This is a genomic window from Paenibacillus sp. J31P190 (assembly GCF_059692075.1).
In genome coordinates this window covers 461,372-519,042 of record NZ_JCAUAS010000003.1, presented here as the reverse complement: position 1 = coordinate 519,042, position 57,671 = coordinate 461,372, and the positions used below count along the sequence as shown (strand labels likewise).

The window sequence follows — 57,671 nt, the reverse complement described above, 5'->3', positions numbered from 1 at the left end:
CCCGACTGCAATAGTATGGGCCAACCGATTTCATCATCGAAATTGGTTGGCTCATTTATGATTTTACGAATGGATGTTGACCGACATAACGTCTCCTCAAATTTCTATCATTTTCTATTCATTAATTCGATCCTATTCGTAGTATAATGTTCCTAATGACATATGGAGGAACTAAAATGACGTTAATTAAGCAATTGCAAGCACCAGAAGAGTTTGTAGGTTACTACCTCATTAAAGAATTAGAAGTTAAACAAACGAATACCACACCTGCCAAAGATTTCATGGACATTGTGTTATGCGATGCTAGTGGGCAGATCTCTGCAAAACTATGGGATGTTAGCGCGACCGATAAAGAAACATTTTTCCCGATGACGTTGGTCAAAGTTCAAGGCTTAGTTCAAACCTATCGCGATAAATTACAGGTGAAAATCGGTAGATTACGCAAGGCGCTGCCAGAGGATGGCGTACATATTACGGATTTCATCCGTTCAGCACCGATTAGTCCGATCGATCTTATTCATACGATCAATCAAGTTTTAGAAAGTATTACAAATCCGACCATCAAGTCGATTGTTACGTTTTGTGTGAGCAAAGTGGAGGAGAAATTAAATCATTCCCCAGCCGCTAAGACTCATCATCATGCCTATTTCGGCGGCCTTGCTTATCATATTGTGCGGATGCTGGAAATTGGTGAATTTATTTGCAAACAGCGGCCATTTCTCAATCCTGATTTAATTAAAGCGGGCATCATTTTGCATGATATCGCCAAACCCGAAGAGATGATCGCGCAGCTAGGAATTGTTTCGGATTACAGTGTGCAAGGAAAGCTGCTCGGACACATCTCGATGGCGTCGAACTGGATTACGGAAGCTGCCTTGCATCATGAGATTGATCTCCAATCCGATGTTGTCATTGGCCTGCAGCATATTGTACTGTCCCACCACAACTTGCCTGAATGGGGGAGTCCGGTACTGCCTCAAATTCCAGAAGCTGTTGCCTTGCATTACATTGATTCGATGGATGCGAAGCTGCAGATGGTGGAGGATACCTTACTAACAACGCCAGAGACAGAAGCATGGACACCAATGATCCGCGGACTTGAAAATAAGGCGATGTATCGTTTGAACTTATAATCTATCTCAAAATAACGAAAACTGCGTGAGCTCCGGTGCTCGCGCAGTTTTTTTGTCTTTTCTCACAGTTCCAATCCTGTCCCTTGTTTAAATCGTTTAATGACGACCTGCGTGTTAACGCGTACGACGCCTTTCAATTTGTAGATATTTTGGTAGAGGAAGTCTTCGAGCGCAGCATCGTCTTTGAGCAAAGCATGCATATGCAGAGAGCTGCTCCCTGTCATTTGGTAAATACTGATAACGTTGGCGTCAGCGGAGAGCAGATTACCTACTTCCTCGGCAAACCGCGGCTCCACTTCGACTTCGAAAAAAGCGCTGACGGCTTTACCTAATTTCGTTGCGTTTAACCGAATGGTAAAGTTTTCGATGACTTCCTTTTCGATGAGGTTTTCAACTCGTTTTTGAATCGCAACACGTGAGAGATTGAGTATTTCCCCGATTTTTGCATAGGATATCCGGCCATTCTCATGTAGTAATTTGATAATTTCTTGATCCACTTGATCAAGGTGAGGAAGCTCCAACATAGACAAGACTCCTTTTTCGTAAAATATATACAGATGTAAATATTATCATAGTATTCTCACGAAAAGAACGAATTTTCCGTTCGAAATCAAATTATGTTAATCGAAATTTCTGGAATTATGTTAAAAACGTAACCATATGTATTTATTTCATTTACAAATGGAGTTGACGATAAAAAGCTTCATTCATATAATGATGTTAATTAACATAACACATAAATAAAATAATCAATTAAATGTAAGGTTACATAACATTTAAGGGGGTGGTAAAATGTCAAACAAATTAATTTACAACGGTACGGTGTTGACCATGAATGCTTCCAATCAGATTTTCAAACCTGGCTATGTATATATGGAACACGATGTGATCCGTGAAGTGGGGGAATGGAGGTCAGACGGGAGCTTAGACCATTTAATTTCACAATCTTCGAATACGTACAATGTTTCGGGTAAAGTTGTCATTCCTGGGATCATCAATGGCCACACCCATTTGTTTCAAACGTTCATGAGAGGGGTGTCGGATCACTCACCGCTCGCACAGTGGCTCAAGGAGATTATTTGGCCGATGAGTCTGGCGATGGAGCCTGAAGATTTTTACTTAGCTGCTTTAATCGGGTGCATCGAAAATTTAAAATCTGGTGCGACATATATGATGGATCACCATTATATCCACACGTATCCAGAGAATGATGCAAGTGTACTGCAAGCGATGGTGGATTCGGGGATTCGCGGACATTTGGCCAGAGGCGGTTCGGATTTGGCCGGAGAAGTCCGATTAAGGGAGACAGAGGAACAGATATTTGACAGTACAGATCGATTGCTCGATGAATGGGATGGCGCTGCTTCCGGCAGGATTCGAATTGCATTGGGGCCGCTAAATTTATATGGATGTTCCCGAGGGTATCTTGAGCGGGCGGCTGTCTTTAGCCGGGATCGCAAGCTGATTTCTCACGTACATGTCGCTGAAACGAGTGAACAGATCGACACGACGATGGCCCGCTATGGGCTTCGCAATTTGGAATTACTGAATGAAGTTGGACTGCTCGGCGAGCAAACTCAAGTTGTTCACGGTGTGTGGCTTGATGATGGAGAACTAGAAATGATTCGTGCAAAGCAAGCTTCCGTCATCCATTGTCCAGTATCTAATATGTACTTAGCTTCTGGTGTTGCCAGAGTACCTGAAATGCTGCGTATGGGCATTAACGTCGCCCTAGGTACGGATGGTTCTGGCAGCAATAATTGCCAAGATAACTTAGAAGTGCTGAAGTTCACGGCATGCTTGCATAAGGTGAATGAGCTGGATGCTACCTTATTGCCTCCGATGGATGTGCTGCGTATGGCTACAGTGAATGGTGCCAAGGCCGTTGGTAGGAGTGCTGATTTGGGCAGTCTTGAGCCAGGCAAGAAGGCAGATGTAGTAACCATAGATATGCTAAAAGCGCATATTAGTCCGGTACATCGCGCTTCCTCAGCACTGGTTTATAACGCGAACGGCAATGATGTCGATCTCGTTATTGTTGGCGGTCAGGTTGTCGTAGAGAAGGGAAAAAGCACGTGGATCGATGAGCAGGAAGTTCTAGAGAGAGCACAAGCAAGGGTTGATCTTCTACGCAGTAAGTTGTCTGGTCAGTATCCTATTTTTTCAAATATAGAGTAATTCATCTTAAAGCTTGCGCTAAACAAATTTTTACAAACCCAAAGGAGGATGGTTTCAATGGCTTTACAACGTCTACATGATCCTGTACTTGAAAATGATTGGCACGCTGTGTATCTCGCGTCTGAACTGAAGGACCAACCTGTAGGTGTCATTATTTTGGGCGAAAGAGTAGCCATTTACCGCTCTAGCAAAGGGGTTCATGCCCTGCAAGATCTATGCGTTCACCGTGGAGCCATGCTCTCCAAAGGGTGGGTACAAGATGATGTCCTAGTCTGTCCATACCATGGCTGGCAGTATGATTCATCTGGGCAATGTGTCTGTATTCCAGCTCAGCCTAAGGGAGAGAAGATTCCTCTAAGAGCTAAAGCTCAAACCTATGCCTGTGAAGAGAAGTACGGCTTTATCTGGGTATGTATAGGTGAACCCGTGGCACCTTTGCCTCATTTCGAAGAGTTTGCTAATCCGGAGTTTCGTCCATTACCTTGCGGCCCATACAAAGTTGAAGCAGCTGGAACGAGAGTGATTGAGAATTTTACAGACTTCGCACATTTGATGTTCGTTCATCAGAATCTGCTCGGACACCCCGACTATGCGGAGCTGCCTGACTTTCAGGTTATCAAGGAGAAGGAACGCATTTATATCGAAAATATTCCGATCTTTCAACCCGTTGCCCATTCTGGCTCGGATAAGAGTGAAGGTACGACTTACGTCTACATGAAGGAAGTTTATCGGCCTCTATCCGCTCGATTATCCAAGGCTGATCCAAGCAATGGCCAAACCTTGTGGATTATGTTGACGGTATTGCCTGTAGCCGCAGAAGAATGTGTTGTTTTCATGATGGTATCGCGGAATTATGCCTATGACGTAGATGATGCGAATTTTATTCGCTTCCAGGATATCGTGTTTGAACAAGATGCAAGGGTAATCGAGACTCAGAAACCGGAGTTACTACCGTTGGATCTACAGGTGGAACTCAACCATAAGGTAGATCGTTTCTCCATTGCGTATCGCCGTTGGTTGAAAGAATTAGGTGTGGTGGTTGGTACGATATAAGAGAATGTTCGTCTTTTATGTAATATTAATGTGTTTTATTGAAATGAATCTTGTAAAAGTAATAAAAACACGTACTTTTGTTGTGTTAAAATACAAAACGTTAGTCTATTCGTTGACTTGAACTGGCCTTCAACTCTATATTTGACTAAAGATTAATAAGTACTTTTGTAGAGAAAACCAAATATGGAGGGGAAGTTTAATATGAAACCATTTAATCTTACTAATCCGCTTGCAGCGAAACGCCCAGTTGTTTTGTCCATTAGCTTAGTTATGATCTCAAGTATGCTCGCCGCATGCGGTAACGCGGGCTCCTCGGTTTCAACGTCAGCGCCATCTACAGCACCATTGGCGCAAGCGACGGCTTCTACTGCTCCAGCAGCTTCACCGGCTGCAACTGCAGCTGCCAAGGCAGTCATTCCTGCAACTGTTGTTTTAAACTGGTTCGCCGAACCAGAACATGGCGGGAACTTTGCGGCCTTGGCCAAAGGATTCTACAAAGACGCAGGATTTGATATGACGCTTATGCCGGGTGGTCCCCAGGTTTCTTCTACACAAATCGTCGCTTCAGGCAAAGCGCAATTCGGTATGGCCAATGGCGATGATATCCTAGTAGCCAGACAAGAGGGCATTCCGATTGTAGCCATCGCGACCTCCATGCAAAAAAGTCCGCAAGCGTTGTTTTATCATAAAGAAGATGCTGCGATTAAAGATTTTGGTGATTTAAACGGACATAAGGTATATGTGGCTTCAACGGCCAGTTTCTGGCAATTTATTAAGAAGAAATACAAATTAGACAGTGCCCAAGAAATGAAATACACAGGTCAACTAGTTAACTTTGTCAGTGATCCAAAAGCTCTTACGCAAGGGTATGTAACTTCTGAACCGTTCACTCTTTCTCAGCAAAAGGTAGAGCACGGCACACTCTTGGTTGCCGATTCCGGTTATAGCATTTATGCTGGCGTATACTTCACTACGGAGAAAATGATTGCTGAACACCCTGACCAAGTGAAAGCTTTCGTTGAAGCTACAGTTAAAGGCTGGGATTATTACAAGGATCATTCCGATGAGATTAATCCTTCCATCCAACTGAAGAATCCAGATATGGGCTTAGATATGATGAAATATAGCGCTGCTAAAGAGATGGACTTTGTATTCGGTGGAGATGCAGGAACCAAGGGCACAGGAGTAATGACCAAAGAGCGCTGGGCAGAAGTTCAGAAGCAGCTTGTTGATGTAGGTGTTTTGAAAACAGCAGAGAGCATCGACAAAGTGTTCACAACGCAATTTTTACCTAAAAAGTAAGGGATAAAGGATAAGGAATAATCAGGGGGTGGCGGCATTGGCTTCTAGTATGAATATGGATTTAGTGAACGTTCGATTGCCAATGAAGGATGAGGGGCATTTGTTTCGTCTCTCGATTCGTGAAGGCCTCTGGACTCAGATTCAGAAGCAAGAAGCTAATGCTGCCCATTCTGGTGCAATGTCATTGGAACAATGGAAACCGCAGCTTGGAACAGGTGAATCGGGCGTCTCGTTCATTGACCTTGAAGGAAAAATATTATTGCCAGGCTTCGTAGATGCTCATATGCATTTAGACAAATCTTTCTCGCTAACTTCAGTTGAGAACCGGAGCGGGACGTTAGAAGAAGCCGTACGCAATTATTCAAGTGCATCACCGTCTTTTACCAAAAATGAGATTAAATCAAGAATCATGCGTTCGGCTTTGCAAGCTTTATCTTTTGGTACAACACACATTCGTACACATCTTGATTTTAATTTGAGAGCCTCACGAGAGGTAGCCTTACGCACAATTGAGGCTGCTTTGGAAGCCAAAGAAGCATTATCGCCTTATATCAGCTTGCAGTTGTTTCCGATGTGTCCCTACAATTTCATGTCATTAGATGTTGATGCCGTGGAGGAAGCGCTAAAGATGGGCGTCGATGGGATTGGCGGAGCACCGCATTTGTCATTAACCCCTAAGGAAGATATCGATTATATATTCAAATTAGCAGAGAAATATGATGTGCCGATTGATTTGCATTGTGATGAAACAGACAATCCAGCGATGCGCACCATCGATCATATCGCTTTGCGAACGAAATCAGAGGGTTATTCAGGAAGAGTTACCGTCGATCATTTATGTGCATTAGCTTCGATGACGGATCAGGATGCTCACGGCATCATTGACCGTATGGCAGACGCGAGCCTCAAAGCAGTCTCATTACCGGCAGTCAATTTGTATTTGCAAGGAAGACATGATGGATTCCCCGTTAGACGAGGTGTAACTCGCTTGAAGGAAATCTGGGAAGCAGGCATTCCTATTGCGGTGGCTTCTGATAATATTCACGATCCCTTTCACCCTTTTGGCAGAGGCGATTTGTTACAGATTGCTCTTATTGGCTCTTATGCCGCTCATATGGGGCGACCGGATGATCTTCGCACACTGCTGCGAATGATCACGGATGTGCCCGCCAAGGTGCTGGGTCTAACTTCCTATGAGGTAAAGGCTGGTAATATTGCGAATTTTATTATCATAGACGGAAGTACACCGGAAGAACTCTTTACCATGCTGCCTGAACGCCGTTGGGTTTATAGTCAAGGAAGCTTTGTACGAATGGCTTCAAATAAAGCGGAGTGGCAGGATAAGACCTTAGCTCATTATTGGCAAGAGGCAAGCGAGAGTGTATCCTTCCATAAACCTCAATTCGTGAAAGGGTGAGGTTCTTAATGGCTAACCTGGTGGTCATCTATTACAGCGCATTCGGTCACGTATTTCAAATGGCGCAGGCTGTTGCAGATGGAGCTAGTCAATCCGGAGCGCATCAGGTCAGGATCGTTCGTATTCCGGAAATGATTGCTGTTCAAAATCGTGTTATTCAGCAAGATCAAGAAAGATCCAGAGCGGGAAATGAGCAGTTGGCAAGGACGCTTTCTAAGCAATTTCGCTTAACAGATCGTTACAGTAAATATGAAGCTACGCAAGCCTTACAGCAGGATATTCCTATTGCGACGAACGATGATTTGCGTTGGGCGGATGGCATTCTATGGGGATTTCCTACGTATTATGGCACGATGCCTGCCCAAGTTAAGCTATTTCTTGAAATGGCTGGAGAGCTTTGTATGGAAGGTGCTTTGGAAGGAAAACCGACAGGTATTTTTAATAGTACAGCTTCCATTCATACGGGACATGAAGCTGCTATTTTAACCGCTATGGTTCCCTTATTTCATTTTGGCATGATATTCGTTGGACTGCCATATTCGGAGAATCCCGAATATTTAACCGCGGATGCGATTGGTTGCTCGCCTTATGGGGCATCCACTTTAGCGGGGCCAGACAGTTCGCTATCTCCGGATCCAAGAGAGCTTTTGATGGCCGCTCGATTAGGAGAGAGGGTTGCTGATGTAGCCGCTGCTTTACAGCTATTCCAAGCAAGATAAGCTTAATTTTATTAATTTTGAACGACGCTAATTTGAAAGCTTAGGATCCGCTCTTCACTTTGAGTCTGGGTCTTTTTTCATAAGAGCTTATGCGTACTATAATGTCCACTTACTTGGAGGTGCTCATCTTGTCATTCAGTCGTTATCAAGGTAAGGCGTGGGATCGCTGCTTTTATCCCCGCTTAAGTAAGCTCGAGGTTGCTCAGGTTCCCAAAGATGATGCTCTCATCGTTCTGCCGGTTGGCGCGATTGAGCAGCATGGCCCGCATATGCCAGTGTTTACCGATACATTAATTTCCGAAGTGCTCTTGACCGAGGCTTTCGAACAGCTTCCCGATGATGCGAATATATGGCTGCTGCCGGCCATTCCGTATGGGAAAAGTACAGAGCACCTTGGCCATCCAGGGACCATAACGTTATCTGCTACTACGTTAATGGCTGTCGTGATGGATATAGCGAAAAGCCTGAGCAAAAGCGGATTTCAGAAATTAGTACTAGTGAATACGCACGGGGGTAACACGGATTTATTAAATATGATGGGCCGGGAAATTCGTATTGAAACGGGATTGGCTGTATTTCGATTAGATCCCGGCGGACTCGGTGGGGCTGATGAATGGATAACGCCGCTGGAGAAGCAGGCTGGTATTCATGCGGGTGATATGGAAACTTCCTTAGTGATGTCTGCTAAGCCCGATTGGGTTCATATGGAGCTTGCTCCTGCGGAATATCCGAATTACCCGGATTCGCGATATTTGGGCCTTCGGAATCGTGCTTTTGCTTGGGTGATGGATGATTTATCCCATTCAGGCATTTCTGGCGATGCTACGCAAGCAACGATAACGAAAGGCCACGCGATGGCTGAAAGGTACGGTGCATATATTGCTGAGGCGCTGCTCATCTTCCAAGCTTTTGAGATGACGTCTTTGAAAATGGATCAGTAGATCAGGTTTAGCCCCAAAAAACATATACAGGAGATGAAGAAAATGGCTATGAATTCTTCTCTGATCCATACATCCAACTCACAAGTATCCGGTCCAAAATTCGTAAGTATGGAGAATCTCTCTAAGACGTACCCAAATGGAACAATTGCCTTGCAAGATGTGAATCTAACGATACAAGAAGGGGAGTTCCTTTGTTTTGTTGGTCCGTCTGGTTGTGGGAAATCAACGATTTTCAAAATGATCACAGGGCTTGCCAAGCCGAGTAAAGGGACGTTAGATGTATTCGGAACGACGCCGAAAGAAGCACGAAAGCAAAGTGATATCGCCTTTGTTTTCCAAGATCATACGCTGCTGCCTTGGTCTACGGTAGAAGCTAACGTAAGGTTGCCGCTTGAATTGCGCGGTGTAGATAAGAAGACACAGAAAGAAGAGGCCCAGCGCGTATTGGAGCTAGTCGGCTTGAAGGACTATATGAAGGTGCTGCCTAGACAGCTCTCCGGAGGAATGAAGATGCGTGTCTCCATCGCGCGCGCGCTCATTTCGAGACCAAAGCTGCTTCTCATGGATGAGCCCTTCGGCGCCTTAGACGAAATTACGCGTCAAACCTTGCAAATGGAGCTGCTCAATATTTGGCAGCAGGATAAATCCATGACTGTGCTATTCGTCACGCATAACGTATTCGAATCGGTCTTCTTATCCACAAGTGTTGTTGTGATGACACCGCGTCCCGGTAAAATATCGGCGCGGATTGATATCCCAGTCCCTTTTCCTCGAGATGAAAGCTTCCGCACAACGACACAGTTCAGTGATTTAGTTCGAGAAGTATCTGCCGCTTTGGATCATTGATATGAAAGGGTGAATAAGCTCATGGCCATGAATATTAGCTGGGAGAAAGAGATACAGGAGCAGCTTGCTAGAGAAATCGTGTTTGTCGATGGCGAAACGAGAGAAAAACTCTCTAAAGATTATTACTGGTACTCCCCTGTGCTTAATCGCCAATTGCAGGATATGAAAGCGGCCGATGCTGTTGCCATCCCGCGCAATGAAGCCGAGGTGGCGGAAGTATTAGCCTTTGGTTACCGCCATAACATTCCCGTTACGGTTCGTGGAGCTGGTACAGGTAACTATGGTCAAGCGGTCCCCCTGCAGGGCGGTATTGTCTTAGATTTAAGCCGAATGGATGAAATTCTTGAAATCGGACCTGGGTTTGCTCGTTTACAATGTGGAGTTCGTCTAGGTGTCATTGATAAAAAGGCTCGCGAAGTCGGACAAGAAATTCGCATTTACCCCAGCACCTATGTGAAAGCGACGGTGGGCGGCTTTGTGAGCGGTGGCTCCGGCGGAATCGGCTCGATTACCCACGGAAACCTTTGGGATGGCAATGTGCTGGAAGCCGTCATTTACACGATGGAAGAATCTCCGCAGCGCTTGGTTATCCAAGGCCGTGACTTATTTGATTATATTCACAATTATGGAACGACCGGCATTTTAACCGAGGTGACTATCCCGCTTTCTCCTCGAACCGAGTGGGCTCAGGCTATAGCCAATTTCGACACCTTCGAGCAATCGATGCGATTCGGTGAGGCTCTTGCCAGAGAGGAAGCTATTCTGAAACGACTCATTGCTCCGATGGAGTGGCCAATTCCCTCGTATTTCGTTCCGTTTGCCAAAGTGATTAAGTCTGGTATGGCCGCTGTCATGCTTGAATTCGCTGAGGATTCACTGCCGTTAGTTGAAGCTCTTGCCCAAGGTTATGGCGGGCACATCGGTCATCTTATTGAGGCTAAAAGTTACCGGAAAACGATCGGGGTATCGGATTTCACATGGAATCATACGACACTATGGGCAATGAAAACGGACCCTTCCATGACGTATCTCCAAGCTGGATTTAAGCTGGATAGATATATGGAACAAATTCAGAAGATTAAAGACAAATATGGGGAAGAGGTTTACCTGCATTTTGAATGGGTACGCAGTGGTGGAGAAATTTCGCCTAACTCGCTTCCAGTTGTTCGCTTTGAAAGCGAAGAACGCTTATACGAGATCATTCACTATTGCGAATCTATCGGCGTTAAAATATTTGATCCTCATACCTGGGTGTTGGATCATGGCGGACGTGGTGAAGTTGGCAGCATGGAGCGTAAGAAACGTGCAAATGATCCACGAGGGCTGCTTAATCCAGGAAAAATCATTTATGAGATGTAAATGAAGGGGGACGTACAATGGCTGTAGATTCTAAATACCTGCAAATACTGCCGGATGAAATATTCCCTGCCCGCGAACGGGCGGCCTGGGCTAATCGATTGGAAGACGGGGCCTCGCCAGGGCGTCGACTCCTGATGCTGCTTAAGAATCTTTTGCCGCCCTTAGTTGCCTTTGTTGTTTTCATCGGAGGCTGGGAACTTATTGCTTATTTAGTGAAAGCGCCTGTTTATCTCGTACCTAAGCCTTCCGATATCGTAGCAGCAGCCGTAGAAAACAGACACGGACTATGGGTATCTGTAAGGACAACAACGCTGGAAGCTGTGCTTGGATTTTTCCTCAGTATTATATTAGGGATTACAGGTGCCATTCTATTAGCAAGCTCCAAATGGATTGAGAAGAGTGTTTATCCTTATGTGATTATTTTACAGACCATTCCGATTGTCGCCATTGCCCCTCTCATTGTGATATGGTTCGATGCGGGTGTGAATGCGATTGTCATTATTACATTCTTAATCGGATTCTTCCCCATGCTTTCGAATACGTTAATCGGTTTAAATTCCACGGATCAAAATATGAGTAACCTGTTTTATTTATACAATGCGAATGCAATTCAAACGATGTGGAGGCTGCGCATACCAGCTGCCCTTCCTTATATCGTAGCCGGTTTGAAAATCTCATGTACTTTATCCGTAGTCGGGGCTATTGTCGGTGAATACATTGCCGGTATTGGCGGAGGACAAGGCGGACTTGGTTATGCGATAACATATGCCGCTGCTCGTTTAAAAACACCTTACTTATTCGCTTGTGGACTTTCAGCATCAGCACTGGGCATTATTTTCTTTCTATTAGTCAACGCTTTCGCCAAATGGCTGCTTAGTTCTTGGCATGAATCAGAGATGAAAAAGGATAACTAAATGGCACCAAGGTAAAGAGGGTGAGTTAGCTGCTGGATATTGTATTTCGTAATGTGCGAATGCTTGGATATTCGGAGGACCGAGGTCTTGTAGATATCGGTGTAAAAAACGGGAAAATCGCCAAACTTGGAAGTATAGCTGAGCATGGGGAACGTGAAATCGATGGTATCGGTCACCTGGTGCTCCCTCCGTTTGTGGAGTCTCATATTCATTTGGACACCGTCCTAACGGCGGGGGAGCCATCATGGAATGAGAGTGGGACCCTATACGAAGGTATCGGATTATGGCAAAAGCGAAAAAAAACGCTCACCTACGAAGATGTCACCGAACGAGCAGAGAAGGTGCTTCGGATGCAGATGGCTGCCGGCATCCTGCATGTGCGTACCCAAGCAGATATCTCTGACCCGAATTTGACTGCTCTACGTGCGCTTCTTGCCTTGCGCGAGCGCGTAAAACCATACATGAACCTGCAGGTTATCGCATTTCCTCAAGATGGTATTCGCGCTTGTCCGGATAATGAATGCCGTCTGGAGCAGGCTTTGGAGCTTGGCGCAGATGGCATTGGGGCGATTCCGCATCTAGAGCCTACGCGTGAGGAAGGGCTATTATCGCTTGAAATTTGCTTCAATCTAGCAGAGAAGTATGGCTGCTTCGTCCATGTTTTTTGCGATGAAATGGACGATGCGCACTCCACGTTCTTAGAAAGCGTGGCCCATCTCGCGATTCGTTTTGGACTACGCGAGCGAGTAACAGCTGCACATGCGAACGCTGCAGCTTATTATGGTGAAGCATATTACCAAAAGGTGCAGGGATTACTTGTGCGTTCGGGTGTGAATATCGTTTGCTGTCCGCTCATCAATAGTGCTATGCAGGGGAGATACGACAGCTATCCCAAAGGCCGAGGTATCACTCGGATAAAGGAATTATGGTCTGCTGGCGTTAATGTAAGCATCGCGCATGACGATATTCAGACCCCTTTCTATCCGCTGGGCACAGGGAATATGCTGCAAGCAGCCCATATTGCTGCTCATTTAGCACATATGACGGGGCGCGAGGAAGTGGCGGAGCTTGTGCGTATGATTACGACGCGTGCAGCGAAAACCTTGCAACTCAAGGAATATGGGCTCGAGATTGGGCATCCCGCAAGCTTTATCTTGCTGCCTGGTGATGATGCAATGGATCTTGTTCGTGAGCAGCCTGGTTGTCGTTATGTTGTGAGCCAAGGCAGCATTGTCGCTGAAACTGTGCCAGCAAAGAGTCAATTATTCATTACATAATAAATGCAAAAATTTATACAATAAGCTGTACCCCCTGATGGTATTTTGCAGGGGGTTGTTTATGTTTTGTTTTTCGAATGTTTACCATGTAATAAAAAGGGAATGCAAAGAAACCTGTCGAATTTATTATATTGTTAATTACTTACAGTTTTCTTCGGGGGAGGAAAATAAATGAAATGGATATCTCGAGAACTCTGGAAAACGATGTTGGTTATGATTATTTGTTGTGGATTTATGTCTTCCCATGCGTATGCCGATGATCAAGAGGATTTGAAACCGATTCCAGTGTGGAGTATATTGTGGAGTGATTCAACCGATGGAATTGATGATGTTACGACTTCTTCAACTACAAATAAATGGATAACAGTCAGGAATGGCGACGCGTCTCCCGAGAAACCGAAAGAAATTTCATCAGCATGGATTAGACTTAAGCTTCCATCTAACCTGCCTAAAGATTACGGTGTATACATTGAAGGGATTTATACCCAGCACCTTTGGGTGTACATTGGCGACCAATTAGTTCGAGAAGTTAAGTATGACTTTCCATATGAGCAACAAAGTACTTTATTTCCTGTTAGTAGTGAAGACAGTGGAGAAACCGTTTATTTAAAGCTAGAGACATCGATGGATCGTTTGGGTATACATTCAGAAATTAAGCTGGATCATTATGCAGCTTTGACGCGATCATTTGTACTTCAGGATTTACAGAACATTATTCTAGGATGTGCCTTTCTCTTCATTGCTGCCATTATGCTGATATGTTCTTTCTTTCTGAAAAAAGTTCAACTTGCAAGTTGGGTTTCACTTAGTTTACTTATTTTAACTCTTGGAATTACTATTATTACGTATTCTCCTTTCATGTATGCTAACTTTACGAATTATGGCGATTTGTATCTTGATCTATTTGATGTATCACTTGCCGTTTTTTTGCCGGCACTCACTTATTATTTTGAAATTATATTTGATAACGGTACATTTAAGCTGATTCGTAGGTTTAGAAAATTCCAAGTGATGTATTCGGTTTTTTCAATCACTTTTATGCTAGTTAATCAACTTAATAATTATAGATTTATCAAAGCTTATTTTTTTGCTTCAGTTACTGTCTTGGGGCTTATTATGATTGTTCAATTTATTTTAATTATTGGATTAGCTATTATACTCGTACGAAGCGGGAACAAGGAGGCTGTTATTTTTTCATCCGGTTTTGCCTTATTAGCTCTTATGAGTACATTAGACCTAATATTCTACTTTGCTAGATTCCAAAATTACCAGTTTTCCTTGTGGAGATGGGGAGTTGTAGGATTTATTATTGCTCTTATTGTTATATTGGGTAGGCGTTTTGCAATCAACCAGGAACATATGATCAATTATTCCAAGGAATTGGAATTTTACAACCATCAGCTTCAGCTCTCGGATAAGATGGAAATGATAAGCTCGTTGGCAGCATCTGTCGCTCATGAGGTGAGAAACCCTTTGCAAGTAACGAGAGGATTCTTACAGCTTGTTGCAGCTAGAACAGATGATAAGAACAAAGAATATATGGGAATTGCGATAGAAGAATTAGATCGGGCTTCGCTAATCATTACGGATTTCCTGACATTTGCAAAGCCACAGCTGGACGAACTCGTTGATTTAAATGTTTCGAAGGAAGTCAGTCAAATTGAAGGTATTATAGTGCCATTGGCCACATTACATGGTGGGCGGATTACAGTTAGTGTTCCTAATGATTTGTTTATACAAGGGAACTCATCAAAATTGAAGCAAGTGCTTATAAATATAATCAAAAATAGTATCGAAGCCTTTCAGGTTGATGGCCAGATTCATATCTGGGCATATGAGAAAGATGGAGAGGTCTACATTCACATCAAAGACAATGGAGAGGGAATTGAACATGCGCAGTTAACCAAATTAGGTGTGCCTTACTATTCTACTAAAACGAAAGGGACCGGACTAGGACTCATGGTTACTTTTCGAATTATTGAAATTATGAAGGGGCATATTGAATATAAAAGTCAAAAATACATAGGTACTGAAGTAGTCCTCAGGTTTCCATCCATAGCTGTTAAATAAAGAAGAGGTGCTGCGCGTTATTAGCGTGGCACCTCTTCATATTATTCTACCAGGTACTTTCAGTGCCACTCGTAGTAACTAATACTTTCGCGGGATTCGTAGGTATGACGAGAACAAACTCTGTTGAGGTTTCTTCAACTGCTTTAACTTTGATGTCATCAGGAAGAGTGATGTTAAATGCTTGTTTTAGCGCGGCTTTAGGATTAGCAATAAGTTGGTTCTTGAATGCTTCGTCTTCCCAAGCCTTTTGGATAATTTGAGCTTTCAATGTTTCATTTGATGACATGACTAATCACTCCTCAATTGGGTAAATTTACCTACAAAAAAATTATAGCACGAATATTCGGAATAATCTATCAAAATTAACTAGTTTTCGACAAAAAGTAATAGAATCCACCTAATGTTAACATTTTTCTGTTTTCTTTAATTTCCAGTGCGACTTTTTGAATGTTTTGCACAAGCGAATCATGAAAATTGATCATTTGCGTCATAGATATTTGTAAACCTAGTAATTGCTCATGATGAGTAATGGCGATTTGTCCATAGAAATCCAGAAAGTCGTGTACATACAACTGCTGCTTCACCATTTCAGGCGATACCGCACTATCCGTTGAAAGCTGCATGTGCTTACGCAGTGATGCTAATAAGCAGTTGTAAGAACCTTCTTCCAAATCTTCTTCCCAGTCAGCCCAATCATCCAGCATTTGTAAAGTGATAAGTGTTTGTTCAACAGCAGCAGTAACGACAGGGATAAGGTGAGCTTGGTTTGCTAATAGAAGTGCTCCTGTGCTGGCATTTTTGACTGGACTTGCTTTCTTAGCGACTTTGACAATGTCTTGATGGAAGTAATCGGATTGCTGCTCATTGGAAACAGCTTCAGACCATTCCGTGATATACGTCTCATAGTAACTCCAGAAAGGCGACCCGGCAGGGAACATTTCTCTATAAATGGATATGAAATGCATATGGAATAAATTGGCGAGAGGCAGCTTGTCCTTATGCTCACCTTTGGCTGAATCCATAATATCGTCTTGTATAAAATAGTAGAGCATGACGAAAACATTCGCTAATGAGAGTTTATTCATTGACTCTGGTGGCAGATTACTAATGTCTTTCATCCAATATGGTAGAAGGTAACAGATATAATTTTTAGTGCTTTCTTCTTTTCTTCCGTCAAATGTAGCAAGATAGGCAAGTCCGAGGTGATCTAACGGTGCTGGAAAAGCGCTAATGACGCCCTCTGCCTCTGCAAATACGTCAGCAAGTTCTTTCTCATGAGCAAGAAACCAGTTCATAGGTCATTATCCCCTTTATTGGTATATTATTGAAACTAGCCTAGCATGAATTCACGGAGTATACAATTAGTATTTTCTTGACAGAGGGGGTAATTTTATATACATTTGAAACAAATCGATTGTTCACAATATGACTGACAGAAAGGAAACCAATCCAATGAGCAGCAGTGAATTTTTAAAGCTAGAAAATCAACTGTGCTTTAGTCTATATGCAAGCTCGAGAGCCATTACTCGCATGTATCGCCCTTTTCTTGAAGGTTTGGGGATCACCTATCCGCAATATTTGGTGCTGTTGGTTCTCTGGGATCAAAAGGAAAGTACAGTCAAAGAGCTTAGCGAGAAGCTTGATCTTGATTCGGGTACTTTGACACCTATGCTTAAGCGGATGGAAGCTCAGCAATTGGTTCAAAGGAAACGATCTTCTGAAGATGAGCGTGTCGTGAATATTCAAATCACAGAAGCGGGTCTTGCCCTCTACGAGAAGGCGCTTTGTATCCCACAGTCGCTGCTTGCGTCAAGCGGGCTATCTCCTGAAGAAATTTATACGTTCAATGAACAGTTGAAACGTATTATCAGCAGCGTAAATGCGTTCGACTAAGGAACGACTATAGGTTTTTGAAGTGAGGCTCTGAAATGAGTTATTTCATATACATTTTGGTAAATAACATTGTACCTATTAGTATTATGATTGCTATCGGCGCGGCGATGTACCGCGCTTTCCACATTGATATTAAGACATTATCGAAGCTTAATTTCTACGTGTTTTCACCTGCGCTCGTTTTTGTTAAGCTGTATGAGTCCGAAATGAACTTGCATGTTTTAATGCAGGTTCTCTTGTTTTTTGTCCTTTTCTTTAGCCTCCTTTTTGCAAGCATTGAGGTTATTATTCGTTCGAAAAAGATGCAGCGCGGTATGCGTATTGCCATGCGTAATAGTGTGATCTTCTACAATAGTGCGAATTACGCACTGCCGCTGAATCAAACTGTTTTTGGTGGGAATGCTTATACCTTATCTATCCAAATTGTGATCATGATTTTGCAAACGCTAATTCCCAATACCTATGGTATTTATACCTTAAACGCACATAAATCAACATGGAAAGCAACGATGAAAACCATACTTTCCTTACCGGTCATTTATGCCATTCCAATTGCTCTGCTGCTGCGATATTTCCATTTACCTGTTCCAGGATCGGTTCATATACCGCTGCAGTATATTTCAAATGCTTTTATGGCGACAGCCTTACTTACCCTAGGTGTGCAGCTTGGCGGCATGAAATGGGAATTTCATTTTTCTAACGTGCTCGTTTCTAATATACTAAGACTTGCCGCAGGACCGTTGCTCGGATTTTTTGTTGTTTGGCTGCTCGGGATTGAAGGAATTACGGCCAAAGCATTGATTCTCTCGTGTGCTGTGCCCACCTCTTTAAGCAGCGTTTTGCTGGCCATTGAATATGAGAATGAACCGGAGTTTTCTTCACAGGCTGTCTTTACTTCAACTTTATTTAGTATGTTTACAATTCCAGTTGTTATCTTTTGTTTGGATTTTATATGAACATGGATGGGAATCATGAAGTTAGCAGGAATTTCGACATTTTTCGGCGAATGGGTAACCATACTTATCTATAAAGGGGGACTTCCTTAATGCGTTACCAATTTTGTCAGTATGTTACGATTGTGGATATGAATGAAGAAATTTTGTCAGAGGTCTTATTTGAACATGGCGAATTTGAATCGAATGCATTAACGATTGGTTCATCTGTTGTGATTTATCAGCTTGGTCTGAAGCAATTTGATGTTGTTTATGACAAAAGAGAAGGCAAAACCGCTCGAAATAAGGTTGTAGACATTGAACTCGATCTTATCAAAAAGCCTTCGATAACACGTGTGTTTTTGGAGCCCGTGCGGTTAATTGTCGGTCAGCATGATATTGGCGAAGTGGAATAAATAAATTAATCGTCACGGAAGGAAAGTAGAAGAAAATGATGAAACTTTTTTTGCTATTAGGTAGTGTGAATGCGTTTCTTTCAGTCGCTCTAGGCGCTTTTGGGGCTCATTACTTGAAACAAAGAATTCCGGATAAGATAGATGTGTTTCAGACCGGCGTTCAATATCACATGATTCATGCGATAGCTCTCATTCTTATTGCACTTTTGTCGGACAAGCTGGCAAATAGCTCTATGGTGAATGCATCGGGGTGGGCCATTTTTATCGGTATTATCCTGTTCTCAGGTAGTTTATATGGCCTGAGTTTGACTGGACTCAAGTTTTTTGGACCCATCACTCCGCTAGGCGGGCTGAGTTTCTTGGTTGGATGGATGCTTCTGGCCGTGGCCGCTTACAAATAAAAAAGTGGAAAGAGTCAGGGAATCTGACTCTTTTTTCATTGTCTTGTGTCTTCTTAGCAGGAAAAAGCGCGGATCATGTAGAAAGTAGTCATGACGGAAACGATCATTCTTCCTTAATTGAAAGGATGTGGCGCATGGCTGATTTCACGGGGAACCAATCAGAAACGGGTAAACCAATTGCTTCGGAACTAAAGCTACTCACAAGCCATGAGCTATATCATCAATTGTTTGATTGCGCAGTCATTGCAATGGCAATCGTTAGTCTGGACGGCAGGTTACTCATGGTGAATACATCATTATGCAGCCTCTTAGGCTACACAGAAGAAGAAATGATTGGTCTGCCTATTCAGGAGTTTTCGCATCTTGATGATGTGGAGACCTATGCAGAACTATGTGAGCAAACTCTTCGTGGTGAGCGGGAATCTTCCCAAAAAGAGAATCGCTACGTCCATAAGGATGGCTCCATGATATGGGGAATAGTTCAAGTTTCCTTCCTTCGTGATACGGATGCTCAACCCCATCTTGCAGTGGTTCAGATTCAAGATGTATCAGAACGTAAGCGTTTGGAGCACAAGCTTGAGGAAAGCAGACGTGTTTATCAATCCCTGCTGAATCAAAACCAAAATCAACTCATTCTAAATGCCGTTTCAGAGGGGATGTTTGGCATCGATGAGCACTTTGGCACTACGTTTTGGAATAAGTCGGCCGAGTGCTTAACGGGTTACACCTATGAAGAAATGGCAGGGAAGAATCCTTATCTCGTATTGACACGTGCGAGTGGAATCGATGAAGATTTGCAATACAAGAATGCAAATATGTTATATCGAACGATGCTCGAAGGGGTTTGTGATTGTTCAAACGAGATCTTTTACAAAAAAAATGGAGACTCGTTTCCGGTTGAATACATGACTTCGCCGATCTTGGATCAAGATCAAATCATTGGAGTTGTCCTATCATTCAAGGATATTACTGAGCGGCAGCGTACGGAAGAGCTGCTCCACAGGTCAGATAAGATGTCCCTTATCGGGCAGCTTGCTGCTGGGGTTGCTCACGAAATTCGTAATCCATTGACTACGCTCAAAGGATTTATGCAATTTCTGCACCAGGGTGCTGTAAATAAGAAAGAATACTACGATATTATGATGTCCGAACTAGAGCGGATCGAACTGATTACTACAGAAATGCTCGTGCTTGCTAAGCCGCATTTCATACATTACCAGCCCAAAAGCATCGAGAATATTATCAAAAGTGTCATTACCCTGCTTGAAACACACGCCTATATTAACAACATTGAATTCGTTGTCGCTTTGGAGCATCATTTGCCGCTTGTTCTGTGTGAGGAAAACCAGCTGAAGCAATCCTTCATTAATTTGATCAAAAATGCGATGGAAGCAATGCCAGATGGCGGGCAAATCGATATTCAACTATTTTCAGTGGGAGACAAAGCGGTGCGTGTCTTGTTTCAAGATAGAGGGCATGGGATACCGCAGGATGCATTGGCTAGGCTTGGAGAGCCCTTCTTTACAACGAAGGAAAAAGGGACTGGGCTTGGCATCATGATTACGAATAAAATCATTGAGGATCATCATGGCCAATTTGTGGTTGAGAGTAAAGTGGGAGAAGGAACGGTTGTCAGTGTGACGCTTCCTAGTACCTAGAGTGAGCAGTAAGAGGAGGCTAATTTGTGAAAAACCGGCTCTATATTGGCGGATATCTGTTAGTCGCCATATTCGTAAGCTTTTACGTAAAGCCGTATGCTGCATGGATTTGTTTGCTTGCCTCACTAGTGCTGCTTATCGTGCTGCTTAGAAAAGGTGGAAGTACACAGTCCTTAAAAATGGAAATGCCGCGGGATCACACGTATTTAAATGTACTTGATTCCTTATTCGAGCACAATCCGAATGCAATTGGTATTTTTAATCAAGAAGGTAAATTTGTTCGGATTAATTTAGCGGCAGAAAGCATTCTCGGATACTCCGTATCAGAGCTGCTCAATCAACCATTTATCAGCTTTGTTACACAAGAGCAGCTTGAGCGGACAGGCAGCCAGCTTGAACAGGTGAGAAGCGGGACTCCAGTTACCTTTGAAACTGCTGTCATACATAAAAGCGGCTATCGGGTGGATTTGAGTGTTACGGCTGTTCCTGTTGATTTGCAGCCTAATTCCAAAGGCAATATTCTCATTTGCCAGGATATCACAGAGCGTAAGCGCGGCGATGAGCAAGTTCGCTATATGGCTTATTATGATGATATGACAGGGCTGCCGAACAGGCGCATGTTCAGAGATAACTTGAATGAGCGGCTAAATATTTCCAAATCCATTGGACAAAAGGTAGCTGTCTTTTACTTGGACATTGATCGCTTCAAGCTGGTCAATGACAGTTTCGGTTACGATTACGGAAACATGCTGTTGCTGCAGCTAGCAGAGCGTTTCACGAGATGTGTAACGGACAATGATTACTTGGCTCGCACAGAAGGCGATGAATTTGCCTTTTTCTATACGAATGTAGCCGATTCTAATGATGTAATTGCGGTTATCGCAGAGATTAATCGTGTCCTCGAAAAGCCGTTTCTTTTAGAGCAATATGAACTACATATTACAGCTAGTATCGGCGTTGCGATATCTTCAGATGATGCCGACGAAGCGGAAATGCTTATGAAATATGCCGACATTGCACTAGCCAGAGCCAAAGAGAAGGGGCGCAACGACTTTCAGATCTTCAATACGGATATGAAGTCAGTTTCAATAAACCGACTCAAGCTGGAAAGTGAGCTTCGCAGGGCGATTGTCGGGGATGAGTTCGTCTTATACTATCAGCCTCAGGTCGACATTGAGACAGGGCGTATTGTCGGTGTTGAAGCTTTGATCCGCTGGGAGCATCCGGAGAAAGGTCTCATCTCACCAAACTATTTCATTCCCTTTGCTGAGGAGTCTGGATTGATCGTACCGATCGGCGAATGGGTACTGCGCGCTGCATGTAAACAAAATAAAGCATGGCAGAACCAAGGCTATGCGATGATGCCAGTATCGGTGAATCTGTCTATGCGGCAGTTTTTTCAACACAATCTCAAAGGCAAGATCAGACATGTTTTAGAACAAACAGGACTTGATCCGCAGTATTTGGAACTTGAAATCACCGAAAGCATGACGATGGATGTGGATCATGCTATTCAGTCCTTACTTGAGCTTAAGGAACTGGGTGTGAATGTAAGCATTGATGATTTTGGGACAGGCTACAGTTCGCTGTATTACTTAAAGAAATTTCCGATTGATAAGCTGAAGATCGATCGTTCCTTTGTTAGAGATATCATGGTGGATCCGAATGACGCGGCCATCGTGGCCACAATTATTGCGATGACGCACCATCTGAATCTGAAGGTCATTGCTGAAGGCGTAGAAACCGAAGATCAACTGCATTTCCTGCACCAAAACCGTTGTAATGAGGTGCAGGGCTATTGGTTTAGTCCACCCGTAAGTGCGGATGAACTAGAGAAAATGCTAAGAACGGGCATCCCGAATGCATCAGCTGCATCTGTCCATGCCAAATAAATAATAAGAGGGTATCCTTATTCTGGGATACCCTCTTACTTTTATTTAGAATGCGACATAATCATCAATTTCATTCAATTTGAATAAGTAGACCTTCTTCTCATCTACATGATACACCGATACATTTTGATTACTGCTATCATAATTCAAAATACGGCAAGGAAGATTAAGCTTGATTCCCTGACCTTTGATAACCGTTAAACGGATTAACGTATTATTCACTTTGAAACTTTCCAATTGCTCAATAATTTTATCTGAAGCTCCACTGTTGGCGGTGGCTTTCGCCGTGGCTGTTCCTGTTGAAGGTGGGACAGCAGCCGTTTTTTTGCTTTGTTGTAACGGAGAGGGGCTCTCTTTTTTTGTGTTAAGTTCAATCAGCTTGCCAAGTTGAATACCTTTAATGATTTGGTAATCCTTGACTGTATCCACATTCAGAAGATGAAGAAGCTTTTCCATGGCAAGGCCATTCGTGGCTTCTTCAATCAGAATTTCAACGGTAAATAAATGTCCATTCGGACTTGTGTCTGCTTTTCCTTGACTCATATAGCCTCCTTGCTGCCTAGAAAACTGCTCTTGCACTTACTATATCATGATATCATACCCAAATATAGCTTGCTTCCCCCAAAGATCAAAAGTACTTTCAACATACACTATAAGAACCCTATTTAAGAACCCTATTGGAATGTTGGAGATGATTAATAAAATGAGTTAATCAAAGTATGATATGATGTTTTAGTTATATGAGAATAAAAAATCCATTTCAATAACAAATAAAGGCAGTGATAACAATGGAAAATGAAAATACAAAGGATTTAAAAGAGTATGCAGGTAGAATTCAACGATTGGTTGATAATTTTCAAAGCAATATACATGAACATTTAAATGCGGATTATGTAAAATCAACAAAATGGTCGGATAGACTCGCCGATAATGTTGCAAGTTTTGTTGGAAGTTGGAAATTTATTAATATTTTCATGGTGTTTTTGGCTATGTGGGTTATTTTAAACTCTCTGGCGATTACTAAGGTTATTCATTTTGATGAACCGCCTTTTATTTTGTTAAATCTTCTATTATCCTTTCTTGCTGGATTCCAAGCTCCAATTATAATGATGAGTCAGAATAGACAGTCAGCGAGAGACAAACAAGAAGCTATTATTGATTTTGCGATTAACTATAAAGCTGAACAAGAAATAGTTGATATGCAAGGACATTTACATAGACTTGAGGCAGATTTTGCTGAGTTTAGGAATGAAGTGAAAGAAGAACTATCAGAGATTAAAAAACTTTTGCGGGAAAAATGAAAATCCATTTCAATGCATGTCAAATGCTTTCCCCGCGAATTTGAAATTCAGCTGAAACTTTTCAAACCTTTCTCACACCGTACTAGCCGAGCGCGCATATACTAACGTAAGACTGCGAAGAGGAGCTGTGCAGAGCATGATGCGCGTTGAACCCATTCTCCTTGAAGGACGTACTGCAATTGCTATTGAAGTGAAGCTGCCGAAAACGACGCTGTTGGTTGTGACAACGGATAAAGGTTATATTATGTGTGGCGCTCTCGATGTTGCGCTGCTTAATGAACGCTTGAGGGACAGGAACATTGTAGCTGCACGGGCAACGGGAGTTCGTACGATTGAAGAACTTCTGGAAGCGCCGCTGGAATCGGTGACACACACGGCAGAAGATTTGGGCATTGTAGCTGGGATGACGGGACGGGAAGCTATTTTGAAAATGATGTAAAGGTGTTTTGAATGACAAAATTAGAACGCATGGGATCTTAGGATCTCGGCGTTTTTATTTGTTTGAGCACGATGACCAACCAACCATCTGTTTATTGTGCACATATCTAAAAATGAAAAAAATAGCCATTTTCAATATATTTCTAGCGAATTTTCTCAATGAAGGCGTTGTTATTTTATTGACCAAGTGTTAAAATATGATTCGTCCATTACATAGAACGGGGGGAATTATTTTGAAAAAATTATTGTTTTTTGTACTAACTGTAGTTTTAGTTGTGGCGCTAGCAGGTTGTGGTTCTAAGGAAAGTGGTGGCACGAAGTACAAATTTGCTACTGATGCTGCCTATGCACCAATGGAATATATGGATAAAGATAAGATGACAGGCTTTGATATCGATTTTCTTGCTGAAGTGATGAAGGAAGCAGGTCTTTCCTACGAGGTCACGAACACAGGCTGGGATACTATGCTAACAAGTGTGAAGCAAGGTAAAGAGTTTCAAGCAGGAATTTCCAGTGTTTCAATTACAGATGAGCGTAAACAAACTTACGATTACTCCATCCCTTACTTCGAATCTACGAATATGATTCTTGTTAAAGAAGGCAGCCCGATTAAAAGCGCGGCAGACTTGAAAGACAAGAAAGTAGCTGTTCAAATTTCTACAACGGCGGATACGCTGATGAGCAAAATTATGGGTGATAAGAACCCATCCTTGAAACGTCTGGATAATAACACATTAGCTTTAATGGAGCTTGAGAATAACGGTGTTGACGCGGTTGTAGCTGATATTGCGATTGTTCGTGAATATGTGAAAAATAATCCGAACAAGAAATTCACTACGATTTCTGATCCGAAAAGCTTTGAGTCCGAATACTACGGTATTCTGCTTCCTAAAGGAAGCGAGCTTAAAGCAAAGCTAGACCCGGCGATCAAGAAAGTAATTGAGAACGGTGCTTATGCAAAAGTGTACAAAAAATGGTTCGGTCAAGAGCCTGATACAAAGAAATTGCTTGAACAAAAATAATAGGGTCAACAGCATGCGTGACTTCAACCTTGCGCATGCTTTTGTTCTTTAAATAGCAAAATAATGGATGAAAGGAAGTGTGGAATGGATTTTCGTTTTGACATCATTATTGAATATATACCTTTATTACTGAAGGGTACGCTTTGGACGATTGGTATATCCATTCTTTCAATCCTGTTCGGCTCTGTATTAGGGCTAGCTGTTGGATTAGGCAAAATGTCACACCGCGGCTACCTAAGATGGCCAACTAGTATTTATGTAAACTTTTTCCGCGGCACACCGCTGCTCGTTCAAATATTACTCGTCCACTTTGGAATCGTTCCTTTATTCATAGGAACAACGAATGCGATCATCGCTTCAATCGTTGCTTTATCTCTGAATTCAGCAGGCTACATGGCCGAGATTTTCAGAGCTGGTATTCAATCCATCGATAAAGGACAAACAGAAGCCGCGCATTCGCTGGGATTGACCCATTTCCAAACCATGAAATCGGTTATTTTGCCTCAGGCCATTAAACGTATGATTCCTCCATTTGGAAATGAGTTTATCGTGCTAATTAAAGACTCTTCCCTATTCGCTGTTATTGCTGCACCAGAATTGATGTATTGGTCCAATGCGATGCGCAGCCAATACTTTAAAGTCTGGGAACCTTATTTAACAGCTGCTCTTATTTATTTCATTCTCACTTACTCTCTAAGCAAGCTGCTTGCTTATCTGGAAAGGAAAGTGTAGACATATGACAGCTATGATTGAAGTTAAAAATCTTAAAAAATCGTTCGGGGATAATATCGTCCTGCGAGATATTAGTGCAGATATTCAGAACCAAGAGGTTCTAGTTGTGATAGGACCTTCCGGATCAGGGAAATCGACATTTCTGCGTTGTCTGAACCTGTTAGAACAGCCGGATAGCGGCAGTATCTTGATTGATGGTAAATCGATTATGGATCCGACGAATAAGATCAATGAGATCCGTATGGAGCTCGGGATGGTCTTCCAGCGGTTTCATTTGTTCCCGCATATGAAAGTCATTGATAATATCATGTTAGCGCCTGTTCAGGTGAGAAAATGGCCGGAAGATAAAGCGCGAAAGAAAGCGCTAGAGCTTCTTGATAAAGTTGGGCTGGCGGATAAAGCCAATGCCCTTCCAGACTCGCTCTCGGGCGGTCAGGCGCAGCGTGTTGCTATTGCACGGGCGCTCGCTATGGAGCCGAAGATTATGCTGTTCGATGAGCCTACATCGGCTCTTGATCCTGAAATGGTCGGGGAAGTGCTTGCTGTTATGAAACAGCTGGCCAAAGAAGGGATGACCATGGTTGTTGTCACGCATGAAATGGGCTTCGCCCGCGAAGTCGGTGACCGCGTTATGTTTATGGAACAAGGCGTTATTGTCGAAGTAGGAAAGCCCGAGCAGATTTTTGAAAATGCCACGCAGGAACGTACGAAATCATTTCTGTCTAAAGTGCTATAGTACTTTTTAAAAGAATAGAAGTAAGCAGGGAGGATCGCATGCCGATCCTCTTTTTTATTTGTATCTTTTTGGTAAAAGATAGATTTATAATGAAGGTAACTATCTTATATTGAAAATAAAGGTGATTTATTCCATCGTTTTCGCTCATGTATTTAAGCGCTTCCAAAGAAGTTTATTTCTCTATCCATTCTTGGTCATTTCGAATCCAATTCTAAAGAGGTGCTAGCTTTGAAAACGAATGAAAATCAAGTGCCCATGGTTCAAGCAATTGGCGTTACGCGTGTTTTTGGGAAAGGACCGGGAGCTGTTCACGCATTGCGGGGAGCTCATTTAAGTATTCCCAGAGGCAGACTAGTGGCGTTACGCGGGAGATCCGGATCTGGTAAAACAACGCTGCTCAATATATTAGGGGCACTCGATCATCCGTCGGAAGGAACCATTTATTTAGAAGGCTTGGAGATTAGCCGTTTATCTGATTCCAAGCGCAATGAAGTCAGACGGAAGCAGATTGGTCTTATTTTTCAATCTTTTGCCTTGGTGCCCTATATGTCAGCCTATGAGAATGTAGAGTTTGGATTGCGCATTTCGGGTATTCACCCCAATCAATATAAGAGTTTGGCAGAAGAAGCGCTGGATTTCGTTGGATTGAAGCCGAGAATGAATCATCGTCCCTATGAACTTTCCGGCGGAGAACAGCAGAGGGTTGCGATTGCCAGGGCCATTGCGCACAAGCCAAAGTTGATTTTGGCAGATGAGCCTACAGCTGAGTTAGATAGCAGAATGGGCCTCCAGGTGCTTAAATTGTTCAAAGATTTGGTGCAAGAAGGAATGACGATTATTTTGACCACGCATGATCTCGCTATTATGGAAATTGTAGATGAAGTGTATGCACTGGAGGATGGTACCATTGTCGACGAAGGTTAATAAATTCGCTTCTCAGCTCGTTCTACTAACAAGTGCTGTGTTTTTACTAGCGGGATGCTCTCTGTTGCCCAAAGAAGAGGAAGCGCTTAAACCGCCTTTAATCAAACCCGTGAAAGAAAATTTCGACCTTTACGAAGTGAAGAAAGGCAGTATAACGAAGAAAGTCAGTGTTATTGGGACGTTTAAGTCTAGTCAAACGACCAACTATTATTTTAAAGAGTCAGGTCATCGGTTAGCTGGATTGCGCGTTAAACTAGGCGATACCGTTAAGCCGGGGGATGTGCTCGCTGAACTGGAAAAAGGCGACTTAGAAACTCGGATTGCCCTTCAAAAACTGAATCTGGAGAAAGCTCAGATTGCTAGTGTGCAAACGAGACAGGTTGACCCCGATCAAGTGCTAGCGAATCGTTTGAAGGCCATAGATGTCGAAGCCGCGCAGCTTCAATTGGCAGCCCTCCAAGCCGAACTGGACAAGACAAGGCTGACGGCTGATTCCACAGGAGTGGTAACTTACTTAACCGATGCACAGCAGGGGAATGTCGTGGATGCCTTCAGTACGCTTGTCGTCATCGCTGATCCTACAAAGCTGCAGCTATCTTACGAATCTTCAGATACAAGCACTCTTTCCGGTATTGAAGTTGGCATGGATGTTGAAGTGAAGATTGGTTCCTCTGGAAATAAGATACAAGGCAAGGTGCTCCGGACGCCTTCAAGCTCACCACCAACGGACAACAAAGCGCAAGCCGAAAGAAATGCGAAAACGATTATCGTTGGGGTTCCCGATGGAACCGAAGGAGCAGCGATCGGTGTGTCCGGAGACATAACAATCATCGTCGAGAAAAGAGAAAATGTCATTGTCCTCCCAAGAACAGGTCTTCGGAGTTACCTAGGTAGGGATTACGTTCAAGTGTTGATTGGTGAAAGTCGGAAGGAAGTCGATGTTGAGAAAGGGCTTGTAACACCTACAGAAGTGGAAATCCGAACCGGACTAAAGGAAGGTCAGAATGTTATTTTAAATAACTAGCATCTTTAGGAGGATAGCAATGGCTTTATTTCTGATGATTCTCCGTAAAATGGTCAAAAACCGCTGGCTAGAGCTTAGTTTACTGGTGGGACTAATTATTTCGGTCGCACTTGCCAGCTCAATGCCCATTTATACACACGCCATTTTACAGCGTATGCTGATCAAAGATTTGGAAGTTCTACAAACCAACTCGCAGCAATATCCCGGGCATGCCTACAATTCTGCTTACATAATGGGAGAAAGCGGAGATCAATTTTTAGCGGAAACGGATGCATTTATGGCAGAACAAAGCCAGCAATTCGGCTTGCCGATTCTCCTATCCACGATAACGCGCAGCACATTAAATTTCGAGCTTACACCTAGCGATCCAAGCAAGGTAGACCCTAAAGTAAACCGCGCAGCTGAATTAACAGCGATGTCGGAGTTGGAAAAGCATATACGTATTGTTGACGGTGTCATGCCTTCTAAGGAACCTGTGGATGGTGTGTATGAAGCGTGGGTATTTCCTGAGCTGTTGACTCAATTAAAAATCGTTCTCGGCAATGAATTAACCATCGCTAACAAAGATTTGAAACAAAACATTCGAATAAAGCCTGTAGCTGTTATTGATCGTACAGATTATGCCGATCTTTATTGGACGAATAATATGAGCGATTTGCGTTCGAAATTTTTCATTCCCTTTACCTTATTTGAAAAAGATTTTACGAAAAACAACAGTTTTCCTAATACATTTTCCTATTGGGATTACATTCTGGATTATCATCAATTAAAGTTGGAAGGACTTGAAGCCTACACCAGCACACATGAAAGGATAACCAGCTATTTAAGCAATCATTTCAACACATTTACAGTCAAGAATCCAGCGATTACTACATTGAAATTGTATGGTGAGAAAGAGAAAAAACTCCGAATTATGCTGTGGTCGCTTAATGTGCCCATTAGTATTTTACTAGCCTTCTATTTATTCATGGTCGCCAATTTGATTACAGAACGACAGAAAACAGAGATTGCCGTGCTTCGCAGCAGAGGAGCAAGCCGGACTCAGATTCTGCTGGGTTATGTGCTGGAAGGTATTTTATTAGGGGGAGTTGCACTTCTAGTTGGTCCTCTAATTGGCCTTCAGTTAACAAAAATACTGGGTGCATCGAATGGATTCTTAACGTTTGTCCAGCGCGCAGCGATGGAAGTCAAGCTGAATAAAGAGGCCTATCAATACGCTTTAATTGCTGTCATCGCATCGGTATGTATGACTCTTATTCCCGCTGTACTCGCCACTCGCGCTACAATTGTTAGCCATAAACAAACCATGGCGAGGAAGAACAAACTCTCTTTTGTACATAAAATGTTTCTCGATGTTGTCTTATTGGCTGTTTCTATTTATTTATTACAAAGCTTTAACCGACGAATGAATGATCTCGTTGCCTTAGGGCTGGACTCTATGGACATGAAAGTAGATCCACTTCTTTTCGTAGTCCCTGCATTATTCATTTTTGCTATGGGCCTATTCCTGCTTCGGATATATCCATGGGTCATTCAACTGTTGTATCTCATAGGGCGAAAATGGTGGCCTCCTTATTTGTATTCAACGCTGCTCCAAGTTGGCAGATCAACCACACAATATCAGTTCATTATGCTGTTTATCATTATGACACTTGCAACAGGGTTGTTTAGTGCCAGCGCAGCAAGGACGATGAACAAAAATATTGAAGAGAAGATCCGTTATAAGAATGGGGCGGATATCGTTCTGCAAACCAAATGGGACAATGATGCACCGCCCCCAGAGTCAGGCCCATCTGGCCTTCAGTCAGAAGCGGGTTCCAGTGCTAGTCAACCCGTTATTAAGAAGCGAGTCCAATATACGGAGCCTCCGTTCTTGCCCTTCACACAGTTGGCAGGTGTGGAGTCAGCGGCTCGAGTGTTTAATAAGAAAGATGCTTATTTCGCGCTTGGCAAAGAAACGAAAAAAACAGCGTTCATGGGCATTGATACCGATGAATTTGGTCAAACGGCTTGGCTCCGCGACCATTTGCTTGATCATCACTTTTACGAGTATTTAAACCTACTGGCTGGCGATTCCAAAGCGGTGCTTATTTCCAAGTCTATAGCCGAGGAAACTGGAGCCAAAGTGGGCGATGTGGTGCATTTAGGATGGAATGATGTTGAGGGAGCCACTTGTGTAGTGTATGGGATTATCGATTACTGGCCGAGCTGGAATCCCAATCCGATCTTAACCGCTGGAACTCAAACAGGGAGCAGCTCTAACACGACGAAGCAAAGTAAAGTGGATGCACCGAAGTTAGTGATTGGCCATCTCTCCTACATTCAAAATAATATGGCTGTTGAGCCGTATGATGTTTGGCTAAAGCTAAAACCGGATATGACCAGTCAAGCTTTGTATGAAGAGCTAGAGCTTAATCATATACCCCTCTCAAGTTTAATGGATACGAAGCAAATGTTGGTACTCTCCAAGAATGATCCATTCCAACTGGCTGTGAATGGCGTTATGACGCTAGGTTTCCTGATTGCTATTGGCATAAGCTTTATGGGGTTTCTCCTGTACTGGGTGCTTTCGTTGTCCGGACGGATCTTACAATTCGGCGTGCTTCGGGCGATGGGAATTTCTTTTGCGCAGCTGATCGGAATGCTAATCGCTGAACAATTATTAACTTCTGGCGCAGCTGTACTAATTGGCATGATTACGGGGAATACGGCCAGCAGACTGTTTGTTCCGTTATTCCAATTAACTTTCGATTCATCAAGTCAAGTGCCGCCTTTTCAAGTGAGCTTTGATCCGAATGATCAGCTGCATTTGTACGTCATTGTCACTATGATGATAGGGACGGGTCTATTACTACTCGGCACGATGCTGTCCAGAATTAAGATTCATCAAGCCGTTAAGCTTGGGGAGGATTAAGGATGATTCACTGTGAAAATTTAGTTAAAATTTATAAAGCGGCTGACATTGAAGTCGTCGCCCTGCAAGGGCTTGATCTCCATATTGAGGAGGGAGAGCTGATGGCGATTATCGGCAACAGTGGCAGTGGCAAATCGACTTTGTTGAATATGCTGGGAGGGTTAGATCGACCTTCGGCAGGGAATCTCCACGTAGATGGGAAGGATTTGTTGAAATTTAAGGAATCGGATCTGGTGAAGTATAAAAGGGAAACCGTTGGCTTCGTCTGGCAAAATAATGCGCGTAACCTGATTCCCTATTTGACAGCTTTGGAAAATGTAGAGCTGCCTATCCTGCTGCAGGGACGACGCAAGCGTCATCGAGCACTAGATTTACTGGAAGCTGTAGGTTTGAGCCACCGAAGAAATAATAAGCTAAATGAGCTTTCTGGCGGAGAACAGCAGCGTGTGGCGATTGCTATTGCACTCGCTAATCAGCCGAGGCTCTTACTTGCTGATGAACCGACAGGTTCTGTTGATACGAAGATGGCGAATCAAATTCTGGATCTATTCCGTGAGCTGAACCGCAGCTTCGGTTTAACGGTTGTTATCGTCACACACGATCCGCTTCTAGCTAAGAAAGTAGACCGTGTCGTTGCCATTCGTGACGGCAAAACCTCCTCGGAGATACTGCGGCGCAAATCCTACCAGGAGGAATTGCTGGAACTGGAGCAAGGCATCGTTGCTGCCGAAGGTGATTCTCATATCGAATACGCGGTCGTTGACAAGGCAGGCAGACTGCAAATTCCTGCAAACTTCCTCGAATCGATTGGTGCTTCCAATACGAATAAAGTTCGCGTTGCGATGGAAGATGGACGAATTGTTCTCCTTCCGCCAGACCAATCTTGAGAAAGGCCCGCTGTTGCATGTACATTTTGGTGTAGAAAAAAATCCCAATATGTTATATTGACTTTACCTAGATATTTCCATTAGAATGATTGTATACTATTCCAGTAGGAATTATCGAGTTTAAAGTAAATGACTGCTATTATTCAATTTATTTTTTTTTATCTTAGGAGGCATGTGCAATGTCAGATTCAGAACGCCAGTACTTACCGGAAACGTTAGCGATTCATGCAGGTCAACAGGTTGATCCAGCGACCAATTCAAGGGCTGTACCGATTTATCAAACGACATCCTATGTGTTTAACGATACGGACCATGCTGCAAATTTATTTGCGCTCAAAGAATTTGGCAATATTTATACCCGTATAATGAACCCTACGACCGATGTATTTGAGAAACGGATTGCCGCGTTGGAAGGCGCCCCAGCCGCTCTTGCTGTAGCATCCGGTCAGGCAGCCATCACCTTCTCCATTCTGAACATTGCTGAGGTAGGAGATGAAATCGTTTCAGCTTCTGCCTTGTATGGCGGTACATATAATTTATTTTCAAATACATTAGCTAAACTAGGCATTAAAGTGAAATTCGTTGATTCGAGCAATCCGGAAAACTTCCGAGGTGCGATTACGGACAAGACCAAAGCCATTTATGCGGAATCAATCGGTAATCCTAAAGGGGATATTCTCGATATTGAGGCTGTAGCGGCAATAGCTCACGAAAATGGAATTCCTTTGATTATTGATAATACATTCCCGAGCCCTTACCTGCTTAGACCGATTGAGCACGGGGCCGATATTGTTGTTCACTCCGCAACCAAGTTCATTGGTGGACATGGAACAACGATTGGCGGTGTTATTGTAGATAGCGGTAAATTTGATTGGGCTGCAAGCGGTAAATTTCCTGGTTTGACGAAGCCTGATCCAAGCTATAACGGCGTCGTCTATACCGAGGCTGTCGGTCCAATTGCCTACATCATTAAAGCACGGGTTCAACTGCTTCGAGATTTAGGGGCTTCGTTATCTCCTAACAGTTCGTTCCTTTTATTGCAAGGACTTGAGACACTGCATCTGCGTTTGGAACGCCACAGTTCCAATGCCCTTAAGGTTGCTCAATTTTTAGAGTCACATAACTCCGTAGAATGGGTTAGTTATGCTGGCTTAGAAAGCCATCCTTCCTATAAACTTGCTCAGAAGTATTTGCCGAAGGGTCAAGGCGCTATTTTGAGCTTTGGTATCAAAGGCGGTATTGAAGCCGGCAAGAAGCTGATACATTCCGTTAAACTATTCTCGCATTTGGCGAATGTCGGTGATTCGAAGTCGTTGATTATTCATCCTGCCAGCACGACGCATGCACAATTGAATGAACAGGAACAAGTATCTGCCGGCGTGTCTCCAGGACTTATTCGATTATCCGTTGGTACAGAAGCGATCGAAGATATTATCTATGATTTGGAACAAGCGATTGCATCAAGTCAGGGCTAGAAGAGCAAAGGAATTATTTTACGAATTCTAAGCTTGTAACCGTACACGAATACGCATAAAATAAGAAGGCTGTGATCTAGGCTCAAAACCTAAAATTGCAGCCTTTTTTAATTTGCGATGCAACTTTTGCACGAGATCAGAAGTCTATTCATGTGTAAGTTTTTCTTATTTGAGGAGGCAACTAGAAGATCATGAACAAAAAGTCGACATATACGCTCGCCATACTCTTGGCGTTTAGCATAGCAACAGGATGCAGCAAGGGGGAAGTAGCTCCTTCAGGTAGTCCCACTGCAACGTCTACTCCGCCGGTTAGTTTGGGAAGTCCTACGCCTTCTTCGAACCCATCTCCATCGCCTGTAGTAACCGCGAAACCCTCTGTTGTTCCTACAGCATCCCCGTCAGCTTCTGCCGTTCCGCCAAAGAGTGGAGCTATCCAAGTTGTAGCCAAACCGGAGAGTATAACGGTTCTTGTAAATAAGCAAAATTCACTACCATCGAGCTACGAGCCGACGGATTTGGTATACCCTGACATTCCATTTACTTTTGCTGAGAAAAATGAGAAACGTAAAATGCGTAAAACTGCAGCCAGTGCGATTGAAAAGCTTTTTGCTGGAGCTGATAAGGACGGTATCCATCTTGCTGGCGTTTCGGCTTATCGCTCTTATGCAACGCAGAAAGCTCTATTCCAGCGTTATGTACTTAAAGACGGCGAAGAGAAAGCCAAAATGTACAGTGCTGTTCCTGGGACGAGTGAGCATGAAACTGGGCTAGCCATAGATGTTACGGGCAGCGATGGGAAGTGTGCGGCGGAAGATTGCTTCGCTGGAACCAAGGAAGCGAAATGGCTTGAAACACATGTGGCGGAGTACGGATTTATTATTCGTTATCCCAAAGGTAAATCAACGATTACCGGTTATCAATACGAGCCATGGCATATTCGTTATGTGGGTATAGATGTTTCGAAAGAAATGGTTGCCAAAAGCTTGACAATGGAGGAGTATTACAATGCGGTGCCTGTAACCAAGTAGTGAAGGTGTCACTATTTTGCACCTTATTCTGTCGCTAATTCGAAATTTATCAGGACGTTATGTCATGTTACAATGAAACCAAGTCACTTATTTGGAGGTTAACATGATTAAAGTAGCGATGTTAAGTTTTTGGCACGTGCATGCAAATGACTATGCAAAACAAGTAGAGGGGCATCCAGATACTCAGATTGTTGCAGTTTGGGATGAGCTTCCAGAACGTGGGCAAGCGGAAGCCGCGAAGCGCGGTGTGAGCTTTTACTCAGATCTAGCAGAGTTATTAGCAAATAAGGAAATTGACGCTGTTGTTGTGGATACACCGACCAACCTACACCGAGACGTAATGATCGCTGCTGCGAAGGCAGGTAAACATATTTTCACAGAAAAAGTTATTGCACCAACCTTACATGAAGTTAATGAGATTCTGAATGCTGTTAATGAAGCGGGTGTGACATTGACAGTTTCATTGCCTCGTTTGAATCCAACGTATACGTTAGCAATTCAAGAAATTGTCCAAAAAGAATTATTGGGCCAGATTACACTCGTTCGAACACGCTTATCACACAATGGCGGGATTTCCACGAATGAAAATCCGAACGGATGGCTGCCAGAGCATTTCTACAATGCAGAGCAATGTGGCGGAGGCGCCCTTATTGATCTCGGTTGTCATCCTATGTATTTAACTCGTTTATTGTTGGGGCTTCCTGAAGCTGTAAGCGCTTCTTATGGCTACGTAACAGGTAGAGAAGTTGAAGATAATGCGGTAGCAACCCTCCAGTATGCAAATGGTGCTCTTGGCATCGTAGAAGCTGGTTTTGTGAACGCATATTCACCATTTGTAATTGAAGTTCACGGTACGGATGGCAGCGTCCTTTATTCTGACCATGATGGAAGAGTCTTACTTCGTACGAAAAAGCTTGCAGATGCAAGCACACAATGGGTAGCGTATGAGAACGGACCTGAAGCAAAGCCATCTGCGTTCGATCAATGGGTAGCTCATATTCAGAATGGGACAAAAGCGGTTGAAAATATTGGGCTTGCTGTGGATTTAACGAAGCTGATGGAGGCTTCTAATCGTTCCGTTGCAACCAAACAACAAGTGCGGCTTGATTCACTGAACCAATAATTTTTGCAGGTAAAAAAGGAGGGACTACAGATGAGTCAGCCATTTTACTTTGAACCCATGCTCGAGAATCCAATGGCATTGGATCGCTTGGAATTAAGCTTCAGGTGGGGTTCTTATGGACTTCGAGTACTGCGCTGTCATCTGACTTCCTTTCCTGCAGGAATGATCATAGATTTCCATCAACATTCCGAGTATGAAATTCATTACATCCCCTATGGCAAAGGCAGGGTGATCCTGGAGGGCGTCACGCATCCCCTTCAAGAAGGCATGCTTTATGTAACGGCACCAGGCGTTAGTCATCGCCAAGAAGCGGATGAGCGGGAAGCGATGGGTGAACTATGTTTGCATGTGGATATCGTAAAGCTGGATCAAGGTGAAGATGAGCGAGGTTCTATGCCCGTCCCAGAAGCATGGGGTGAAGCTTGGGAGATTGCTGAGGCAGATGCATGCTTAAGGCAGCTGAGCGAGCTTCCTCATGTCCCTGCTTTAGACCGACAGGAAGCCATGAAGTGCTTTCTTATCGCTTATGAAGCTTGGAGAAGCAATCAGCTGGGGCAGTACACGATCATTAAGCAGTCTATTGTGCAAATGTTGTTAAGGACAGTAGGGGCCTATAAGGCGGACCAACAAGGTGTGAACCTGCCTGCACGTGATATGAAGAGCTATCGGTATCAGCTAGCTATTCAATTCATTGAGGATAACTTCCGTCGACCACTGACGCTTGAAGGAGTAGCTGAACGCTTACAGATCAGCTCAAGGCAGCTTCAGCGCATCTTCAAGGAGCAGGCGAACATCTCGTTCAGCGAATACTTGGAACAGGTGCGTTTGAAACATGTATGCAGCGAGCTGCTTCAAACCTCGTTGACCCTTGACAAAATTGCGGAAAGCAATGGTTTTGCTTCTAGTAATTATTTGCACTATGTCTTTAAGAAAGCGCATGGTGTCACTCCGAATCAATATCGTGATCAATTATTGAACCCTGTATAAATGAAAAAGGCTGTTCCCTCGTAGTTTGAACGATCTACGCAGGGAACAGCCTTATTTTTTTATTCGAACAGCTTCCGCAAGTTTTCCGTATAAGGAGCTTGTATAATGCCTTTTTCGGTAATAATAGCTGTCACATATTCGTTAGGTGTCACGTCGAAGGCTGGGTTGAACACTTTTACCCCTAGCGGAGCTGTGCGTTTACCGAAGCCTTGTGTAATCTCATCCTCATGACGCTCTTCAATGGGGATGTCTCCGCCCGTAGGCGTATTCAGATCGATCGTGGAGAGTGGGCTCGCCACGTAGAACGGTATGCCGTGCGCTTTCGCCAGTACGGCTACGCTGTAGGTGCCGATTTTGTTGGCGACGTCACCGTTAGCCGCTACACGGTCTGTTCCTACGATGACCGCCTGGATCCAGCCCTTCGACATGACCGCGCCGGCCATGTTGTCACAGATCAGCGTCACGTCAACGCCTGCTTGCTGCAGTTCAAAGGCGGTCAGCCGTGCGCCTTGCAGCACCGGCCGGGTCTCATCCGCGAACACTTTGATGTTCATGCCTTTTTCCTTGGCCAAGTAGAACGGCGCTAGCGCCGTGCCGTACTTGGCTGTCGCTAAGCCCCCGGCGTTGCAGTGCGTCAGCACGCCGAACCCATCCTCGAACAGCGTTAGTGCATGTTCGCCAATAAGGCGGTTCGTCTCCTCGTCCTCTGCTTGAATCTTCTGCGCTTCGTCGAGGAGAGCTTCCTTGAAGGCAGCAGGGCTTACGCCAGCTCCTGCCAAAGTCACAGCCTGCGCTCGCATGCGATCGAGCGCCCAGAACAAGTTCACGGCTGTCGGACGCGACGTCGCCAGGTAGTCCGCTTGCTTCTGGACTTCCGCCAGAAGCCCGGCGAGCGGAGCATCCACTTCACGGATGCCGAGGTATACCCCATACGCGGCGGCGATTCCTATCGCTGGTGCGCCGCGAACCTTCAAATGCCGGATGGCTTCCCACACCTCTATCGGTGTCTCCAGCGGCAAATACAGAATCTCTTCCGGCAGCAGCCGTTGATCGAGCAGATCAAGCTGCTGGCCATTCCAACGCAAGGATTGCAAGGCACCTTGGTTCTCATGGTTTTGCACTTCTAAATCTTTGTTGTTATTGTTCGTCATAGGACTAATCCTCTTTCTGCAGCAGATTCTTGGGTGGCGATGGCAATAAGCTCATCGATGGATTTCACTTGACGATGGGTACGAATGAATGAAGTGCCAATGGCTAACGCCAAGCGCTGTGCACGCTCTCTTGCAGCTGCATCTTCGATTTTATCAATATCAGCCACATGGGCAAGTCCAACAATACGGCGCACCATTTTGGCTCCGGCGAATCCGACGGTGTCTTGCAGCAGATTGGCTAAGAAGTAGTTTTGATAGCCAGGTGTTTGGAATACACGATCTACACCGTGCTCATCCCATAACACGCGGAAATTCGTTTCGAAATGGGTCCATACGTCCTTCACGGTTTGAAGTAAATACGCGCGGTAGGAAGCACGGCTCTCACTATCTTTACTCCAGCCCTCTTGAGCAGCGTAATTGAGGAGCAGATTTGCGAGTACAGCGCCAATATCGAAGCCCATCGGCCCGTAGTAAGCGAACTCAGGATCAATCACCTTCGTGGAATCAGGTTTGATAAAGATGCTTCCTGTGTGCAGATCGCCATGTAGAAGCGCTTGTGCACTCGTAAGGAATTTATTGCGAAGGATAGCTATCTCAAAGTGAAGCTCGCTGTCCGCCCAAAGCTGTTCTGCCGCATCGCGGATATGAGCTTCGATATTGTTCGTTTCTGCATCGCGATACGGATCATCGAAGATTAAGTCTTCTGTAATTTTGCAAAGCTCGGGGTTGATAAATCGACCCTGTTGGATTTTCTTTTCTTGTTGATTTTTGCCTAGATCCGATGTGAAAAATAACGTATTTGCTAGAAAGCGACCGACATGCTCAGCAAAGAGTGGGTACTGGTTACGTTCAATCAAACCTCTGCGCATAATGATATGGTCACTCAGATCCTCCATTACGGTAAGCGCCAAATCAGCATCGTAGGCATAAACGTGAGGTACGAGGTCTGGATTCAAGCCTTCTTCGATCAAGAGCGCTTCACTTTCAATTCGTGCGCGGTCCAGCGTTAACGGCCAGGATTCGCCGACAACTTTGGCATAAGGAAGGGCTTGTTTTAAAATAATACTTTTTCCTGTAGCTGTTTCGGATATGCGAAAAACAAGATTTAAGTTGCCGTCGCCGATTTCATGACTAGTTAAGTCTGAGTCCGGTTGAAACAGATTTGGAATTTGACGTGCGTATTCAATAGCTTGGGCTTCACTTAAAGGATGGTAAGTGGACATGTAGTAACCTCCTATGATTCATTGGGTTTAATTCCAACTAACTTACTATGTTTTAATCGTCTTTTCCTAGTATAAGACAAAATGTAGCTGCTTGAAATACTAACTTAGGAAATGTTGCACAAATTACATAAAATAAGTGCTTCTAACGTAAATTAACGTGTACATGAACAGAATAAACCGATTAATAAAAGATCAGGAGGCTTAATATGGTGACAACGTCCTTAACCCAATCTATCCAAGTTGTTCTGAATAAGCAAATTGCAAACTGGGGATTACTTTATGTCAAGCTGCACAACTTTCATTGGTATGTGAAAGGCAATCAGTTTTTCACACTGCATGTTAAATTTGAAGAGCTATACAATGAAGCTGCCCTGCATGTGGACGAGCTGGCTGAACGGTTGCTTTCTATCGGTGGTCAGCCGGCAGCTACGATGAAGGCTTTTTTGGAAGTATCGTCCCTAAAAGAGGCCTCAGGTACAGAAACCGCCACGAAAATGGTCGAAGCTGTTATAGAAGATTTCACGATCCTTACGCAAGAATTGAAAGCAGGTATGCAGGCTTGTGAAGAAGTTCAAGATGACACCACGTCCGATATGCTTCTAGCCATTCAAACTTCATTAGAAAAGCACCGCTGGATGTTGCAGTCGTTCCTAGGCTAGTCCAAGTTTACAAAATCTTTAACCAGAACAAACATGTACTTGATGAAACTTGGCTATACTTGGAGCAAAACAGTTCTGGAGGATGTCATTGTGATGAAAATCCTGAATCTGCTGCTTGTTGTGGCTGCTTGCTTCTTCTTGCTCCTGATCGCTTTCGATGCAGATGTTCCTAGCGCGACTGCTGATCCTAATCCCATGAAACAAAATCAAGATCAGTTTGCGCGCATGCAACCAACATATTACGCTGAAACTTCGAAATAAAAGAGAGTAAAGGGATGGCCCAGTTTAGTAGGGCCATCCCTTTTTTACGTTGCGTTCAGTTATATGGAGCGACATTGAACGCTCCAATCTTCGGTTTTCGTGTAATGAAAACTTTTGGTACCCACATCGGAAAATGATGTTTTGTACACTGCCGAGTCGCAAAACGAAATTTGGAGGCTCCCATCGTTTTGGACTAATAAAACGAAATGATTTGCAAAACGCAAACCTACCGATGATCTGTCCCCAGGTTTACTATCCCGCTCTAATGGTGATGGAAAAAGGCAATAGGCATAACCCAAAAATTCTTTATTAGGGTCATTCAGCTTTCGAGAGGGCTAATAGTGCTTACCATGTTGTATTTTCTACAACAATTCACACACCTAAAGGCTATTTTGCAACTTGAAGTTGCAGTTTGTACAACATTTTGAGCCCGTTTGTAACGAAATGGCCTGTATAGGACCAAATTGTTGTACATGATGCAACAACGAAGGAAGAGAGGCGAGATTTAGGCAGTAATTGTTGCACTTTCTACAACATCCTTCAATCAAACAAATGGATTCATTCATCGAACAACTTCAATTAAGCATAGATGACGATTGACACCGATGTAAGATACCTCAATCTAAGGTGACATTGGTTGAATGATTTGACAGTCTCTATCGTCAAACAGGAGTTTCTAGTTTTAGCCACACGTTATGTCACATTGTTTTGCTTCTTGATATTCCTTATAATAAATAAGATTAATGAGGAGAACGAGGTGTTTGCGTCATGGGGAAACCAAAGGCTCTGAAAGAATGGGCATCGGCTGTTAAAGCGTTGGAAGATGGAACGCAAATTTTTATTATGCGCAAGGGAGGAATTGTTGAGGAAACAAAAGATTTTCAAGTGGAATCTGCTGATTTCTTTCTCTATCCGACGTATGAACATCAGAGAAAAGAATTATTGAAGGAAGATTATCGCGGGGTTATCGATGAATCCCTCAACGGCTGGAGTGCAGAGGATACACACGTAACGATTAGCAGCTATGCTCGAATGGTAGAAGATATTGAGGTTAGTGATCAAGAGCAGTTGAATAAACTGTATCCTTATCACATGTGGACCGAAAATTTCACGGAAGAAAGATTAAAGTGGAAACGTAAGAATCCGCTTCATATCATGCTGTTAAGGGTATATACATTGGTACAACCTTTGCAGATTCCGATCGAACAAGCCTATATAGGCTGCAAATCATGGATTGAGCTTGGGGCTGCTATCCCGGAAGAGTCTTCCTTGGTTCCAGTCTTGAGTAATGAGGAGTTTGCTGCGAGGGTTGCTGAAATTAAGCGCACTTTGGCATAATTAAAAGGTAGCATTTTCAGAAAATGACCAGCTTTTTCATGCAAATGCCCTTTCTTGATTTAGCATAGTAAGTTATAATAGAATTATTCTAATGAGAATCAATGATAATCATTTGAAATGATTGTCGTTTATCTTGTACATTCAAACACATTATGGAGGCTTAAGAAATGGCGAATTCATCAACATTTACAATAGACGGTCTAAAAGCGAACGTCGAAGGGAAGGAAATTTTGAAGGGTCTTAGCCTGGAAATCAAAGGCGGCGAAATTCATGCCATCATGGGACCAAACGGTACAGGTAAAAGTACATTGGCTTCTGCATTGATGGGTCACCCGAAATATGAAGTAACCGAGGGCTCTGTAACATTAGACGGTGAAGATGTTCTAGAAATGGCTGTTGACGAGAGAGCACGCGCTGGTTTGTTCCTAGCTATGCAATATCCAAGCGAAATCACGGGTGTAACGAACGCTGACTTCTTGCGCAGCGCAATGAACGTTCGTCGCGGTGAAGGCAACGAAATTTCGTTGATCAAGTTCATTCGCCAAATGGAAGCGAAGATGAAGCAGCTGGAAATGAATCCAGAGTTCATGCACCGTTACCTGAACGAAGGCTTCTCCGGTGGTGAGAAGAAACGTAACGAGATTCTACAAATGCTTTTGCTTGAGCCAAAGTTTGTCATCCTAGATGAAATTGACTCCGGACTCGATATCGACGCATTGCGCATCGTAGCTGAAGGTGTTAATGCTATGCGCAGCGAAGAGCGCGGCTTCTTGATCATTACGCATTACCAACGTTTGCTGAACTACGTTAAACCTGATTTTGTACATGTTATGATGCAAGGTCGTATCGTGAAATCCGGTGGTCCTGAGCTTGCAGAGCGTCTGGAAGCGGAAGGTTACGATTGGATCAAAGAAGAGCTCGGTATCGTGGATGAAACGGTTGGTCAAGATACGGAAGAATTCAAAGTTCCAATGAACACGCCAGGACCGAAGTACTAAAGGAGGAGAGACTTTGGTCTTCGACCCAAGGTCCCAGAAAGGAGAGACTTTGATCTTCGATCAAAGATCCCTATAAATGGAGGAAATCATGAGCATTCAAACAACACTTTCCATAGATACTAATGCTGTCATCGAGCTCTCCCGCAGCAAACAAGAGCCGGAGTGGGTGACTGCCCTTCGTACAGAAGGGTTAGCGTTAGCGAATTCTTTGGAATTACCTGCACTAGAAAAGACTAGAATTGACCGTTGGAGCATCTCCTCCTATGGTTCATATAAAACGCAAGCTCCTTTGACATCCCTCGATGCTTTACCCGAAGTTGCCAAAGGATTAGCCAATTCCGACAACTTGATCGTACAACGCAACTCCGGTATCGTGTTCAACCAAGTATCGGCGGAATTGAAACAGCAAGGCGTTATTTTCACCGATTTGGAAACAGCAATTCGCGATCATGAGGAGCTTGTAAAGCCTTATTTCATGAAAGCTGTAGAATCAAATGAAAATCAATTAACAGCTTTGCACGCGGCTCTATGGAACGGTGGTATTTTCCTCTATGTTCCGAAAAACGTTCGTGTGGACCTTCCACTTCAAGCGTTATTTGTAACCGATGATGCCGAAGCTACATTTACGCCGCATGTCTTGATTGTTGCTGAACAGTTTAGTTCAGTTACTTATGTAGATAATTTTGTATCTTCCGTATCAGGTGTTCCAATGGTACAAAACGGAATCGTTGAAGTATTCGTGAAACCAGGTGCGCGCGTTAATTATGCATCCGTTCATAACTTGGAAGAATCGGTTACGGACTTGACATACCGCCGTGCGATCATCGATAACGATGCAAGCATTCAGTGGGTAGTTGGTGAAATGAACTACGGTAACACGCTCTCTGATACAACATCGATTCTCAAAGGCAAAGGTTCCGACTCCGATGCAAAAGTGATCTGTGTAGGAACTCAGGAGCAGAAGTTGAACCTGACAACACGAGCTGTTCATTGGGGCAAAGCTTCGACAAGCGACATGATTACTCGTGCCGTTATGAGAGATAGCTCAACAGCGATCATCAATGGGATTACGAAGATCGAAAAAGGCGCACAAGGCTGTAACGGTCAACAAACAGAAAAAGTGTTGATGCTTAGCCCGAAAGCACGCGGCGACGCGAATCCGATTCTTCTTATTGATGAGGACGATGTAAAAGCCGGTCACGCAGCGAGCGTTGGTCAAGTGAATGCGGAGCAAGTACACTACTTGATGTCTCGCGGGATTACGAAGGAAGAAGCTCAGCGCTTAATTATTTACGGATTCTTGGCGCCAGTCGTTTCCGAAATTCCAATTAAGAGCGTTGAAGAACAGCTGCAAAGCTTAGTGGAGAGGAAGCTGGGACAATGAATACCTCGGAGATACGTGAACTTTTTCCCATTCTGAAGCAAGAAGTGAATGGTCATCCGCTGGTGTACTTGGACAGTGCTGCAACTTCCCAGAAGCCTATTCAGGTGATTGAAGCACTGAAGCGCTACTATGAGTGGGACAATGCGAACGTTCACCGCGGGGTTCATACCCTAGGTTCCCGTGCAACGGATGCATACGAAGGAGCTAGAGCCAAGGTGGCTAAGTTCATTGGTGCATCCAGTGAGCAGGAAATCATTTTCACTAGAGGAACGACAACGGCAATCAATATTGTAGCAAGCAGTTATGCGAAATCTGTATTGCGTGAAGGCGATGAAATCGTCCTTACACCGATGGAGCATCACAGCAACCTGATTCCTTGGCAGCAAGCTGCTAAGGCAACAGGAGCTACTTTAAAATATATTCCTTTACAGCCTGATGGTTCGATTTCGCTTACAGATGTTGAAAACACCATAACCGATCGTACGAAAATCGTTTCGGTTGTGTATGTTTCGAACGTTCTGGGTGTCGTTAATCCGATCAAAGAAATCGCCCGAATCGCCCATAAACATGGCGCGAAGATGATGGTCGATGGCGCACAAAGCACACCACATATGAAGGTGGATGTACAAGATTTGGATTGCGACTTCTATGCGCTTTCTGGTCATAAAATGTGTGGTCCCACCGGAATCGGGGCATTGTATGGGAAGAAGGCATTGCTAGAAAATATGGAGCCTGTCGAGTTTGGCGGCGAAATGATTGATCATGTGGATCTCTATGAGTCCACTTGGAAGGAACTGCCTTGGAAGTTTGAAGGTGGAACACCAATCATCGCTGGAGCAGTAGGTCTTGGCGCGGCTATTGATTTTCTACAAGAAGTCGGTATGGACAATATTTATAAACATGATATTCAGCTCACGAACTATGCGATGGAGCGTATGGCTCAGATCGAAGATCTGACTATCTATGGTCCTACAGCTAATCGTGCAGGACTCGTTACGTTCAATCTAGGTGATGTTCATCCTCATGATGTGGCAACCGTCCTGGATGCGGAGGGAGTTGCTGTACGCGCTGGTCACCATTGTACTCAGCCTTTAATGAGATGGCTTGAAGTAAGTTCCACGGCTCGTGCTAGCTTTTATCTGTACAATACAGAAGCAGATATTGACCGTCTTGTGATGGCCTTACTAAAAACAAAGGAGTACTTCGGCCATGCAATTGGATGATTTATACCGTAGAGTGATTATGGATCACTATAAAACACCGCGCAACCGTGGGAAGTTTGAGTCAGGCGAAGCCGTTACGATTGATCTGAATAACCCAACATGCGGTGATAAAATCTCGCTGCAAATGCAGGTTGAAAATGGAATCGTGAAAATGGCTAAGTTCACAGGCGAAGGCTGCTCGATTAGCTTATCATCCGCATCGATGATGACGGATGCTGTCAAAGGTAAGACAATCGAAGAGGCGCTGAAGATGGCCGATAATTTTTCTGGCTTGATGAAGGGCGAACCTGTCGAATTTGAATATGAAGATATTGAGGCGTTATCTGGGGTAAATAAATTCCCAGCACGCATTAAATGTGCAACCCTGGCATGGAACGCACTTCGCAAAGGGATTGAGCATTCTCAAAAAACCGATAACTAACGCAAAAGCGATGCATAGATTAGAAAGCTGTTTTTGCTGCACAAAAATTCTAAGGAGGAATTAACCATGGCTAAACAAATGCCAGATCTCGAGGATTACAAATATGGTTTTAGAGATGAGCATAAATCGATTTTTCAATCGGGTAAAGGCTTAACTCGTGAAATCGTTGAAGAAATCTCCAGAATTAAAGGCGAACCTGAGTGGATGCTAGAGTTTCGTTTGAAATCCCTGGAGCAATTTTTCAAAATGCCAATGCCACGTTGGGGCGGAAACATGGATGATCTGGACTTCGATGATATCCAGTACTATGTACGACCGTCCGAGAAGCAAGGTAAAACGTGGGAAGAAGTTCCTACAGAAATTAAAGAAACATTCGACAAACTCGGTATTCCTGAAGCGGAACAAAAATTCTTAGCTGGTGTATCGGCTCAGTATGAATCTGAAGTTGTTTACCACAGCATGCAAAAGGAACTAGAAGACCAAGGCGTTATCTTTACAGATACGGATACGGCTCTTCGTGAATATCCAGAACTGTTTAGACAATATTTCGGAACCATTATTCCTCCGAGCGACAATAAATTCGCTGCGTTGAATAGTGCGGTATGGTCCGGTGGTTCCTTCATTTACGTCCCTAAAGGCGTAAAATGTGAAGTTCCATTGCAGGCTTACTTCCGTATTAACTCCGAGAACATGGGACAATTCGAGCGTACTTTGATCATTACCGATGAGGAAAGCTTCGTACACTACGTAGAGGGCTGTACAGCTCCTATTTACAGCACAAACTCCCTTCATAGTGCGGTAGTTGAAATCGTATGTCTCAAGAACTCCCGTGCACGTTACACAACGATTCAAAACTGGGCACCGAACATCTACAACCTCGTTACCAAACGTGCAGTTGCAGAAGAAGGCGCTACAATGGAATGGGTCGATGGTAACATTGGTTCCAAGCTTACGATGAAGTACCCAGCTGTTGTGCTGAAAGGCCGCGGCGCAAAAGGGATGGTTCTTTCCATCGCTGTAGCTGGTAAAGGGCAGCACCAAGATGCTGGCGCGAAAATGACCCATCTGGCGCCTGACACAACTTCAACGATCGTATCCAAATCGATCTCCAAACACGGTGGTAAAGTAACATACCGTGGTCTGGCTTCCTTCGGACGCAACTCCCAAGGTTCCAAAGCGAACATCAAATGTGATACCTTGATTCTCGATAACGAGTCAACATCAGATACGATCCCTTATAACGAAATCATGAACGACAACATTACGCTTGAGCATGAAGCAACAGTATCCAAAGTATCTGAGGACCAATTGTTCTACCTCATGAGCCGCGGACTTACTGAGGCTGAAGCGACGCAAATGATCGTTATGGGCTTCATCGAGCCGTTCACGAAAGAACTTCCAATGGAATATGCCGTTGAAATGAATCGTCTCATTAAATTTGAGATGGAAGGTTCTATCGGTTAATCGATATGTACAACTAAAAGCGTGCCCGAGTTTCTCGGGCACGCTTTTTTAATTAATTGAATACTTGTCTAGCAAATAAGTCTCTCTGATTAAGTGTTAATACGTTTACGATTTTGTGTTGCTAGAGTCAGAATTGCAACATAGAAAGGTTGTAGGTTGAATTTTTTTCCGAACTCAAATTTATAGGAAGTCGTTACAGCATTGTTGGCTTTGTAATAAGGAGAAGTAATGTAATAGATCGTTAATTCACTATCATCGAAGCCTGTGCCGCCCGTTTCCATCGTGACATCATAGATGGAGTCAAGATCAATGGAAGCTATCCTTGTTTTTTTGCCAGTAACACCTTGATGGTCAATAAGAATGATTCTTTCGTCCGTCACGATAAATGTATCGCGGACTAACTTAAAGCCTGTTGTCACCTTTTCGCTGGGCATGAGATAGATGCCATACTGCTTTGTGAGCTCATCAACGGAAACCTCTGAAAAATTGCCTAAAAGTCCATTCAAAAAACCTGCCATCTCGATCACTCCTTTTCAATATATTCCAATATTCGACAAATAGAATGGGATTACCTTCTTCTCTCCCTCCCTCCGTATGAAATCGTATAGCTAGCTTACGGTCTAATCTCGAAGTTTCCAAGATGATCCAAGCCGTTCAATGGCCTTTTATGCATATTTGTAAGCCAGTTGTCTCACTCTATAGAGGATAATTATGTGTCCCTAAAGGAGAATAGAAGCGATGTGGAAAAAGCTGAAAGTAGCAGCAATTGGTAGCATAGTAGTCATGATGGCAACTACAACCGCTTGTGGGAGGGGAAATGTCAGCCCCAATAATGCAGCACCAACGCAGAATCCTACCGCACAGTCAGGAACAGGCAATATGCAGTCTCAAAGTTTGTCACAAGCAGGACAAGGAACGAAATTAGGTAATGATGATGCTGTTGTACCCATTAAAGTGATTAACAATGTAAATTATGTAGCTGCACGTGAACTCATCCAAACCCTAAAGTTCCAGTCAAACTGGGAAGCAGGCAATCAGAAGCTGTTAATTGGCGATAATGACGCAAACTACGAAGTGACCATGAATTCGACGAAAGCCATGAAGGATGGTTCAGAAATCCAAGTTAGCCAGCCCTTTATCAAGGAGGGGGATTCTGCCTATTTGCCAGTCTCCGCTTTGGCTGATTTGTTTCAAGAAGATATGTCCTATGAAGTGCAGAATGGGCAATTGTTGATTCATGCTGCTCCGGTTGCTCCAATTGAGCGGGAAGATGACACCGACCCCCGTGCTAACACAGCGGAGCTTGAATTTGGCGATGATCCAACGGATCCTTTCAAAGGGGAAGGTACGGGAGCTAACCCGGCATCTATGCCGCAAGATGAGGGTGATCTTGAGGTGTGGGCATCCACGAATCATGAAGAAGTAATTCCAGTTCTTAAGAACATTGATATTAATGCAATGATTAACAAAGGCAAGCAATATTTAGGTGTGAAATATCTATTCGGTTCAGGACCTTATCCGCAAACAGGAAAATTTGATTGCTCGACGTTTACTCAATATGTATTTGGAAAATATGGTGTAAAGTTACCTAGGCTTGCCCGTCAACAAGCGGCGCAAGGACAATTGGTTAGCCGAAAATCCTTACGCAAAGGTGATTTGATGTTTTTCTATGTACCAGGTCGATTCAAAACCAACAGAACAATTGGACATGTTGGTATTTATATAGGCAACATGCAAATGCTTCATGCTTCACCTAAACCAAAGGATGGTGTTCAGATTACTAATATCAATAAAGCGTATTGGAAATCAACGTTTCTAAGAGCAAAACGCTTCGCATATTAATCCGTTAAAGTCTATCCTTAGGGATAGACTTCTTTTATTTTTCACTTAATTGAAACAAAAGGTCTGTTCGTGCGTTTTATCTAGTATACAGATTTGGATGGAGGAAGATGAATCGATGAATATTACACTTTTTGAAAAATTGGTGGACGGACAACTTCAAAAAATTGGTGAACGCCCTTGGGATGAGCAGCTCATTCATGCCTTAAATGTAGCTAACTTTGTTCTTATTGGCGGTAAGGAATATGAAATGATTGAAGGGAGATTGAACTTAGATCTTAATGTTTTTGAACTTCTGCTGGTTACGGTAGGCTCAGAAGGGGGAGGGAACAGGCAGTGAAACGACCGCTTAAAGTACTTTCAACTTCTATAGGCATCATGCTCGTTAGTCATATGCTGCTGCTACCTGCGCATGCTGTAGAGTCTCCTAATCCAAGTGCTGCTGGAGCCGGATCATCTAAGCTGGTTGAATGGTCAACAGAAGACGTCAAAGCTTATTATGACCCTTCGGTTGACTGGAGTTTGCCCGTGCCCGTGTTATCGGATAATAAAGCGACGTCGCCTTCTCCTTCACCTACGCCTGCAGCAGGGGGGAGCTCAACGGGCTCAGGAGGAAGTACGACCCCAATCATTGTGAACCAAGTAACCGGTGGCGGTGGTTTTGGTTGGGATGATCTATTACTGTACCATTTGATCTTTAATACGGTAAGTCCTTACTCATCGAGTAGTTGGGGAAGCAATCACCGTTCCTATCATTACCGCTCAAATACACCCTATGTGACGAAAACCTATCAACCGAATTCGTTCTCGAATCGATCCACAACGAAGACGCCAACAACCTCAAGTGGAACAGGCTCGTTTACAACCAATAAGTCATCGTCAAACAGTACGAGCGGCGGAACAACATCAAGCTCCAAATCGACCTCAACCTCTTCCGGTAGTATTGGCGGTAAATCGAGTGGTTTCAGCTCTTCGTCAAGCTCCAGTTCAGGAGGTTAACTTCTGTGATATACGAAGTCATAGGGATGCCATCTGCCGAAAGAGATCATAGGGTGCAGCAGCTGGCGGACCTTGGATTTACATGGGCAGATATGGAAGAGGAAGCGTACTGGATTGACCAACTTGTGGTCATGGAGCGACATGCCTACGAAGAGCTTATCCATGCGGCTGGAGCTTTGTGGCGCGTGTTTGATAAGACCGTTCGTTATGTGAAAGGGAAAAGGGAGTTATATGAGCTCTTGTCTATTCCTGAAGTGCTGTGGGATGGGTTAGATCGGCTCGAACCGGGTGCCGCGGGCTTCATTAGTCGATATGCAAGATTTGATTTTACCGTGAATCAGCTAGGTGAAATTAAGCTTTTAGAGCTGAATGCAGATACACCTACAGGCTACGTAGAAGCAGCGATCGCTACACCCTGGTTATGTGATCAAATGGGAATAGAATCACCAAACCGTGCTATGAAAGAACTCATACGCTCAGCGTGGGAGATCGAAGCGCCTGACTTTGCTGCCTGCATCGCATATGGAAAGCATGTTGAAGATACAGGAACCATTGATGCACTTGTAGCACATAGCGGAAGAAGGGTAACCTGTGTCGATTGTTTGGATTTATGGATTGACGAAGGCGTCGTTAAGGTCGGAGAGAACCAAATCATCAGCAAAATGTTTGCACTATATCCGAAGGAATGGATGGGCATTGATGATGGTGGAGAGGCCTTCTCTTATGCGATTGAAGAACAATTCATACAACTTTTCAATCCATTACATGCGGTCGTCTTGCAGTCAAAAGGCTTGCAAGCCATCATATGGGGTTTGCATGAGGAAGGCGCAGAATTGTTCACCTCAGATGAGCATGAGGCAATAAGGACCTATATGCTGCCTACTTATATGACGCCTGATCTTACAGGTGATTACGTGTCCAAATCCATGTTCGGTAGAGAAGGCGGCTCGGTTGAGTTGTATAACGCGCAGGGTGAATTAGAGGTCAAAGATGAAGTTGGCTTTGACACGAGTGTGTTTTTCAAGCGTGTTTATCAGCAGCGAGCTGATTTGCCTGAGCTATCTTTTGCTCACGGAAAAAAACATTTATTAACAGGTCTCTTTGTCCTAAATGGAACACCTTGCGGGCTATTAGGGAGAGCAGGCGGGATGATTACAGGAAATGCGAGTCAATTTGTAGCGATAGGAGTGAAAACACCTTGAAACAAGGACGATTTTGGCTAATGGCCGCGGGCCTCATTGTATGCATCCTAATCATTTGGGGCATTAGCAGTGCTTTTCATAAGAAGCCAGCTGTTCTGAGTAAGGCGACGGTGGGAAGTCCAGCAAGCACAAGTGATAGGAGTGGTGAAGTGCCGTGGGATTATCAAGTACAGCAGGCGAAAGTAGGGGATTTATTGGACGGGGATATGGTCCTGCTGCCGAGTAATGAACGGATTTCGAATGATCAGAATTTTGCTACAGGGGACCAAGTATGGGTGCTGAGCTATATGCAGGCAACAATGAAAACGAATGATCAAGGGAAGAACGATGTAACACTTTCGCAATGGAAGCCTATTAAGACGTTCAAAACGAAAGAAGAAGCTGAAAAAGATGCAGGGGAGTTAAAAATAGAAATAAAGACGGATGTAAAATTAGTAGGGGTTTACAAAACGGAGCTGGATGGCAAATTCCGCTATTTCGCGGTAGCTGATCTACCAACAGGACAGAAAGTGAAGCAGCCCATTCCTGAGGAGCGCTATGTAAACTTTAAAAACAAGAAGGAAGTACAGGTTATTCTAGAGGAAGTACACGATTACAGCAATTTTGATCAATCCATGGCGAAATTTCGGGGGTGGGCAGAATGATTGTTTTGGATATTGTAATTAGTTTATTTGTGATTGTCCTGCTGCAATTCGCAGGTATGTATGTGTTTAGTTTAATGACGCCCTACCGCGATATGGAGGAAATAAACAATGGCAATGTAGCCGTCGGCATCACCATGGGTGGTAAATTTGTAGCTACGGCGATAGTATTAGGTATCTCTGCTTATACAAATTCATCGATTTGGCATATGAGCTTATGGTTCGCGGTAGGGTATGTATGTTTGGTTGCTACGTATTGGATCTTTGATTGGCTTACACCTGGTGTGAAGCTATCTGATCAACTAAAGCAAGGAAATGTAGCGGTTGGCACGCTGCTAGCTGCCGTCTATATTGGAATCGCAATTGCAGTCAGCAGTCTTATCATTTAATTAGATCGCGATTTTCGTAATTTCCACGTCGCCAAGCTGTGATAGATCCAAGAATTGATTATTAATGTTAATGAGCGGTCGGAAGAAATCAGTTGGATTTGTCATAACAATCGTACCGACGCGTCCGTCACTGAGGGATACTTTCTTACCAATAAAATTAGGAATCATGTTGCGGATGAATACTTGCGTTATTTTCGGATCAAGCTGGCCAAAACTCATGCGGTGCAGTTCCTTCAGAACGATCAGTAGATCACGTTTTTGCTGATAAACCCGGTTGCAGATCATAGCACTATAAACGTCTGCAACCGAAATAATAAGCGAGTACGAATGGATTTCCGTACTCTTTTTGCGTAAAGGATAGCCTGTACCATCCATACGTTCATGGTGCTCTAGAGCAACGAGAGCAAGGGTATTGTCATTTAAGGATTTTTTGATGATTTCATAGCCATATATCGTATGCTTCTGAATTTCATTGTACTCATCGTTGGTTAGCTTTGCGGGTTTATGTAGAATGTCCGAATGGATCTTGCTTTTGCCAATATCGTGGAGATAGCCTGCTTTTCCAATATGAAGGGCTTCTTTCTCACTTTTATTCATCCACTTGGCAATATAGTAGGATAACATACCTACTTGAACACTGTGTTGATAGGTATAATCATCTTTGCTGTTCAAAGAAATCAACAGCGAAACAACGTCTTTCTCCTCCTGAAAGCTTTCTATCATCGGATTGAAAGCGGATTCTATAAGTTCATTATGAATAGATTCCCCGTTTTCGACGGCAGCAAATAAATCTTTTATACCGGTGATTGCATCGTTAAAAGTGTGTAATTGCGTGCTATTTGCTTGTCGGACTGTAGGCTCTTCAAGCACATTTACGGCTTCATTCCCTCTAGGGTGTATATCTACATATTCTACATTGTGGCGATTGAGCATCAAAATATCTCCGCTATCAACGACAGTACCTGATGAAAGAAGATGAAGTCCTACCATATTGTAGGAATCAGAACTAAGTTTATCACCAACAATAAGTTGAAGCACATGTATACGCATAGAAGCTCCTCTCCTAGTCCTATAATCCGTAGGTATATAGTTATACTACATCCCAATATATCGGCTGTAAAGACTTTTAGCCTGAATTAAATCTTCTGTTCCTTGGATGAGAACACGGCCATCTGGAAAGATGATCATGTGCAAATCAGGGGCTGCTTGGAACTTTAGAAGGAATCGATTTCTCTCTACGGGACCAAGTGGTTTTAATCGTTCTTCCCAATATTCAAGCGGTTTATCGGAAGGAGTTACTGGATGAATCTGGACGGAATTACGGCCGCATAAGGATTGAATCGTATCACTTTCCACTCCGACGTCTAAGTAATCGTACTTCTTCATTGCACAGGCGGGACAGTCTGATTTAAGCGCACCTGCTACACTAATTGCTGAATTCTGATTGAACCATAAGTCCCATTGCTGCATTCTAAGATTAAGATGTTCGTTCGCGCCAACAAGTAATTTAAGAGCTTCCGTTGCTTGAAAGGAAGCTACAACATGAATGATTCCGCCAATAACACCAGCGGTATCGCAGGTTTCAGTCGTACCTGCGGCGGGGGCTTGTGTAAAAAGGCAGCGAAGGCATGGAGTTTGTCCTGGAATGATCGTCAAAGAGACTCCTCTAGAGGCAACCGCACCGCCATAAATCCAAGGAATCCCTAGTTTGATACTCACATCGTTAATCAGGAAGCGAACCGAGAAGTTATCGGTTCCATCTAGAATTAAATCTACATCGCTTAACAGCTGTTCAGCATTCAAGGAATTCAGATCGGTTACATGAGGCTCAATCGTTACCTGTGAATTCACGAGTTGTAACCGTTTAGCTGCTGCAATCGCTTTGGGTGTGGTGGAAGCTGCATCCTCTTCATCGTATAGCATTTGCCGTTGTAAGTTGCTAGTATCGACAAAGTCTCGATCAATCAGTCGTACGTAACCGACCCCTGCGCGAACCATATGGTTGGCAAGAACGGTGCCTAGAGCACCCATGCCTACGATAGCTACTCGACTTCCTCCAAGATTGCGTTGTCCTTCTTTGCCAATGGGGGAAAATAGAACTTGTCTGGAATAGCGCGCGTCAACGTCATCAATAAGATCTATATGTAAATGTGTGTCCAATTGTAGTCATCTCCAGTCTGGTTTATTCGAATTGTGGCGTTTGGAGCGGGTTCCAGGGACCTGTTTGGCTGCCTTTCCACTCCGAACCATCTTCCCAAATTTCTTTTTTCCAAATGGGTACGATTTGTTTCAGGCGTTCAATCGCATATCGACTCGCTTCATAGCAATGGACACGATGCGGGGATGAAACGGCAATTACGACGCTAGCTTCGGCAATAGCGACCTTGCCCAAACGGTGTGTAATCGCACAAAGTGTGCCTGGCCACTGATTTTCTATCTCTTCACCGATGGTTTCCATGGTCTTGAGTGCCATCGGTATGTAAGCTTCATATTCCAAAAGGACGGTCCGCTGCCCATAGGTCATCTCTCTTGTTGTCCCTATAAAGGCAAGCGAAGCTCCATGATTAGGGTGATTGACTTTAGAAGCTACCACATTTGGATCAATCCTATCGTAGGTGATTTCATACTTAGATGGTTGACCGCCTGACACAGGGGGAATCAGTGCAATTTCATCTGCAGCTGTGACGATTTCCTGATCTCCGGCATAGGCTTGATTTTTAGCAAAAAAACAGGTAGCAAGTTGAGTGGAAGCCGCCGGATAAGCTGTAGCGATCTGCTGTTTGAGCTGCTCAATAGAAATGGAGTCTTGTTGGATATCTATTATTAGGACGGAAGTCCCGAATAGGTCTACCAAACCTGCAAAGAGTTGGATGTGTATGTTCACGGCTCTGCTCCTAATGACTTAGTAGTTGGAATCCTTTACAGCATATCATATTTTGACCTGAAAATGGTATAATGGGTAAAGCATTTGGATGACAAATGGCGCTTAAGGATGAAAGGGGAAATGTATTCATGCAAGAAAATTTGCGCATACAATTGTCAGACCTACATATAAAAAATGAAGCATTCACGATATCCGAGATGGTTGATCTAGCAGAGCAAAAGGTAGCGCTTCAGGAGCGTGTGCCGAATATGCAGGGAGACGCATTTGATTTGAAATCATGGTATCGGAGCTGGAAGATCAGTCGTAATGGGGCGCATGCTGAAGAACCTACGCATTTGAAGGTGGAGGCAGTAGACGAATTTGAAGCTCTAATGCCTTGGTCACAATTAGATTCCGCTTTATTTCTATATGCTCAAGATGGACAGGCGCTCAAGAAAGGTTATCCGATTCGTCTTTATGTGCCAGATGGCAGCAGTGAATGTCTCAATGTCAAAAGTGTTATCAAAGTGTGGTTTCTTCATGATCAGGCGCTCGGGGAAGAAGCGACTTTCGGCTTCAAAAACAGAGTGGCGCTTGATGAGCTAAAATTCAAGAAATGAGAGGAGATTCTGCTGCATAAGATTAGACATGCTTCGGATCTGGTTTACAAAGAAAAGAGGTGAACGGTGTGTCTGAGCCCTTGCAACGACTTGTTATTTTACATACGAATGACATTCATAGTCATTTTGAACAGATGCCCAAAATTAGCGCGTACTTTGATCGCGTACGTCGACTGTGGCCGGCTGATCAGGTGTTGACACTTGATATTGGCGATCATATGGACCGGATGCGCCCTGAAACGGAAGGCACGAATGCTTCTGCCAATTTGGAAATTATGAACGCGACAGGCTACGAAGCGATGGTCATGGGGAATAATGAAGGGCTAACGTTCACACCGGAATTGTTAAGAACGGTTGTGAAGGAGCATGCCAAATTCCCAATTATAGGCAGCAATATTGTAGAAGTGGCGACGAATAAGACGCCCGATTGGATGCTTTCTACACTTACGATTGAGAAATCGGGTCTCACCATTGGAATCATTGGGGTAACCGCGGCTTACCAAGCGTACTATGAACTGCTTGGATGGCATGTAACGGACCCAATCGAATCTGTAAAGGCCCATACTAGGCTTCTTCGCCCTAGTGTGGATATCATTGTTGTCATGTCCCACTTGGGATTGCGATCGGATCAACGAATGGCTGAGGAGCTGGAAGGCATCGATGTGATCCTCGGCGGCCATACGCATCATGTGCTTGAGGAGCCGCTCCTGCTCAGCGGCACCTATATTTGTGCGGCCGGCAAGTTCGGTCAGTATGCCGGCCATATTGAACTTGCCTACGACCCGGCGCAGCGCCGGATCGTAGAATTGAACGGCCGCGTCGTCCCTATGACAGACGCAAGTGAAGAAGACAGCAGCGTTACCACGCTGCTGGAGCACTACCGCATCGCCAGCGCGGCGGCGCTGGATGCGGAGGTGGCGCAGCTGCGGGAACCGCTGCGCCTGGATTGGTACGGCGAATCCCCGCTCGGCAACTTGCTTGCCGCAGGGATTCGCCGCTGGACCAGCGCCGAGATCGGGCTGGTCAATAGCGGCCAGCTCCTTCAGGGACTGAAGGAGGGGCGCCTGACACGCGGCAGATTGCTGGAAATCTGCCCGGGTCCGATCAACCCCTGCCGGCTGCTGCTCAGCGGGGCGGACCTGCTGCAAGCGCTCGAAGAGTCGCTGCTTGACGAGTTCATGGAGAAGCCGATACGCGGCTTCGGCTTCCGTGGCGAGGTGCTGGGCGTGCTGTGTGTCGACGGATTGACCGTCACGACCGACAGCACCCGTGCACCTTACGAACGCATCATCGCTGTGAACGTGGGCGATGAGCCTTTAGACCCTAACCGTGACTATGTTGTTGGCACGATCGATATGTTTACTTTCGGCTCAGGTTATTTATCGCTCAGCCGCGGTAAGCAGGTGACGTATATGCTGCCTGAATTTATCCGTGATGTACTCGCTTCTGAGCTTCGGGATGAAGACGCGATCCTAAGCAGTCATTTCCTAAGATTTACGGATAGAAGACCTCCAACTTATATGGAATAAGTCGAACAACCACGACCTTTGTCGAAGGAGTTGTCAGATCTACCAAGTTACAGGTAGAATAGATAATTGGACAGGAGTACAATTATAAACTCTCAATTCATAGGGGGAAAACATGCATACTATTTTTGAAGCGATCATTATCGGGATCGTAGAGGGGTTGACCGAGTTTTTACCGGTTTCTTCTACGGGGCATATGATTCTAGCACAAAGCCTATTAAACACCCAAAATGATGAAGTCATGAAAACCTTTGATTTTGTTATCCAGCTTGGCGCCATTATGGCCGTCGTCCTCATTTATTGGAAACGGATTTTATCTTTATTCGGGTTAGTGAAAAGAAAAAGCGAGAGTAAGACAGGAAAGAAACTGAACTTGCTTCACATTCTTATCGGGATCATACCAGCTGGTATCATCGGAGTCTTGTTTAATGATTTCGTCGACGAGAAGCTTTTTAACTCAACAACCGTGTTAATCGGA

The 57,671-nt window shown here is 44.0% G+C and carries 57 protein-coding genes and 1 pseudogene (1 of these 58 cut by a window edge); 48 read left to right on the top strand and 10 right to left on the bottom strand.

The genetic code is table 11. The features are described from left to right. Window positions 1-176: 176 nt before the first annotated feature. Window positions 177-1,133 carry a 3'-5' exoribonuclease YhaM family protein gene (locus tag AC58U0_RS09465; protein ID WP_497378757.1) on the top strand — a complete coding sequence of 319 codons (957 nt, stop codon included), beginning with the start codon at window positions 177-179 and terminating at the stop codon, window positions 1,131-1,133. Window positions 1,134-1,195: 62 nt separating this feature from the next. On the opposite strand, the gene AC58U0_RS09460 is transcribed toward AC58U0_RS09465, so the two are convergent. Continuing rightward, window positions 1,196-1,657 (bottom strand): Lrp/AsnC family transcriptional regulator, encoded by a 462-nt coding sequence (locus tag AC58U0_RS09460; protein ID WP_497378756.1) that lies wholly within the window; start codon window positions 1,655-1,657, stop codon window positions 1,196-1,198. A gap of 268 nt (window positions 1,658-1,925) precedes the next feature. Between AC58U0_RS09460 and AC58U0_RS09455 the strand changes: the two genes are divergently transcribed. From AC58U0_RS09455 to AC58U0_RS09405, 11 genes are all read left to right on the top strand, one after another. Further along, window positions 1,926-3,311 (top strand): amidohydrolase family protein, encoded by a 1,386-nt coding sequence (locus AC58U0_RS09455; protein WP_497378755.1) that lies wholly within the window; start codon window positions 1,926-1,928, stop codon window positions 3,309-3,311. 57 nt (window positions 3,312-3,368) lie between these two features. Continuing rightward, complete coding sequence (locus AC58U0_RS09450) at window positions 3,369-4,364, top strand: aromatic ring-hydroxylating dioxygenase subunit alpha (protein WP_497378754.1); 996 nt, start codon at window positions 3,369-3,371, stop codon at window positions 4,362-4,364. 201 nt (window positions 4,365-4,565) lie between these two features. Then, window positions 4,566-5,666 (top strand): ABC transporter substrate-binding protein, encoded by a 1,101-nt coding sequence (locus AC58U0_RS09445; RefSeq protein WP_497378753.1) that lies wholly within the window; start codon window positions 4,566-4,568, stop codon window positions 5,664-5,666. 37 nt (window positions 5,667-5,703) lie between these two features. After that, window positions 5,704-7,083 carry an amidohydrolase family protein gene (locus AC58U0_RS09440; RefSeq protein WP_497378752.1) on the top strand — a complete coding sequence of 460 codons (1,380 nt, stop codon included), beginning with the start codon at window positions 5,704-5,706 and terminating at the stop codon, window positions 7,081-7,083. Window positions 7,084-7,091: 8 nt separating this feature from the next. Further along, window positions 7,092-7,802: an NAD(P)H-dependent oxidoreductase gene (locus tag AC58U0_RS09435; protein ID WP_497378751.1), complete on the top strand. Its 711-nt coding sequence runs from the start codon at window positions 7,092-7,094 to the stop codon at window positions 7,800-7,802. Between the two features lie 119 nt (window positions 7,803-7,921). Continuing rightward, on the top strand, window positions 7,922-8,743 hold the full coding sequence (locus tag AC58U0_RS09430) for a creatininase family protein (protein ID WP_497378856.1): 822 nt from the start codon (window positions 7,922-7,924) through the stop codon (window positions 8,741-8,743). Between the two features lie 48 nt (window positions 8,744-8,791). Beyond that, window positions 8,792-9,589, top strand: coding sequence for an ABC transporter ATP-binding protein (locus tag AC58U0_RS09425; protein WP_497378855.1), 798 nt, complete (start codon window positions 8,792-8,794; stop codon window positions 9,587-9,589). A 21-nt stretch (window positions 9,590-9,610) separates the two neighbouring features. Then, on the top strand, window positions 9,611-10,948 hold the full coding sequence (locus tag AC58U0_RS09420) for an FAD-binding oxidoreductase (protein WP_497378750.1): 1,338 nt from the start codon (window positions 9,611-9,613) through the stop codon (window positions 10,946-10,948). A 134-nt stretch (window positions 10,949-11,082) separates the two neighbouring features. Next, window positions 11,083-11,862: an ABC transporter permease gene (locus tag AC58U0_RS09415; RefSeq protein WP_497378854.1), complete on the top strand. Its 780-nt coding sequence runs from the start codon at window positions 11,083-11,085 to the stop codon at window positions 11,860-11,862. A 59-nt stretch (window positions 11,863-11,921) separates the two neighbouring features. Beyond that, window positions 11,922-13,139, top strand: coding sequence for a cytosine deaminase (codA, locus tag AC58U0_RS09410; protein ID WP_497378853.1), 1,218 nt, complete (start codon window positions 11,922-11,924; stop codon window positions 13,137-13,139). Between the two features lie 171 nt (window positions 13,140-13,310). Further along, window positions 13,311-15,209 carry an ATP-binding protein gene (locus AC58U0_RS09405; RefSeq protein WP_497378749.1) on the top strand — a complete coding sequence of 633 codons (1,899 nt, stop codon included), beginning with the start codon at window positions 13,311-13,313 and terminating at the stop codon, window positions 15,207-15,209. 46 nt (window positions 15,210-15,255) lie between these two features. Here AC58U0_RS09405 and AC58U0_RS09400 read toward each other — a convergent pair whose 3' ends face one another. Continuing rightward, window positions 15,256-15,495, bottom strand: a complete 240-nt coding sequence (locus tag AC58U0_RS09400) for an NHLP leader peptide family RiPP precursor (protein WP_497378748.1) — start codon at window positions 15,493-15,495, stop codon at window positions 15,256-15,258. 76 nt (window positions 15,496-15,571) lie between these two features. Continuing rightward, window positions 15,572-16,504, bottom strand: a complete 933-nt coding sequence (locus AC58U0_RS09395; RefSeq protein ID WP_497378746.1) for a hypothetical protein — start codon at window positions 16,502-16,504, stop codon at window positions 15,572-15,574. Window positions 16,505-16,661: 157 nt separating this feature from the next. Here AC58U0_RS09395 and AC58U0_RS09390 point away from each other — a divergent pair, with 157 nt between their 5' ends. The 6 genes from AC58U0_RS09390 (at window position 16,662) to AC58U0_RS09365 (ending at window position 22,401) form a co-directional block, all read left to right on the top strand. Then, window positions 16,662-17,102 carry a MarR family winged helix-turn-helix transcriptional regulator gene (locus AC58U0_RS09390; protein ID WP_047676650.1) on the top strand — a complete coding sequence of 147 codons (441 nt, stop codon included), beginning with the start codon at window positions 16,662-16,664 and terminating at the stop codon, window positions 17,100-17,102. A gap of 35 nt (window positions 17,103-17,137) precedes the next feature. Next, a complete protein-coding gene (locus AC58U0_RS09385; RefSeq protein ID WP_497378745.1) occupies window positions 17,138-18,058 on the top strand; it encodes an AEC family transporter in 921 nt (306 codons plus the stop codon). Between the two features lie 89 nt (window positions 18,059-18,147). After that, window positions 18,148-18,450 carry a hypothetical protein gene (locus tag AC58U0_RS09380; protein WP_057307203.1) on the top strand — a complete coding sequence of 101 codons (303 nt, stop codon included), beginning with the start codon at window positions 18,148-18,150 and terminating at the stop codon, window positions 18,448-18,450. A gap of 38 nt (window positions 18,451-18,488) precedes the next feature. Then, entirely contained in the window at window positions 18,489-18,851 is a 363-nt protein-coding gene (locus AC58U0_RS09375; RefSeq protein WP_497378852.1) for a DUF423 domain-containing protein, read from the top strand. A gap of 134 nt (window positions 18,852-18,985) precedes the next feature. Beyond that, entirely contained in the window at window positions 18,986-20,509 is a 1,524-nt protein-coding gene (locus tag AC58U0_RS09370) for a PAS domain-containing sensor histidine kinase (protein WP_497378743.1), read from the top strand. A gap of 26 nt (window positions 20,510-20,535) precedes the next feature. Beyond that, on the top strand, window positions 20,536-22,401 hold the full coding sequence (locus AC58U0_RS09365) for a putative bifunctional diguanylate cyclase/phosphodiesterase (protein ID WP_497378742.1): 1,866 nt from the start codon (window positions 20,536-20,538) through the stop codon (window positions 22,399-22,401). A gap of 45 nt (window positions 22,402-22,446) precedes the next feature. On the opposite strand, the gene AC58U0_RS09360 is transcribed toward AC58U0_RS09365, so the two are convergent. Further along, on the bottom strand, window positions 22,447-22,944 hold the full coding sequence (locus AC58U0_RS09360; RefSeq protein ID WP_497378741.1) for a hypothetical protein: 498 nt from the start codon (window positions 22,942-22,944) through the stop codon (window positions 22,447-22,449). Window positions 22,945-23,189: 245 nt separating this feature from the next. Between AC58U0_RS09360 and AC58U0_RS09355 the strand changes: the two genes are divergently transcribed. The 13 genes and pseudogenes from AC58U0_RS09355 to AC58U0_RS09295 all read left to right on the top strand — a co-directional run bounded on the left by AC58U0_RS09355 (window position 23,190) and on the right by AC58U0_RS09295 (window position 36,992). Continuing rightward, window positions 23,190-23,702, top strand: a complete 513-nt coding sequence (locus AC58U0_RS09355) for a DUF1003 domain-containing protein (RefSeq protein WP_497378739.1) — start codon at window positions 23,190-23,192, stop codon at window positions 23,700-23,702. Window positions 23,703-23,838: 136 nt separating this feature from the next. Next, entirely contained in the window at window positions 23,839-24,141 is a 303-nt protein-coding gene (locus tag AC58U0_RS09350; protein WP_497378737.1) for a YunC family protein, read from the top strand. A 232-nt stretch (window positions 24,142-24,373) separates the two neighbouring features. Then, window positions 24,374-25,162 (top strand): basic amino acid ABC transporter substrate-binding protein, encoded by a 789-nt coding sequence (locus AC58U0_RS09345; RefSeq protein ID WP_057307209.1) that lies wholly within the window; start codon window positions 24,374-24,376, stop codon window positions 25,160-25,162. An 84-nt stretch (window positions 25,163-25,246) separates the two neighbouring features. After that, entirely contained in the window at window positions 25,247-25,894 is a 648-nt protein-coding gene (locus AC58U0_RS09340) for an amino acid ABC transporter permease (protein ID WP_047676658.1), read from the top strand. A 13-nt stretch (window positions 25,895-25,907) separates the two neighbouring features. Beyond that, window positions 25,908-26,630, top strand: a complete 723-nt coding sequence (locus AC58U0_RS09335) for an amino acid ABC transporter ATP-binding protein (protein WP_497378851.1) — start codon at window positions 25,908-25,910, stop codon at window positions 26,628-26,630. Window positions 26,631-26,885: 255 nt separating this feature from the next. Next, window positions 26,886-27,554: an ABC transporter ATP-binding protein gene (locus AC58U0_RS09330; RefSeq protein ID WP_497378850.1), complete on the top strand. Its 669-nt coding sequence runs from the start codon at window positions 26,886-26,888 to the stop codon at window positions 27,552-27,554. Further along, on the top strand, window positions 27,538-28,578 hold the full coding sequence (locus AC58U0_RS09325; protein WP_497378734.1) for an efflux RND transporter periplasmic adaptor subunit: 1,041 nt from the start codon (window positions 27,538-27,540) through the stop codon (window positions 28,576-28,578). Before AC58U0_RS09330 ends, AC58U0_RS09325 begins: the two co-directional genes overlap by 17 nt. A gap of 19 nt (window positions 28,579-28,597) precedes the next feature. Next, window positions 28,598-31,492, top strand: a complete 2,895-nt coding sequence (locus tag AC58U0_RS09320; protein ID WP_497378733.1) for an ABC transporter permease — start codon at window positions 28,598-28,600, stop codon at window positions 31,490-31,492. 2 nt (window positions 31,493-31,494) lie between these two features. Next, the gene (locus tag AC58U0_RS09315) at window positions 31,495-32,379 is read left to right on the top strand and encodes an ABC transporter ATP-binding protein (protein ID WP_497378732.1); all 885 of its coding nucleotides are present in this window, start codon (window positions 31,495-31,497) and stop codon (window positions 32,377-32,379) included. Window positions 32,380-32,558: 179 nt separating this feature from the next. Then, the gene (locus AC58U0_RS09310) at window positions 32,559-33,854 is read left to right on the top strand and encodes a homocysteine synthase (protein WP_497378730.1); all 1,296 of its coding nucleotides are present in this window, start codon (window positions 32,559-32,561) and stop codon (window positions 33,852-33,854) included. A 191-nt stretch (window positions 33,855-34,045) separates the two neighbouring features. Continuing rightward, window positions 34,046-34,811: pseudogene (locus AC58U0_RS09305) on the top strand (M15 family metallopeptidase); the annotation flags it as partial. 174 nt (window positions 34,812-34,985) lie between these two features. Then, window positions 34,986-36,005: a Gfo/Idh/MocA family protein gene (locus AC58U0_RS09300; RefSeq protein WP_497378729.1), complete on the top strand. Its 1,020-nt coding sequence runs from the start codon at window positions 34,986-34,988 to the stop codon at window positions 36,003-36,005. 30 nt (window positions 36,006-36,035) lie between these two features. Continuing rightward, window positions 36,036-36,992: an AraC family transcriptional regulator gene (locus AC58U0_RS09295; RefSeq protein WP_497378728.1), complete on the top strand. Its 957-nt coding sequence runs from the start codon at window positions 36,036-36,038 to the stop codon at window positions 36,990-36,992. 59 nt (window positions 36,993-37,051) lie between these two features. Here AC58U0_RS09295 and mtnA read toward each other — a convergent pair whose 3' ends face one another. Further along, window positions 37,052-38,143 (bottom strand): S-methyl-5-thioribose-1-phosphate isomerase, encoded by a 1,092-nt coding sequence (gene mtnA / locus AC58U0_RS09290; protein WP_497378727.1) that lies wholly within the window; start codon window positions 38,141-38,143, stop codon window positions 37,052-37,054. Further along, complete coding sequence (gene mtnK, locus AC58U0_RS09285) at window positions 38,140-39,366, bottom strand: S-methyl-5-thioribose kinase (protein WP_497378725.1); 1,227 nt, start codon at window positions 39,364-39,366, stop codon at window positions 38,140-38,142. The genes mtnA and mtnK overlap by 4 nt, the downstream gene beginning before the upstream one ends. Window positions 39,367-39,572: 206 nt before the next feature. On the opposite strand from mtnK, the gene AC58U0_RS09280 reads away from it, so the two are divergent. From AC58U0_RS09280 to sufB, 8 genes are all read left to right on the top strand, one after another. After that, on the top strand, window positions 39,573-40,025 hold the full coding sequence (locus AC58U0_RS09280; protein WP_497378723.1) for a Dps family protein: 453 nt from the start codon (window positions 39,573-39,575) through the stop codon (window positions 40,023-40,025). Between the two features lie 93 nt (window positions 40,026-40,118). Then, window positions 40,119-40,286, top strand: a complete 168-nt coding sequence (locus AC58U0_RS09275; protein WP_497378722.1) for a hypothetical protein — start codon at window positions 40,119-40,121, stop codon at window positions 40,284-40,286. 768 nt (window positions 40,287-41,054) lie between these two features. Further along, on the top strand, window positions 41,055-41,624 hold the full coding sequence (locus tag AC58U0_RS09270; protein ID WP_497378721.1) for a DUF1802 family protein: 570 nt from the start codon (window positions 41,055-41,057) through the stop codon (window positions 41,622-41,624). A 167-nt stretch (window positions 41,625-41,791) separates the two neighbouring features. After that, on the top strand, window positions 41,792-42,622 hold the full coding sequence (gene sufC / locus AC58U0_RS09265) for a Fe-S cluster assembly ATPase SufC (RefSeq protein ID WP_056834503.1): 831 nt from the start codon (window positions 41,792-41,794) through the stop codon (window positions 42,620-42,622). 88 nt (window positions 42,623-42,710) lie between these two features. Further along, window positions 42,711-44,006, top strand: a complete 1,296-nt coding sequence (sufD, locus tag AC58U0_RS09260) for a Fe-S cluster assembly protein SufD (protein ID WP_497378720.1) — start codon at window positions 42,711-42,713, stop codon at window positions 44,004-44,006. After that, window positions 44,003-45,229 (top strand): cysteine desulfurase, encoded by a 1,227-nt coding sequence (locus tag AC58U0_RS09255; protein WP_497378719.1) that lies wholly within the window; start codon window positions 44,003-44,005, stop codon window positions 45,227-45,229. The genes sufD and AC58U0_RS09255 overlap by 4 nt, the downstream gene beginning before the upstream one ends. After that, on the top strand, window positions 45,216-45,650 hold the full coding sequence (gene sufU / locus AC58U0_RS09250) for a Fe-S cluster assembly sulfur transfer protein SufU (RefSeq protein WP_497378717.1): 435 nt from the start codon (window positions 45,216-45,218) through the stop codon (window positions 45,648-45,650). The genes AC58U0_RS09255 and sufU overlap by 14 nt, the downstream gene beginning before the upstream one ends. Window positions 45,651-45,716: 66 nt before the next feature. Next, on the top strand, window positions 45,717-47,114 hold the full coding sequence (sufB, locus tag AC58U0_RS09245; RefSeq protein ID WP_056834494.1) for a Fe-S cluster assembly protein SufB: 1,398 nt from the start codon (window positions 45,717-45,719) through the stop codon (window positions 47,112-47,114). Window positions 47,115-47,203: 89 nt separating this feature from the next. On the opposite strand, the gene AC58U0_RS09240 is transcribed toward sufB, so the two are convergent. Next, a complete protein-coding gene (locus tag AC58U0_RS09240; protein WP_497378716.1) occupies window positions 47,204-47,632 on the bottom strand; it encodes a PH domain-containing protein in 429 nt (142 codons plus the stop codon). A gap of 220 nt (window positions 47,633-47,852) precedes the next feature. On the opposite strand from AC58U0_RS09240, the gene AC58U0_RS09235 reads away from it, so the two are divergent. From AC58U0_RS09235 to AC58U0_RS09210, 6 genes are all read left to right on the top strand, one after another. Then, entirely contained in the window at window positions 47,853-48,956 is a 1,104-nt protein-coding gene (locus AC58U0_RS09235; RefSeq protein ID WP_497378715.1) for a C40 family peptidase, read from the top strand. Between the two features lie 115 nt (window positions 48,957-49,071). Beyond that, window positions 49,072-49,293, top strand: coding sequence for a hypothetical protein (locus AC58U0_RS09230; protein ID WP_497378714.1), 222 nt, complete (start codon window positions 49,072-49,074; stop codon window positions 49,291-49,293). Then, window positions 49,290-49,952 carry a hypothetical protein gene (locus AC58U0_RS09225; RefSeq protein ID WP_497378712.1) on the top strand — a complete coding sequence of 221 codons (663 nt, stop codon included), beginning with the start codon at window positions 49,290-49,292 and terminating at the stop codon, window positions 49,950-49,952. The genes AC58U0_RS09230 and AC58U0_RS09225 overlap by 4 nt, the downstream gene beginning before the upstream one ends. 26 nt (window positions 49,953-49,978) lie before the next feature. After that, the gene (locus AC58U0_RS09220; protein ID WP_497378849.1) at window positions 49,979-51,154 is read left to right on the top strand and encodes a glutathionylspermidine synthase family protein; all 1,176 of its coding nucleotides are present in this window, start codon (window positions 49,979-49,981) and stop codon (window positions 51,152-51,154) included. Continuing rightward, window positions 51,151-51,798, top strand: a complete 648-nt coding sequence (locus AC58U0_RS09215; protein ID WP_497378710.1) for a signal peptide protein — start codon at window positions 51,151-51,153, stop codon at window positions 51,796-51,798. Before AC58U0_RS09220 ends, AC58U0_RS09215 begins: the two co-directional genes overlap by 4 nt. Then, on the top strand, window positions 51,795-52,184 hold the full coding sequence (locus AC58U0_RS09210) for a DUF350 domain-containing protein (protein WP_057307230.1): 390 nt from the start codon (window positions 51,795-51,797) through the stop codon (window positions 52,182-52,184). Before AC58U0_RS09215 ends, AC58U0_RS09210 begins: the two co-directional genes overlap by 4 nt. Here the strand turns inward: AC58U0_RS09210 and AC58U0_RS09205 are convergent, their stop codons facing one another. From AC58U0_RS09205 to AC58U0_RS09195, 3 genes are read right to left on the bottom strand one after another with little or no spacing between them, the layout of a single operon-like run. Then, the gene (locus AC58U0_RS09205; protein WP_497378708.1) at window positions 52,185-53,234 is read right to left on the bottom strand and encodes an HD-GYP domain-containing protein; all 1,050 of its coding nucleotides are present in this window, start codon (window positions 53,232-53,234) and stop codon (window positions 52,185-52,187) included. A 45-nt stretch (window positions 53,235-53,279) separates the two neighbouring features. Continuing rightward, window positions 53,280-54,344: a ThiF family adenylyltransferase gene (locus AC58U0_RS09200; protein WP_497378707.1), complete on the bottom strand. Its 1,065-nt coding sequence runs from the start codon at window positions 54,342-54,344 to the stop codon at window positions 53,280-53,282. Between the two features lie 22 nt (window positions 54,345-54,366). Further along, a complete protein-coding gene (locus AC58U0_RS09195) occupies window positions 54,367-55,068 on the bottom strand; it encodes a molybdenum cofactor biosynthesis protein MoaE (protein WP_497378706.1) in 702 nt (233 codons plus the stop codon). A gap of 128 nt (window positions 55,069-55,196) precedes the next feature. Between AC58U0_RS09195 and AC58U0_RS09190 the strand changes: the two genes are divergently transcribed. From AC58U0_RS09190 to AC58U0_RS09180, 3 genes are all read left to right on the top strand, one after another. Then, window positions 55,197-55,667, top strand: coding sequence for a hypothetical protein (locus tag AC58U0_RS09190; protein ID WP_497378704.1), 471 nt, complete (start codon window positions 55,197-55,199; stop codon window positions 55,665-55,667). Between the two features lie 68 nt (window positions 55,668-55,735). After that, window positions 55,736-57,196, top strand: coding sequence for a bifunctional metallophosphatase/5'-nucleotidase (locus tag AC58U0_RS09185; protein WP_497378702.1), 1,461 nt, complete (start codon window positions 55,736-55,738; stop codon window positions 57,194-57,196). A gap of 112 nt (window positions 57,197-57,308) precedes the next feature. Then, a protein-coding gene (locus tag AC58U0_RS09180) for an undecaprenyl-diphosphate phosphatase (RefSeq protein ID WP_497378701.1) crosses the window boundary here: on the top strand, window positions 57,309-57,671 show its 5' end (the start). 450 nt of this gene lie beyond the right edge of the window; only the first 363 of its 813 coding nucleotides appear in the window; it begins with the start codon at window positions 57,309-57,311; its stop codon lies beyond the right edge, outside the window.

Coding starts and splice junctions, on each gene's coding strand:
- AC58U0_RS09465 (WP_497378757.1), top strand. CDS start 177: ATGACGTTAATTAAGCAATTGCAAGCACCAGAAGAGTTTGTAGGTTAC.
- AC58U0_RS09460 (WP_497378756.1), bottom strand. CDS start 1,657: ATGTTGGAGCTTCCTCACCTTGATCAAGTGGATCAAGAAATTATCAAA.
- AC58U0_RS09455 (WP_497378755.1), top strand. CDS start 1,926: ATGTCAAACAAATTAATTTACAACGGTACGGTGTTGACCATGAATGCT.
- AC58U0_RS09450 (WP_497378754.1), top strand. CDS start 3,369: ATGGCTTTACAACGTCTACATGATCCTGTACTTGAAAATGATTGGCAC.
- AC58U0_RS09445 (WP_497378753.1), top strand. CDS start 4,566: ATGAAACCATTTAATCTTACTAATCCGCTTGCAGCGAAACGCCCAGTT.
- AC58U0_RS09435 (WP_497378751.1), top strand. CDS start 7,092: ATGGCTAACCTGGTGGTCATCTATTACAGCGCATTCGGTCACGTATTT.
- AC58U0_RS09425 (WP_497378855.1), top strand. CDS start 8,792: ATGAATTCTTCTCTGATCCATACATCCAACTCACAAGTATCCGGTCCA.
- AC58U0_RS09420 (WP_497378750.1), top strand. CDS start 9,611: ATGGCCATGAATATTAGCTGGGAGAAAGAGATACAGGAGCAGCTTGCT.
- AC58U0_RS09415 (WP_497378854.1), top strand. CDS start 11,083: ATGCTGCTTAAGAATCTTTTGCCGCCCTTAGTTGCCTTTGTTGTTTTC.
- codA (WP_497378853.1), top strand. CDS start 11,922: ATGCTTGGATATTCGGAGGACCGAGGTCTTGTAGATATCGGTGTAAAA.
- AC58U0_RS09405 (WP_497378749.1), top strand. CDS start 13,311: ATGAAATGGATATCTCGAGAACTCTGGAAAACGATGTTGGTTATGATT.
- AC58U0_RS09400 (WP_497378748.1), bottom strand. CDS start 15,495: ATGTCATCAAATGAAACATTGAAAGCTCAAATTATCCAAAAGGCTTGG.
- AC58U0_RS09395 (WP_497378746.1), bottom strand. CDS start 16,504: ATGAACTGGTTTCTTGCTCATGAGAAAGAACTTGCTGACGTATTTGCA.
- AC58U0_RS09390 (WP_047676650.1), top strand. CDS start 16,662: ATGAGCAGCAGTGAATTTTTAAAGCTAGAAAATCAACTGTGCTTTAGT.
- AC58U0_RS09385 (WP_497378745.1), top strand. CDS start 17,138: ATGAGTTATTTCATATACATTTTGGTAAATAACATTGTACCTATTAGT.
- AC58U0_RS09380 (WP_057307203.1), top strand. CDS start 18,148: ATGCGTTACCAATTTTGTCAGTATGTTACGATTGTGGATATGAATGAA.
- AC58U0_RS09375 (WP_497378852.1), top strand. CDS start 18,489: ATGAAACTTTTTTTGCTATTAGGTAGTGTGAATGCGTTTCTTTCAGTC.
- AC58U0_RS09370 (WP_497378743.1), top strand. CDS start 18,986: ATGGCTGATTTCACGGGGAACCAATCAGAAACGGGTAAACCAATTGCT.
- AC58U0_RS09360 (WP_497378741.1), bottom strand. CDS start 22,944: ATGAGTCAAGGAAAAGCAGACACAAGTCCGAATGGACATTTATTTACC.
- AC58U0_RS09355 (WP_497378739.1), top strand. CDS start 23,190: ATGGAAAATGAAAATACAAAGGATTTAAAAGAGTATGCAGGTAGAATT.
- AC58U0_RS09350 (WP_497378737.1), top strand. CDS start 23,839: ATGATGCGCGTTGAACCCATTCTCCTTGAAGGACGTACTGCAATTGCT.
- AC58U0_RS09340 (WP_047676658.1), top strand. CDS start 25,247: ATGGATTTTCGTTTTGACATCATTATTGAATATATACCTTTATTACTG.
- AC58U0_RS09335 (WP_497378851.1), top strand. CDS start 25,908: ATGATTGAAGTTAAAAATCTTAAAAAATCGTTCGGGGATAATATCGTC.
- AC58U0_RS09330 (WP_497378850.1), top strand. CDS start 26,886: ATGGTTCAAGCAATTGGCGTTACGCGTGTTTTTGGGAAAGGACCGGGA.
- AC58U0_RS09320 (WP_497378733.1), top strand. CDS start 28,598: ATGGCTTTATTTCTGATGATTCTCCGTAAAATGGTCAAAAACCGCTGG.
- AC58U0_RS09315 (WP_497378732.1), top strand. CDS start 31,495: ATGATTCACTGTGAAAATTTAGTTAAAATTTATAAAGCGGCTGACATT.
- AC58U0_RS09310 (WP_497378730.1), top strand. CDS start 32,559: ATGTCAGATTCAGAACGCCAGTACTTACCGGAAACGTTAGCGATTCAT.
- AC58U0_RS09300 (WP_497378729.1), top strand. CDS start 34,986: ATGATTAAAGTAGCGATGTTAAGTTTTTGGCACGTGCATGCAAATGAC.
- AC58U0_RS09295 (WP_497378728.1), top strand. CDS start 36,036: ATGAGTCAGCCATTTTACTTTGAACCCATGCTCGAGAATCCAATGGCA.
- mtnA (WP_497378727.1), bottom strand. CDS start 38,143: ATGACGAACAATAACAACAAAGATTTAGAAGTGCAAAACCATGAGAAC.
- mtnK (WP_497378725.1), bottom strand. CDS start 39,366: ATGTCCACTTACCATCCTTTAAGTGAAGCCCAAGCTATTGAATACGCA.
- AC58U0_RS09280 (WP_497378723.1), top strand. CDS start 39,573: ATGGTGACAACGTCCTTAACCCAATCTATCCAAGTTGTTCTGAATAAG.
- AC58U0_RS09275 (WP_497378722.1), top strand. CDS start 40,119: ATGAAAATCCTGAATCTGCTGCTTGTTGTGGCTGCTTGCTTCTTCTTG.
- AC58U0_RS09270 (WP_497378721.1), top strand. CDS start 41,055: ATGGGGAAACCAAAGGCTCTGAAAGAATGGGCATCGGCTGTTAAAGCG.
- sufC (WP_056834503.1), top strand. CDS start 41,792: ATGGCGAATTCATCAACATTTACAATAGACGGTCTAAAAGCGAACGTC.
- sufD (WP_497378720.1), top strand. CDS start 42,711: ATGAGCATTCAAACAACACTTTCCATAGATACTAATGCTGTCATCGAG.
- AC58U0_RS09255 (WP_497378719.1), top strand. CDS start 44,003: ATGAATACCTCGGAGATACGTGAACTTTTTCCCATTCTGAAGCAAGAA.
- sufU (WP_497378717.1), top strand. CDS start 45,216: ATGCAATTGGATGATTTATACCGTAGAGTGATTATGGATCACTATAAA.
- sufB (WP_056834494.1), top strand. CDS start 45,717: ATGGCTAAACAAATGCCAGATCTCGAGGATTACAAATATGGTTTTAGA.
- AC58U0_RS09240 (WP_497378716.1), bottom strand. CDS start 47,632: ATGGCAGGTTTTTTGAATGGACTTTTAGGCAATTTTTCAGAGGTTTCC.
- AC58U0_RS09235 (WP_497378715.1), top strand. CDS start 47,853: ATGTGGAAAAAGCTGAAAGTAGCAGCAATTGGTAGCATAGTAGTCATG.
- AC58U0_RS09230 (WP_497378714.1), top strand. CDS start 49,072: ATGAATATTACACTTTTTGAAAAATTGGTGGACGGACAACTTCAAAAA.
- AC58U0_RS09220 (WP_497378849.1), top strand. CDS start 49,979: ATGCCATCTGCCGAAAGAGATCATAGGGTGCAGCAGCTGGCGGACCTT.
- AC58U0_RS09210 (WP_057307230.1), top strand. CDS start 51,795: ATGATTGTTTTGGATATTGTAATTAGTTTATTTGTGATTGTCCTGCTG.
- AC58U0_RS09205 (WP_497378708.1), bottom strand. CDS start 53,234: ATGCGTATACATGTGCTTCAACTTATTGTTGGTGATAAACTTAGTTCT.
- AC58U0_RS09190 (WP_497378704.1), top strand. CDS start 55,197: ATGCAAGAAAATTTGCGCATACAATTGTCAGACCTACATATAAAAAAT.